Origin of the sequence: Hymenobacter polaris (genome assembly GCF_012927305.1) — a bacterium.
GTDB lineage: Bacteria > Bacteroidota > Bacteroidia > Cytophagales > Hymenobacteraceae > Hymenobacter > Hymenobacter polaris.
Genome location: NZ_JABBGH010000001.1, coordinates 858,741 through 915,380, shown reverse-complemented (window position 1 = coordinate 915,380; position 56,640 = coordinate 858,741). Strand labels below are relative to the sequence as shown.

Below are 56,640 nucleotides of genomic sequence, written 5' to 3'. Positions count from 1 at the left end.
AGCAGAGCAGGTGCAGGTGCATGGGAAAGCGGCAAGCTTAGTACCCGCAAAGCTCTGCCTATAAGCTCAGCATTAAAATAGTGTTATAATGCAAAAGGCCCTTGCCGGTAGTGGCAAGGGCCTTTTACGCCAGTACGCAAGCGCAACTATTCGGTGAACGGACCTAAATAGAGGGCAAACACAGCAGCAAAGGTTTGACAGTATCCACCTGGCGGCCGGCCGCGCCGGTCTTATCCTTTAGCAGCTCACGCTTGCTGTCCCAGTCGGCCGTAAAGCACTTCTGGCTACTGCGCAGGCGCAGCGAATGTCAGTTTAAGTCTCGCCAACAAGCGTCAATAGGTAGGCTGATACTCAGCTGTTTCCCGACGTGCCAGCACCCCTAGGCCCGCTAGATGCCAACTTTTCAGTTGTCTTGTTTATCGCGGGAAATGAGATTTCCTGTTTACTCCCTGCTAAAAATCAATTTATTCATCTCAACTAGCAATTATGTCTCTGCTGACGTTCCCGGTAAATAAAAAACCCCTGTAAGTAGTTAACTTACAGGGGTTTTTGCAAACGAATTGCGGTCTGGACGGGACTCGAACCCGCGACCTCCGCCGTGACAGGGCGGCATTCTAACCAACTGAACTACCAAACCGTTTGCTTGGCGGAAAGCGTTGCCGTTTTCCGTTTTGGTGGTGCAAAGGTAGGGCTAGAAAAATGGGCGTTGCAAGCAGGCTGCTAAAAAAAGTGCCTTGGCGACGACTGGCAACCACGTTGGTGCTTGTTTGTCAGGCTGAAAAATTTTGAGTGCGGCGGCTGGCAAGGGATGTTTTACCTTTGCGGCCCGGCTTTCGAAGCCATTTTTAGCTCGCCATTCGCTTTCCAGCCCACCGTTCTTATGCTGCTCGATTTTGAACAACCCATTGCCGCCCTCGAAGAAAAGCTGCGCCAGATGCAGCAGCTGGCCCAAGAGAGCGAGGTGGACGTAAATGAGGCCGCCACCGCCCTAGAGGCCCGCATCAAGTCCCTCAAAAAGGAAACCTACGCCAACCTGACCCGCTGGCAGCGCGTGCAACTCTCGCGCCACCCCGAGCGGCCCTACACCCTCGACTACGTGGAGGGCATGACCACCAAGTTCGTGGAACTGCACGGCGACCGCACTGTGGCCGACGACAAGGCCATGGTGGGCGGGCTGGCCGAGCTGGGCGGGCGCCCGGTGATGATAATCGGGCAGCAGAAGGGACACAACACCAAGCAGCGGCAGTTTCGCAACTTCGGCATGCCCAACCCGGAGGGCTACCGCAAGGCCCTGCGCCTGATGAAGCTGGCCGAGAAGTTCAACGTGCCCATCATCACGCTCATCGACACGCCGGGCGCGTTTCCGGGCCTCGAAGCCGAGGAGCGAGGGCAGGGCGAGGCCATTGCCCGCAACCTCAAGGAGATGTTTATGCTGAAGGTGCCCGTGATTTGCGTCATAATTGGCGAGGGGGCGAGCGGTGGGGCTCTGGGCATCGCCATCGGCGACAAGGTGCTGATGCTGGAAAATACTTGGTACTCAGTGATTTCGCCCGAATCGTGCAGCAGCATCCTGTGGCGCTCGTGGGACTATAAGGAGCAGGCGGCCGAGGCGCTCAAGCTCACGGCCACCGATATGCAGAAGGCCGGCCTGGTCGATGGCATCATCAAGGAGCCCCTAGGGGGGGCGCACACTGATAAAAGCCAGATGATTGCGACCCTGAAGAAAACCTTGCTCAAGATCCTGAAGGAGCTGGATGCCGTGCCCGCCGAGGAGCGTATTTCGCAGCGCATCGACAAGTTTTCGGCTATGGGCGTGTTTAACAATTAATAGTTATCAATTAATAGTTGACAAATAGAAAATTGTTAAGTGCTAAATGCTGATTGTTGAATGAAAATCCACGCGCTCGATACGGGGCTGTTTAAGCTCGATGGCGGGGCCATGTTTGGGGTGGTGCCCAAAAGCATGTGGCAGAAGCTGAACCCGCCCGACGCCCACAACATGTGCACCTGGGCCATGCGCTGCCTGCTGGTGGAGGATGGCCCTAGGCTGCTGCTCATCGACAACGGCATTGGCGACAAGCAGGATGAGAAGTTTCGCGGGCACTTTTACTTGCACGGTGAGGCGACGCTGGAAAACTCTTTGCGCCAGCTGGGCTACACCAGCGCCGACGTGACCGACGTGCTGCTCACGCACTTGCACTTCGACCACTGCGGCGGCTCGGTGGTGCGGCGGGCTGATGGCCAGCTCGCCACCGCCTTTGCCAATGCTACTTACTGGAGCAACCAGGCGCACTGGGGCTGGGCCACCCACCCCAACCCGCGCGAGAAAGCCAGCTTTTTGCGCGAGAACATCCTGCCCATTCAAGAAAGCGGGCAGCTGCGCTTCATCGACCCGGCCCTAGGGGTGCCGGCCGAGCTGCCGCAGCTCCGCGACATTGTGTTTGCCGATGGGCACACCGAGAAGATGATGGTGCCGGTGCTGCAGTACAAGGGGCGCACGCTGGCCTACATGGCTGATTTGCTGCCTAGCGTGGGCCACCTGCCGCTGCCCTACATGATGAGCTACGACATGCGCCCGCTAGTGACGATGGCCGAAAAAGAAGCCCTGCTGCAGCGCGCCGCCCAGGAAAACTGGGTGCTGCTGCTCGAGCACGACGCCACCCACGAGGCCTGCACGGTGGAGGTGACGGAAAAGGGCGTAAGGCTGAAAGAAACGCTGAAAATCAGTGACCTATAACGAGCGAACCGGGCGGGCCGCCCGCCTACCGCACGCATGAGCACCCACGCGCCCCCCACTAGCCACTCCGCGCCGCCCACCGGGCTCAGCCTGGCTTTGTCGGGCGGGGGCGCGCGCGGCATTGCCCACCTAGGGGTGCTGGCGGCGCTCGACGAGCTAGGGCTGCCGGTGGGGGCGCTGGCGGGAGCCAGCTCGGGCGGGCTGGCCAGCACGTTCTACGCCGCGGGCTTTGCGCCGCGCGAGGTGCTGCGGCTGCTGCAAGGCACCAGCATTCCGCGCCTGACGCGCCCCGTGTTTGGGCGCAACGGGCTGCTGGGCCTCGAGGCGGTGGGCCAGCTGCTGGCCCGGCACCTGGGGGCCGATTTGCAGTTTGAGGACCTGCGCTGGCCCCTCACGCTGGTGGCGACCGACCTGGAGGCCGGCGAGTCGGTGTACTTCAGCCAGGGGCCGGTGCTGCCGCCGCTGCTGGCCTCGTCGGCGGTGCCCATTCTGTACCGGCCCATCGAGTACCAGGGGCGGCGTCTGGTGGATGGCGGCCTGCTAAATAACCTGCCCGTGGAGCCGCTGCTGGCCCTAGGGGCGCCCGTGGTGGGGGTGCACTGCAACCCCATCAACCGCGAGGGCCGCATTCCGTCGCTGCGCCGGGTGGTCGAGCGCACGCTGCAAATCGCGCTCAGCGCCAACGTGGCCAGCCGCAAGGCCCAGTGCGCGCTGCTGCTCGAGCCGCCCGAGCTGCGCCTCTACCGCCCGCTCGATTTTCGCAAGGCCGACGAGCTGTTTGCCATTGGCTACCGCTACACGCTGGCGCAGGCGGCGGCGTTGCGGGGCTTGTTGGCGCCGGGGGCCTAGGGCGGCGGTAGACTCCTGGTTGCGGGCGCTTAGGGCCTGAGCATCAGCACTTGCCAGCTAGGCAACCAGCTTAGCGCGGGGCGTGGGTGGCGCCCGGCTCCCAACAATTGGCTAGCTTTGCGGTCTTTCGCCACTTCTTCGCGTTCATGGCTGCCCGCAAAACCTCTACGTTCTGGTACTACATCGCCAAGGCTATTTTTGGCATCACCGGCTGGCGGCAAACCGGCCAGATTCCGCCCGAAATCAAGAAAAGCATGATGATTGCGGCCCCGCACACCAGCAACTGGGACATCATCCTGGCGCGGGCGGCCTTCTACATCATGGACGTGGACGTGCGCTTCACGGTGAAGAGCGAGTGGGTCAATAACTTCTGGCTGGGCTGGCTGGTAAAGGCCATCGGGGCGCTGCCCGTCAACCGCAGCCGCAACAACAACCTGGTGGAGGGCATGGCCCAGCTCTTCAACGAGTACGACGAGCTGGTTATCCTCATCACCCCCGAGGGCACCCGCGCCTACCAGCCCAAGTGGCGCAAAGGCTTCTACTACGCCGCCGAGGCCGCCCACGTGCCCATTATCCTGGCCTTTCTGGACTATTCCAAAAAAGAAGCTGGCATTGGCCCCGTAATCTGGCCCACCGGCGACTACGAGAAGGATTTAGCGGAAATCAAAGCCTTTTACCGCACCAAAAAAGGCCGCTTCCCCGAGCAGGGGGTTAGGTAGTGGTTAACCACTAACCACTGACAAGCGCTTTCCCCAGGAACTCGGCCCCTAGGGCGCTGGCCCAGGCGCAGCGGGGCTGGCTGGCGGGGCCGGCCGCTGTAGCGCTCACCGACTCGGGCAGGTAGCCGGTGCCGCCTTGGCTGGCTTTCAGGGCTTGCACGCAGGCGCGAATTTCAGCCGCGTCGGTACTGGTGAGGCCGCGCAGCGCTACAGCTAAAGGCCAGACGGCGCCGGGCCCGGTGCGGGGGCTGCCCAGGCCCGCCACCACTGGGCCCTGGTAAAAGAAGGGGTTGGCGCTGGACAAGCTAAAGCGGCGCGTTTGCTGGTAAGCGGGGTCGTTGAGGGGCAGCGCGTCGAGGTAGGGCAGGGCCAGCAGGCTAGGAGCGGGGGCCTCATCCTGCCGCGAATAGCCCCCGTAGCCATCTACCTCGTAGGCATAGACCTGGCCTAGGGTGGGGTGGGGCACCAGTGCGTGTTGGCGCAACGCCACGGCTACCTCATCGGCCAGCTGCATCAGCTCGGTGTAGCCGGCCGGCTCGTGGTATACGTCGGCGAGCATGAGCGCGACCTGGCGTAGGCTGACGACGGCCAGGAAGTTGCTGGGCACCAGAAACGGCAGCCGCGTGGCTTCGCCGCCGGGCCCGAAGGCCGAGGTAATGAGGCCGCAGGGCCGCCCTGGGTAGCCGTAACCCCCTAGGGGCCGGGTGTCGGCGGCATCGGGGCTGGCGCGCTGGTAGTGGTAGGGGCCGGGGCCGGTTTTCAGCTGCTGCTCGCGCATGGTGCTGACTGCCAGCCCTAGGGCCCGGCGCCAGTCGGCATCAAAGGGCTGGGTGTCGCCGGTGGTTTTCCAGTAGTGGTAGGCCAGGCGCAGCGGGTAGCACAGCGCATCCAGTGCCCACTGGCGGGCGTGCACGCCGGGGAGCGGGGCCGGCTGGCCGGTTTCGGCCGGGCCCACGCGGGCGGGGTCGCGGTAAAAGGTGCTGGCGTAGGGGTCGAGCAAGAGGCAGCGCGCCTGCCGCCGAATGACGCCCGCCAGCAGCTGGCGCAGGGCCGCCTCGCGCGGGGCCAGCGCCAGGTAGGGCCACACCTGCACCGTGCTGCCGCGCAAACTCATTACGTCGGAGTCGGGCCCGCCCGCGCTCACAAACGTGTCGGGCTGGCCGCCCGCTTCGGCGTAGTGCACGTGGTTATCGAGCGTGTCGGCCAGGCAGTTGCCATACAGCCACGCCAGCTCCGGGTCGGGCACCCGGGCCCCAAACTCCGCAATGGCTGCTTCCACGGCGACGCTCTGAAACCGGCGCTGCCCCGGTGCCGGGCGCACCACTGGCAGCGCCGCCGCGCCCGCCCGCGCCTGCCCCGCAAGGGCAGCGCCCGCGGCTAGCAAGGTAGGGTGGCGCACAAACGCGCGGTGGGTAGGCATGAGCAAACGGAGTAGAAACGCTGGAAATAGCCGGCGCAAAGGTCCGCAAAAAAGGCCGCCCAGCATGGGCGGCCTTTTTTGCGTAACAAGAGGCCTAGGGCCGGGTGGAAAAGGAAACGGGGTGGAGGCGCCGCGCGGGCTTACTGCTTGGTGAAGCGCCGCAGTAGGGCCGGCTGGTCGCCCTGGGCGGGCACGCTCAGCAGGTATAGGCCGCCGGGCAGGCTGCTTACGTCGAGCGGACCGCTGGCCAGCTGGCCGGCGCGCACCACTTGCCCTAGGGTATTCAGCAGGCGGAAGGGCCGGCCGGCCAGGGCCGGGGCCACGGCCAGCGTGAGCGGGCCCGTGGTGGGGTTGGGGTAAAGGGCCAGCTGCTCGTCGTTGGCGGCGCTGGCGGTGGCCAGGGCCTCGCCCACGCGGGCCGTGCCCTGCTTGCTGATGCGCACCCAGTTAAGGTTGTAGCCCCCGGTTTGGGCGTAGATGCCGAAGTTGTAAGTGCCGGCGTTGATGGTGACGGTTTTCGAGACGGTGGTCCAGCTTTGCCAGCCGCCAGTGCCAGGGATGCTGGTGTTGCCAAACTGGATATTACCCGCGTTCAAATCGGCCGAAATGGTGCCGCCGTTGGCCCCGCTGGCCACGCGGTACTCAATGAGGTAGGTGCCGGTGGTGGGGAAGTTGATGCTGTTCCACACCAGGTAGTCGCCCTGGTCGATGTAGCCCATGTCCTGGCCGCCGCCCGTGTCCGAGCAGGTTTCGACCTGCATCCCGTTGTTTACGTTGGCGGCCTCGGCCTCCAGCTGCTTGCTGAAGGTGCCGCCCGCGCCGCTCTGGATTTTGAGCGAGCTTGCCTGGTCGTTCCAGTTGCCCGCGCCTAGGGCGTTGTTAACCAGGCAGCTGTTGTTGCCGGTCACGCCTAGCGCGGCGCCCCCAAAGTTGTCGTCGGCATACAGCGTGACGGAGTAGCCGCTGCTCACTTGTAAGGACGAGATGTCGTCGTTGGCAATGCCTTTGGCTTGGAGCTGGCTGAGGGTGTAGGTGCCGGCGGGCAGGCTCACGGCGGTGCCGCCGTAGTTGCAGTCCTTGTAGAAGGTAGCTACGCCCCCGGTGCCGCCGCTCTGGCCCGCAAAGCCGCCCCAGGTGGCCAGCACTTTGGTGGGCTGCGGCGTTTGCAGCGTGCTCGACTGGTCGGCCACGTCGTCGTAGGCGAAGCCGTAGCTCAGGTTATCGACGCTGATGCCCGGCAGGTGCCAAAAGCGGGCGTAGTAGTTCATCGGCGCCGTTTGGTAGAACCTGCTTACGTTGTAGAAGTCCTGCTGGCCAGCTGCCCCGCTGGCCGTGCTGATGGCGTGGCGATTGACGGCCGCCGTAATTTGAGCTTGCACCACCAGGTCGCAATCGCCGTCGCTGTTGCGCTGGGCCAGCACGCCTTTGCCCTCGAAGGCCTCCTGGGTGGTGGGCTCGCGGGTGATGATGCCCGTGCGCCCGTTGTAGGCGCCCGACTGGCCCACTACCACTAGGCGGTTGTCGCTGCCCACCCGGCCTTTAAAGACGCCCGCGTTGCCAGCGTTAAAAATTAAGTCCTCGCTTTTGTACTTCGCCCAGATGGCATCCAGGTAGCTCTTGAAGTAGTTGCCGTACTGCCCGGCCGCCGTGCCGTTGCTGCCATCGTAGAAAGCAGGCGTTTTGGAAGGAAACGAAATGACGCCCGTCGAGCTGTTAACAGTGCCCTGAAACTCGGTGGGCACGTTGGCCTTGTAGGCGCTCACAATGTCAGCGGCCGACTTTAGCTCGCCCGTTTTCTTGTAGTAGTTGTTGCCGGTCAGCTCCAGGCCCATCGGGTAGTTAAAGGCATCGACGCGGGTGGTATTGCCGAAGAAGCCGCCCGAGTTATTAGTCAGCTCAATGGTTTCGTAAATGATGCCCGTGTTGGGGTCGCTGGCATTCTGGGGGTTAGGCGCCGTGTAGCCCGAGGGCGCGCCGTTGGCCCCGAAGAAGTAGAAGTACAGCTGCTGCCCCCGCGAGATGTACACCCGGCAACCGGCAATGAACGGCAGCGCAAAGGTGCGATTGGGAATGTTGCTAAGCCGGGTGAAGCACGCCGCGTACTTCGAGTTGCCGCCGGGGCCGGTGTTGCCGTTCACGGTGGGCCCAGTTACGGTGTTGTAGCTGGCGCTCATGGGCAGCACTTGGCTGTTGGCGGCGTTCACCCACACGTGGTCGCCGCTGGTATTGATGCCCACGATGGCCACGTACAAGTCGGCGTCGGCCGTGGTCGAGTTGTTGTTAATCGTGAAGGGCAGGTTGCTGTTGCCCTGGGCTAGGGCGCGGCCGGGCAGCCAGGTGCTGAGCACGGCGAGCAGCCCCGCCAAGGCGCGTAAAAGTGTACGGTGCATAACCAAGAAAAAAAGGGTGGGAAAAGGAAAAAGATGGGCTCGGCCCGCCACGATTATTGAATGGCCCGGCCCTTCACTATCCCCCGATAATCGAGGCCAGGGCCACCCAATAATGCGGCGGCTCACGAGCCGAACAAGCCAAAAATAGCGGGTGGTTTTGGGGCAGTGCAAGCCGGCGGGGTGGCTGCCAGCGGGCACATCGCGGGCGCTATTCGCTTAGGGCGCACGCGGCTTTTTGGCTTCTAGGGCCCCGGCAGGGCCAGGCCGGCCCTAGGGCCTTCGCTTAAAAAACACGTAAAAATTTTCGGATTGCGGCCGGCTGTAATCCCAAACGTTTGGGGAGCTGCCCGGCTGCTTGGCTCGGCCAAGGAACTCGGGCTCGGGCGGGGCCCAACCTTTCGGGGGCGGGGCTAGTAAAAAACCAGCCTTTTCCCGCGCTTTCCTCACCTTGCTTATGTTGCGTACTCTCGTCGTTTGCTTGCTGCCCGCCGCCGGGCTGCTGGCCGCCTGCACCGGCGGCCCCGGCACCGAAAAATCGTTCGATACGGCCACGCCGCCCGCCGTGCCCACCTCCGCCAGCGCCCGGCAGCTGGTGTCGGTGGCTACCTCCGACACTATTTGGAACGGGGTGGCCGTGAGCGACGACGACCGGGTATTCGTGCTGTTTCCCCACAACGAGGGTACGCCCGGCACCCGCATCGGCGAGCTGAAGAACGGCCGCGTGACGCCCTGGCCCACCCGCGCCTGGAACGCCTGGACCAAGGAGGGTGACTCGGCTCGCACGGCGTTCGTGCGCACTAACTCGCTGCGCTTCGGCCCCGACGGCCTGCTGTGGATAGTAGATACGGGCACGCCCAAAAGCGATGCCCCGCCCATTGCCCACGGCCCCAAGCTGCTGGCCTTCGACATCACCAAAAACCAGCTGGTGAAGTCCATTCCGCTCGATAAGCTGGTGAAGCGCAAGAGCTTCGTGGACGACCTGCGCTTCCACGGCGATATGATTTACGTGACCGATGCCGGGGCGCCGGCCCTCATCGTGCTCAACCAAAAAACCGGCCAGAGCCGCCGCGTGCTCGAAGACGACAGCACGACCACCGCGCGCCGCCCCATGGTGGGCGAGGGTAAGGTGATGCTGAAGCCCGACGGCAGCCTGGTGAAGCTACACGCCGACCAGATGGAAGTGTCGCCCGACGGGAAATACTACTATTTCCAAACCGCGGCGGGCCCGATGTACCGCGTCGAAACGCAATATCTCGATAATTTTAGCCTGCCCTCGGCAAAAATTGCGTCGCGCGTCACGTACTTCTTCAATTCGCCCACCTGCGGCGGCACCACCATCGACGCCGCCGGCAACCTGTACGTAGCCGATGCCAACCAGAAGCGGGTGCTCAAGGTGACGCCCGCCGGCGAAAGCAGCACCCTGGTGCAAAGCCCCGACCTGATTTGGGTGGATGCCATGTGGATAGACCACGCCGGCAACCTGTGGCTGCCCGTGCCCCAGATGAACCGCACGGCTGGCTTTCAAAAAGGCGTTGAAACGGTGAAGTTTCCGGTGCAGCTCTACAAGCTGCCCATTGGGGCCAAGCCTTTTCGCGATTAGCGCCCAAGTGGCGCCCCCGGCTGTTGGGGCCGGCCGGCCGCCCCTGGCCGCGGCCAGCGGGCCCTAGGGCTGCCTACGCAAAAAAGTCGCTGGGGTCGGCCTGGCTGAGGTATTTGCGCAGCTTGCCTAGGTCGCCGAAATAAGGTAGCACCCAGTGCATAAACTGGTGAATAGCGGTAAGGCTGTCGGCGTAAGCTACGAAGGCATCGTCGCGCTCGGCAAACTCCAGGTGGTCGAGCAAGCCAGGCTGATACTCCTCGATAATGGTTTCGATGTGCTCGCGCCACGAGAGTCCGTCGCCGCCGTAGCCGTAGTCCTCGAAGAGGGTAGTGTAGGTATCCAACTGCCACAGCTCGGCCACAATGGCGTATTGCCGCGCGGGGTCGGCCGGGGCTTTGGCGGTGGCAATGCGGAAGGGATAGGTGGGAGTCATGGGGCGGAAGTGGACACGCTTACGCAAGATGCTCACAAAGTGGCGTATAATGCTAGTGTGAGGGATGGTTTTTTGCTTGAATTTGAATGGGTTTTAGGTGGTAAAGTTCAGGCTTCTCCCTTAGGTGCAAACCAGCGCCAAACCAGCGCCGGGGCCGCACCCTGTCTAAATCCAATTTGAGAGTCGCCCGGCAGGGGGCCGGCCGGGTGCGGCCGTAGCTTTCGCCTCGCTTGCTGCCCTAGCCAAGCTCACCGTTAAGGACTTCCGCTCTCAGTTTTTTAACTCATTACCTGTCTGCCGCTACTGGCTCGCGGCTGCGTGCCGCCGCGCCAGGCGCAGCCTCAGCGGGCCCGAGTGGGCGGTTAGCTAATTCCTGCCTCGTCTGCAACAGAAACTGAGCGGGCAGCTGGACAATCAACCTCCGGCGTGCGTCCAAAATAACGGGCTATTGTACCACGTTCAGAAGGGTGGTCGTAGCCTTGCTGGGCAATTGCAGTAGTCGTTTTGTACTATTGATGGAAATGCTGGCACCGATGAATAAAAGGGCCGTGTAGGCAACTAAATCGGGATTTTTAGCCCGAAAATGCCACCCAAAATAGGTCAATAATAAAGTAATCGTGCTAAAACTAGTCGTCCGTTCAGCTTCGTAATTTTGGCGGCGCCCCGCTCCACGATGCCGCCGATTTGCTGCTGCTTATGTCACTAGACACGTACTCCCCCGCTTTTCTGGACCTCGCCTACCGCCCCGATTTGCACCAGCTCACGGGCCGCTGGCAGTACTCTACCACGGATGCCGAAATGCACCAGGGCTACGATGCCCTGCGCCGGGCGGCGCTGCACTACAACTGCGGCAACTGGCTCATCGATTCGCGGCGCTGCCTCAACCGCTGCCTGAGCCGCCTGGTGTGGGTGACGGACCGCTGCCTGCCCCAGGTGCAGCGCGAGCTGGGCACCCCGCTGCGCATTGGCTTTCTAGTGCTGCCCGATTATTTGAATGGCCTGCCCGCCTCGGCCAGCGTGCCCGTGCCCGATGCGGCCGTGCGGATGACCTTGTTTATTGACGAGGGCGCGGCCGGTAGCTGGCTGGCTCAGCAGCAGCGGGAGCTGGCCAGCCGCTAGCGGCGGCGCCACAGCAGCAGCCCCAGGCAGGCGACGGCCAGCGCGGCCAGCAGCGCGTCGCGCCCGGTGCGGCCGCGCTGCGCTTCGGCTAGCTCGGCGGCTAGGGCCTGCTGGCGGGCGGCGGCCTGGCGCTCGCGCAAGCGGCTGTTCTGGAGGTCGTTTTGCAGCTCGGCCAGGCGCTGGGCGGTGAGGTTGCGGTCGTCGCGGCCGGTGTTTTGCAGGGTGCTGGCGGTGGTTTGGGCCTGCTGGGCGGTTTGGTTGAGCGCGGCCACTATCTCGCCGTCCTTGTCCACAATCTCCTGCAGGGCATCTACTACCTGTTGCAAGTCCTTCTTGCTGGGCTGGCCCGTGAGGCCAAACAGGGCGTGGCGCTGGGCGCTGGCCGCCGCGTAGCGCTCGGTGAGCACGCGGCGCTCGGCCAACAGACGGGGCAGGGGCGAGGAGGCGGGCGGCGCGGCGGGCGGGGTTTGCGCCTGGGCGGGTAGCGCGCCAAGCGCCCCCAGCAGGGCCAGCCGGCGCCCCAGTAAAAGCAGGTTCATGGGGCGAAGAAACAACGCAACGCGGGCGCGGACGCTACCTTTAAGGTACACTATGCCGCCGCCCATTTCGTCCGAAGCCTTTTACGCCCGCCTCGCCGCCCTGGCCACGGCCCCCGCCGCCGCGCCCGCCGACCAGCTGCCGCGCCTGCGCCAGCTGCTCGAGCAGATGCTGCGCGCCGAGTGCCAGCGCCGCCAGGCGCCCTTCGCCGACCTCAGCCAGGCCATTGGCCTGGTGGCCTACGACCAGGGTCTGCCCCCGCTGCTGCGCCGCCAGCTGCAGAACCTGCGCCTGCAAGCCAACCTGGTGCTGCACGAAAGCTACCCTGGCACCGCCGCCGAGGTAGCCACCGGCTTCGGGGCCGTGGCCGCGCTGCTGCGCCACCTGGGCGGCCCGCCCTACGCCGGGCCGCGCCCGGCCGGCAGCCCAAGCCCCGCGGCCGATGAGGCGCCGGCCGCTGCCGCGGCGGCGGATGAAACCGCTCTGATGGCGAGCCCAGCGCCCCTAGGGCTGCCGCTGGTCGCCAGTCCGGCCTGGCGGGTGCGGGTGCTGCACGCCGATTTAGCCAGCGGCCAGCTCACGGTGGAGATGGCCACGCCCGCACCGGGCTGCCCGGCTGCGCCCTTCGGCCTAGTGCTGCCCGCCGCCTACGCGGGCCTGCTGCCGCTGGCCGCCGCCCTGCACCCGCTGCTGAACCTGGTAGACCCCGCCCCGCAGCCCGACGGCCGTTACCGGCCGCGCCGCGTGGTGCTCGAGCCCGACTACCTGGTGAACGTGACCACCATCGCCGAGTGCGCCCAGGCCAGCGGCACCATCCCCGACTGGGCCCTGCTCAACGCTTTTCTGCCCGACGAAACCTCGCGGCCCCTGGTGGTGGGCAACCTGGTGAACCTGCTACTGGACGAGGAGGTGAGCCACGCCGCCCGCCAGCAGGAGTGGGCCGGACCCGCCGCCGCGCCGCTGCCCGCTAGTCGGCCGGTGCTGTTTCGGAGCGTAACCGACGGCCTCACCCAGGCCGGGCAGCGCTTCGAGACGGAGCTAACCGAAGCTGCTAACGGGCCTAGGGCCGCCGGCACGGCGGAAGGCGCGGCTGCTCCGGCCGCCCTGGCTACCCCGCCGGCGGCCGCGCCGCTACTGGCGCCGTTGGGGGCCGCCCCGCTGGCCGAGGAAGTTGCCACGGAGTTCGATTTGGAAGCGTTTTTTAAGAAGCGGCTGTTTCGCTCCAATCCACTCACCATCAGCGCGCTGCCCGAGTTTCAGACGCGCAACGGGGTGCCCGAGCTGCTCAACGACCTGCGCCGCCACTACCAAACCTTGCGCCGCAGCCGAACCCAGGGCTTCGTGGCCGGCAGCCGCACCGGCTACCAGCAGCAGCCCCTGCGCGTGGCCGACTGCTTTCTGGAACCCGCTTTTCTGTCGGCCACCTACGGCTTGCAGGGTCGCCTCGACCTCTTGCACGAAAGCCCCACCGGCTACGACATTGTGGAGCTGAAAAGCTCGACCAAGGTGCCCCACGCCGAGCCCTGGAGCAACCACGCCGCCCAGGCCCAGCTCTACCGCCTGCTGCTGGAGTCGGTGTTTGGGGCCGATGGCGAAACCGCCGGCCGCGGCCGCACCAGCATCCTCTACAGCAACGCCGCCGAAGACCAGCCGGCCGTGCGGCGCGTAGACCAAGACGCCGAGCTGGTAAACCGCCTGCTGGCCGCCCGCAACCAGCTGGTGGGCACTGAGCTGCAGCTGGCCCGCGCCACCACGCCCGCGCAGGTCGAAAAGCTGCTGGCCCCGGTATTGCAGCCCAACCTGCAAGCGCTGCCGCCCTTCGGCCGGGTTAAGGCCGAGCGCATTGCAGGCGCCTGGGCGGCCGCCGACCCCGTGGAGCGCGCCTACTGCCTGGAAATGGTGCGCTTCGTGGCCCGCGAAATGCGCCTGACCCTGCTAGGCGACGAGGCCCGGCCCGGCGACGCGGGCGGCCAGGCCGGCCTCTGGCAGCTGTCGGCCGCCCGCAAGCAGCAGAATTTCAGCTTGCTCGACGAGCTGGTGCTGCTCGAAGACCACAGCCACGCCCCCGACGACGCTCGCGAGGGCCTAGGACCCCACCTCATCTTTAAGCGCCCCGCTGGCGGCCGCGAAGTCAACTTCCGGGCCGGCGACACGCTCATTCTATACCCCAGGCGCAAAGCAGGGGCGGGGCTGGCCCCCGCCCTGACGCCCGGACAAACTGCCCCGGAAAATTCGGCAACGACGCCCGGCGCCGTGCCCCGCCCCAACGACAAAGCAGCGGCGCCCGGGTCGCCCCTGAGCGTGCTCGATGCGCAGGTGGTGAAGGTGACGCTGGCCGAGGACCTCACGGCCGACGGGCTGGTGGTGCTGAGCGTACGCAACCGCCGCCTGGCGCCGCGCTACCTGGCCGGGCACTCGCACTGGGCCCTGGAGCCCGACACCTACGACACGTTTCGGCGCGAGTGGGCGGGGCTGTCGGCCTTCCTGAGCCTCTTGCCCGAGCGGCGCCAGCGCCTGCTGGCCCGCCGCGGCCCTAGGGTGCCCGAAGGGTGGAGCCCCGTTGCGCTGCCCGCCACCGACGCGCCCGAGGTGGTGGCCCGTGCCCTGGCCGCGCCCGACTGGTTTGTGCTCTGCGGGCCGCCCGGCACCGGCAAAACCCGCGCCGTGCTGCGCGAGCTGGCCGAGCGCCTCTATAAGGACGACAAGCAGGCGCTGCTGGCCGCTTATACCAACCGGGCGGTGGACGAGATTTGCGAGCAGTTGGTGGCGGCCGGGCTGCCCTTCATCCGGGTGGGCTCGCGCCTGGGCACGGCCGCGCCCTACCGGCCGTACTTGCTCGACAACATGATTCGCGACTGCCCCAACCGCCAAACGGTGCGGGCCCGCCTCACGGGCTGCCCGTTCTACGTGGGCACGGTGGCCAGCCTGCTGGGCAAGCCCGAGCTGTTTTTGCTGAAAAACTTCGACTTGGCGGTGGTGGACGAGGCCAGCCAAGTGCTGGAAGGGCCCATGCTGGCGCTGCTGGCCAAGGTGCCCAAGTTCATCCTCATCGGCGACCACCGCCAGCTGCCGGCCGTGGTGGCCCAGGAGCCCGAAGCCAGCGCCGTGGCCGCGCCGGTGGCCGAGCTGCTGCAGAGGGAGCTGGGTTTGAGCAATCTGCGCAACTCGTATTTCGAGCGGCTGTTTAAGCTGGCCGAGGTGCACTGGCCCCACGCCCACGGCACGCTGGCCAACCACTACCGCATGCACGCCAACCTGGCCGCGCTCGTCAACGACGACTTCTACCAGGGCTTGCTGCGCTTTCCGCTAGCCTGGCAGCACGAGCCCCTAGGGCGCCCCCAGTGGCCCGCCCCGGCCGACGCCTGGCAGCAGCGCCTGCTAACCGAGCGCCTGATTTTTGCGCCCACCCGCCGCCAGCCCGACGATGCCTCCATGAAGGAGTCGAGCGAGGAGGCCGAGCTGGCCGCCCGCGCCGCCGCCTACGTAGCCCAGGGCTACGGCGCGGCCTTCGACCCCGAAAAGACGCTGGGCATCATCGCCAGCTACCGCAACCAGGCGGCCCGCATTCGGGCGCGACTGGCCCAGCTGGCCCAGGCCCTAGGGCTGCCCCAGCTGCTGAGCATCAGCGTCGATACCGTGGAGCGCTACCAGGGCTCGCAGCGCGAGGTCATCATCGTGAGCTTCTGCTGCCACCACGAGCACCAGCTGGAGCTGATGGTGAGCCCCGACGAAACCGGCCAAGTCGACCGCAAGCTCAACGTGGCCCTGACCCGCGCCCGCCAGCAGCTCATCCTGCTGGGCAACGAAGAGGTACTGCGCCGCGCCCCGCACCACGCCGCCCTGCTGCGCCGCTGCGGCGTGGACGGGGAGGAGTAGGGTCCTAGGGGCTAAATAGCGTGAGCAGTAAAAAGGCGGTCATGCTGAGTTTTACGAAGCATCTCTGCCGCGCCGCCTAGGGCATCGTTCAGTAGAGATGCTTCGCGGAACTCAGCATGACCGCCTTTTTTAGGTGCATTACCCCTAGGGCCTGCTGCTCGCCTGGCACCTTTCCGGTAAGCAGCAACGGCGCGCTGGGTAAAATGCCGTCCGGCCGTTCGTTGGTAAAAAATAAACTGGCGCCGTCGAAGCCCGACCGTATGTTTGCGGCCGCACCCACTCGCCTTGCCATGTCTGCCGCGCCGCTCTCCCAGGTTATTGTTATTGGCGCCGGCGTGGGCGGGCTGAGCGCGGCGCTGCGGCTGGCCCGCCAGGGCTACGCGGTGCAGGTGCTGGAGGCGCGGGCGCGGGCGGGTGGCCTGGCGGGCGGCTTCGCGACGGGCGAGTTCACGTTCGACGCGGGCCCCTACATCTTGCTCGATAAGCCGGGGCTGGAGTGGGCGTTTGGGCAGCTGGGCATCAGCCCCGCGGCACTGCCGCTCGCGCCCATCGAGCACATCTACCACGTGCTGCACGAGGATGGCGGCACCTCGGCCTTCGACCGCAGCCTGGCCAGCACGGCCGCCGGCTTCGAGGCCCAGCACCCCGGCAGCGGCGCGCGCTATCAAGCGTTTGTGGCCAAGATGACCGGTATTCACGCCAACGTGCAGCCCCTCACGTTTCACTCGCACCCGAGCCCCTGGCTGCTGCTGCGCTACGGGGCGCTGGGCAGCGCCCCATTTATGCTGCGCTCGCTGGCATCGGTGCTCGGCCAGGCGCAGTTGCCGCCCGCCCTGCAAGCCAGCATTGGTATCTGGACGCACATCGCCGGCCAGCCCATGAGCGAGGCGCCGGCGCCCATGGCCTTCGTGCCGGGCTTGTTTCACGGCGTGGGCGCGTACTACCCTAGGGGCGGCATGCGCGCCGTGCCCGAGCTGCTGGAGGCCGAGGCGCGGGCGGCGGGCGTGCAGTTTCGCTTCAACACCAAGGTGAAAAGCATTGTAACGGCTGGCAATCGGGTTATAGGAGTAGAAACAACTGACGGTGAGCATATTGTTGCTGATGCCGTAGTGTCGGATGCGGCTGGCATTGGTACCTATGTAGAGCTGATTGAAACGACCAGTAAAACGGATGCCGCGCTGGTACGGCGCCTAGCGCACCAGCGCGAGCAGCTGCAGCAGCTGCCCCTGCAGTCGCCGGGCACCTGCGTGTATTTGGCGGTGCGGGGCGCGCGGCCGCCCTATTACATCCGCTTTAAGCTGCGCGGCCACGGCTGCACGGCCTTCGTGCAGCCCGGTTTGCTGGCCCCCGAGCTAGCGCAGGCTGGCTGGCTGCCGGCCCGCCTTATCTCGCCCCTGGCCCACGCCGACGCCGCCCGCCTAGGGCCCGAGGGCCAGCACCAGCTAATGGCCGAGCAGCTGGCCGAAAGCTGGTGGCGGGAGGGCATCCAGGAGTACCGGGTGCTGCACTGGCGCACCACCTTCGAGTGGGGCCGCGACTACCACCTCTACCGCGACAGCATGAACCCGGTAATGACCTCGCGCCTGATGCTACGGGGCCGCCTGGCCCACCGCAGCCCCACCGTGCGGGGCCTCTACCTCACCGGCAGCAGCACCCACCCCGGCCAGTGGGTGAGCTTCTGCGCCATTGCCGGGGTGCTGGCCGCCGACTGCCTGGCCGAAGATTTCCGCCCGGCCCATGCTTAACGCCCAACTGGAAACGCACGCCCTCGGCCGGGTGCGGGTGGCGCGCCTAGGGCAGGGCGAGCCCGTCGTGCTGCTGCACGGCTACCCCGACAACCTGCAGGTATTTAGCGAGTTATCGCCGCTGCTGGCTGCTGAGTACGAAGTCATTGCCTTCGACTGGCCCGGCCTGGGCGATAGCGCCGCCTGGCCGGGTGGCGCCACGCCAGTGGTGCTAGCCAAGCACTTGCTGGCCCTGCTCGACGCCTGGGGCCTAGGGCGCGTCCACCTGCTGGGGCAGGACATGGGCGGCCAGCCGGCGCTGGTGTTTGCGGCCGCCTACCCCGAGCGGGTGCGCAGCCTGGCGGTGCTCAATAGCCTGGTGGGCGGGCAGGAGGCTACCTCCTGGGAAATCAAGTGGCTGCGCCGCTTCGGCGTGAACCGGCTGCTGCTGCGCCACTTGCCCCGGCTAGTGTATTGGCGGGCCTTGCACACGTTTTTGCCCCTAGGCCGGCCGGGACTGAGCCCGGCCTTGCGCCGCGAAATGTGGCGCACGTTTCGGCAGCCCGCCGTGCGCGACTACGTGGTGCGCATGTGCGCCGGCTACGAGGCCCAGCTGCCGCGCCTGCCCGCCCGCTACCAGCAGGTGCGCTGCCCCACGCTCATCTTCTGGGCCGAGCGCGACAAGCACTTTCCGCCCGCCCAGGCGCACTTCCTGGCCGCCCAGGTGCCCCACGCGCAGCTCGAAATTCTGCCCCAGGCCACCCACTGGATGGTGCTGGCGCGGGCCGCGGAGGTGGCGGAGCGGCTGCGGGCTTTTTGGGCAAGGGCGTGCCCCTAGGGCCAGCAGCGTAGCTTACTGGCAGTTTTGGAAAACAATGGGCGGCGTCTTAGCCAATACCGTACTGCGCCCCGGCGCGGTATAGCGGTGCAGGTAGAGGTAGCAGGTAACGGGGTGCAGCAAGCCTGGCACCCGCGCAACAGCCGCCATTGGGTAGGTTATGGTAAGCGTATCGTGCCGGGCAGTGATGGTAGTTTGGCCCTCCCGGCCTATGGAGAACGTGCGGTTTGGGTCGGTGCTTTGAAACTTCACAGATACCGCAAAGCCGTAAGCCGACTGCTCCGCCTCGGCCAGCTGATAGGCGAGTTTGAAGGTGAGTACGGCACTCGCCGCGGGCACCGTGCACGGCGGCTGATTGAGGGCCAGCAGCGTAACGCGGTTAGTATTGGCTGGGACTTGCGCCCAAGTAGAGCGGATGCCCGATAATAGCAAAAGTACCCCTAGGGGTAAGTGGCTGGTAGCTAAGTTTTTCATACTATACTGCTCAGGGTGAATGATGGAAGTAACTGCCGTCAAAACCCCAGCTTATATACCGCGCAAAACTGCCGCTCCGTCAGCCACTGCGGGGTGGCCCGGATGGCCAGGTTGCGCAGTGTGGCCGCCGGGCCGCGCCAGTAGCCCACCCGCCCAATCAGGCGCGAGGTGCGGGTGACGTGCCGGGCCTTGGCGTGGCGCAGGCGGTGCAGGGCGGCAAAGGCGGCGGCTGGGTCAGTAGGGGTTTCGGCCAGGCACTGGGCTAGGGCGTAGGCGTCTTCCACGGCCTGGCAGCCGCCCTGGCCCATGTAGGGCGTGGTGGCGTGGGCCGCGTCGCCAATCAGGCCCACGCGGCCCCGGTGCCAGGCGGGCAGCGGGTCGAGGTCGAGTACCTCGTTGCGGATGATGGCGGCTTCGGTGGCCGCCTCCAGAATGGCCGGCACCGGGTAGCCAAAGCCGTCGAAGGCCCGCTGCAAGCGGTGCAGCAGCCCCGCCCGCTCGCTGCTGAAGCTGCCCGGCACGGCCGCAAACCAATCCACCACGCCGTCCTCAATCTCGGAAAAGCCGAAGCGCAGCCCCGCGTGCCACACCTCGCGGATGGCGCGCTTATAGTGCGGCGCCAGCTGCACCGCCGACATGCCGCGCCACACCAAATGCCCCCGCCCGCCGGGCTGGGCCCCCGGAAACAGGGCCTGTCGCACCGGCGAGTGAATGCCATCGGCCGCCACCACGAAGCCCGCCCGCTGCGTGCTGCCATCGGCAAAAGTGGCCGTCACGCCCGTGGCATCTTCTTGCAAACCCGTGCATGCCTTGCCCAGCTGCACCGTAGCCGGGCCCACGGCGTCCAGCAAAATAGCTTGCAGGGTGGCCCGCCGAATGGCCGTGGTGCCGTGCCCGAACTGCTGCCGGATGCGCGCCTGGCTGGTTTGCATGATGGGCCGCATCTGCCTATCCACAATCTCGATGGCGCGCAGCGGCACCCCGCCCGCGTTGATGCGCGCGGCCACCCCTAGGCGCTCGAACACCTGCATGGCGTTGGGCGCCATCCAGATGCCCGCCCCTAGGGGTAAAATCTGGGGAGCAGCCTCCACTACGGCTGCTTCCAGCCCGCGCTGCCGCAGGGCAATAGTGGCGGTGAGGCCCGCGATACCCGCGCCGATGATAAGGCCAGTCTGCTGCTGCATAGCGGCACGAAGCTACGCCGCAGTCTAGGAAGTAAGGGCGGCCAGCACGCGCTTAATCAGTTCGTTGGGGCTGCCGTTGTGCCAGCGCCACACGATGACGATGTCGTGCTCGGGGTCAATCCAGATGGTGTTTTGGCCGGCCCCCAGGGCGGCGTAGCTGCTGGCCGGGGCGTCGGGCCAGGCCTTGCGCTCGGTGTTCAGCCACCAGAGGTAGCCGTAGTCGGGCCCCACCGGGCCGCGGGTAGTGGCCGCGGCTATCCACTGCGGGGCCACCAGCTGGCGCCGGCCCCAGCGCCCACGCCGCAAAAACAGGTAGCCGAAGCGGGCCTCGTCGCGGGCGCTGATGCGCAGGCCGCCGCCCCAGCGCGTGCCCCCGCTCACGCTGGCCATGGGCCGGCCGTCCACGGTGGCCACGGCGTTGGGGTAGGGCACCCACTGCCAGATGTCGGAGGCGCCGATGGGGTCCATAATCTCGGTCTTGAGCACCTGGGGCAGCGGCCGGCGCCACACCCGTAGCAGCGACAAGGCCAGGCGGTTGATGCGCACGTCGTTGTACTCGAAGTAGGTGCCGGGCGCTTGCAGGGCGCGAGGCTTCCGTTCGCCCTTGCCGAAGGCCTCGCGGCCCACAAAGTCGGCGTTTTTGCCCCACAGCTCGCCCTCCCACTCGCTGGTTTGGCGGGCGTGGTGCTCCCAGGTAATAAGGCGGTTATGGTCCGAGTCGTAGCCGCCGTCGTGGATGCTGGCCCCCACCGGCTCGTGAATATCCGTGATGAGCTTGCGCTCCAGGGCCACCCCTAGGAGCGTCGAGAGGAAGCTCTTGGCCACGCTGTAGGTGGGGTCGGGGCGCTGGGTATCGCCCCACTCGGCCACCAGGTAGCCGTGGCGCAGCACCAGCCCGTTGGTGGCGGCGCGGCTGGTGGGCATGGGCCCCAGCAGCTTGCCAAATATCTCCTCCTGGGTCGAGAAGTCGGGCGCCATCTGGGTGGTTTCCTGGGTTTGGGCGAAGGCCACCGCCTCGGCCAGCCGGCTCTCATCGAAGCCCGCCGCGGCGGCGCTCTGGTGCTCCCAATCGGCGCCGGCCGGGGGGTAGTAGGTGTGGCTGCCTGCCGCGCCCGCCGTGGGCGCCGTAGGCCGGGTGCAGGCGGCCAGCAGCGGCAGGCCCAGCAGCAATAAGGAGCGGTAGATGAAGTGCATAAGAAAGGGGGAGCGCCGCCTTATGCGGCGGCCGGCCTAAGATAGTAGCCCGCCCCCGCACCAGCCACCAGTAAAGCCTCGCCGCAAGCGCACGTTGTCCAGCTTTGTTAGCTTCGTCTGCCAGTAGCGCCTAGGGCCTGTTCACCAACTAAGATGCACCTTAATAGCATTGTAGCACCTGCCACACTTGGCTAAAGTCGTGGGCCGATAGGGCCGTGCGCGGAATCCAGAAGTAGAGGCGACCGGAGTCGCCCCACATCATGCCGGCTTCGTCCTCGTAGCTGTCGAGCTGCAGCAGTAGTTCCCACTCGGTTAGGGCTTGCTCCTTCCAGGTAGCAGCTTGCGCGTCGCTGATGCCTAGTGCCTGCTGCGTAGCCTGTTGCGCTTCCGCGCTTCCCGTATTGAGGCCCTGCATTACCAAGGCGCACTGGTCGCGCATGGTGCCCTGGATAGTGTCGGGATGGCCTAGTACGCGGCTGGCACCATCGGCGTACCGGTGCTGGATATCCCAGTAAGCATCCCATTGCTGTTCGCTCAGCTCTTCTTCGGCAATGCCCAGGTCCTGTTCCCGCAGGTCGGGCAAGGTCAGCTCGGGCGCGAAGGTGAGGGGCACTACTGTAAAGGCCTCGTACTCATCGGTTGTCAAGTCGGCTGGCTGGGGGCGCGGAGCAAGCTCGGTGCCGACGGGGTGATACAGCACCACGGCCCGGCCCCGGTCGGCGGGGTCGTAGCCCCAGGGCTGTTCCAGCGCATCGTAGAAAAACGAGAGGACCCCGGCGGGCGGCAGCGGGGCCGCAGCCGGAAAAGCAGCCAGCTCGGCCAGGTTTAGTTGAGCTAAAAAGCTCAGGCTGCGGCCCTGCCAGGTCGGCCAGGGAGCAGCGACTGGTAAGTCGGGCAGGCCGCCCAGGTGCGAGCAGCCCACTGGCAGCGGAACTTCAGGAGCCGTCTGCGTCAGCACCCGCACGCTAAGGCGGCAGTGCGGGGCCAGGCGCGACCATAAGAAGCCCAGGCCGGCTGCCTCGACGGCGGCTTGCAAATCAAGTTGGTTGGTTTCCATGCGTAAAAGGAAGTAATAGAGCGGCTAAGGAAGACTAAGCCACCATCAAGGGGGAAAGCAGCTGATGATCTGACTTATTAGGGGTTACAGCTGGCGCAAAATCGTCTCGTCGGTTATCTGGTCGTCGTCCATCAGCAGGGCGGCTTTGCTAAGGATGATGCTGAGCACGGCGTCGCCCTCGAAGGGCAGGAACACGCCCGGTGCCCCTAGGGTCCGGGCCGAGCGGTCGGGCACGATGCAGAGGTAGCGGTCGCTGGGCTCCATGAGGATATTGCCCGAGCCGAGGTGGATTTTGTAGACGTGGCGGTGGCCCCGCACGTGCAGGAAATTGCCCTTCAGCTCGCTCACGCGGCCAATCTTGAGGCGCGGCACCAGGCGCTCCAGGGCCAGCTTGCGGGTTTTGGCCACCTCCGTCAGCTCGCCGAAGCTGTAGCTCTCCCAGTAGTTGCGGAACTGGGCCAGGCCACCCTGGTCGCGCCAAAGCGGGTCGTTGCCCACGCTAGCTACGCCTACAAACAAGTCCACGTCGCGCATCACCTCGCTGAACACCAGCGGGTCTACCTCGGGCAGCGGCACGGGCGCATCGGGCGCGGCGGGGCGTACGAAGCGGATTTGGTCGGTGCTCACGTAGTTGTAGATGCCGGTGTCGTTCCAGGCGCCGTCGGCGTTCACCTCGCTCACCCAAAACTCCGCTTGCAGCCCTAGGGCCGGCAGCGGCAGCACGGCCGCCTCGTTTTCGTAGCCCTTGTCGTAGGCCCCGAGCAGGCTATAGCGCCAGCCCCGCAGCTTGGCCAGCGAGTTGAACTGGTGCTGCTTGAGCACGTGCGCGGCCATGCGGTTGGAGTAGGTGCGGGTGCGTTCTTCGGGCGGCGTCAGCACGTACACCTCGCGGAAGGTCTGCTTCAGGGGCTGGCGCAACTGCTTGGTTTCGAGCAGCTGACGCCAGGCTAGTACCTCGGCGGCTGGCACCAGCACGGGGTGCCAGAGCTGCAGCTGGGTGTCGGCGATGGGGGCGGGCACGGGCTGGCCCAGGGCATCGCGCCAGGCGCCGTCGAGCCACAGGGCGTCGTGGTGGCCGCCCTCGGGGTGGTGCAGGCGCCAGATGAGCGGGCGGGCCAGCTCGCTGAGCAGGCCGTGTTCGAAGTAGTACTGCTCGAACCAGGGCCACGCGATGCACCGGCCCTCCACGAAGCTGCGGTCGAGGCGGTCGCGCTGGGCGGTGTAGGTCTGCTGGGCGGTGGTTTGGGCTAGCTTCAGCTCCTGCAGCTTGTCGGGGTGGCTGGCTTTGAGGGCGGCGGGGGCGCTTTTGAGGGGCTTGCCGGCTTTCGTCCAGCCCAGCTCGGCCCGGCCCTCGCGCAGCGTGAGGGTGGCCGCGTACTCGCCTAGCTCCTCATGCAGAGTGCCTAGGGTCAGGCCAGCGTCGGGGGCGGCCAGGTCCTCCACCTCGGCCGGCGACACGCCCAGCTTCGCCGATTCCTGCTCGATGTACTTGGCAATCAGGGTCTGGGTGTTGCTCTGCCGGATTTTGCCGCGCACCCGCGCCAGGGCCGACACGCCCGGTAGCCCGGCCTGGGCCAGCGCCCACAGGGCGGCGTTGCCGAGGCCGGCCGCCAGCGGGCCCCGGCCCGGAATCTTCTGGTAGCTGCGGGCGGCAAAGTCGGCCAGCTGCCCAACCAGCGGCGCATCGAGCAGCGGCGCCAGCGTCCAGATGAGGCCCTTCGCCACGGTGATAGTGGGCTCGGGTAGGTAGGTGGTGTCGGTGCGGGTGACGCTATAGCCTTGCGGGGTAATGGCGAAGGCAGTCCCGTACCATGTGCGCAGTTGCTCCTCGGTGTATTGCCCTTGATACTCCGTTGTGTAAGCCACTTCGGCAGGCCGGATGGCGGTTAGGGTTATCAGTAGCGCCCGGCCCTGCTCGCGCACGTTGTCGGGCCCTAGGGCCGCTACCTCGGCGGCAATCTCCTTGGCGTACTTGCCCGTAGGCTGGCCGCCGCTAGCCCGCTGCCAGAGTTGCCACAGTCGCAGCCAGGGTCCAGCGCTGGGGCTGCTCCGGTCAAGGTCCTGCACCAGCCCCGCTAAGTGGCGGCTTAGGGCGTCGTCGGCCCGAAACTCTACTACCGGCAGCTCGTCGGTGTCGGTAGCCAGGCCCAGTATCTCGCGAATTTTCGTGCGAACCTTGACTTCTTCCGGGCGGCTGGGGCGGCACTCGGCTAGCACTTGATGCAGCAGCTCCAGTAGGGGCGGGTGTTGCAGGGGGTGCTTTTTGGCGTGGCGCGCCAGCTGCGTAAAAGTCAAGATAGTAGAGAATCCCCACCAGGACTCGTAGCGGGCTGGTTGGCCAGCAGCACCAGTGCGTGGCAGCCCGTAGAGCGTGAGCAGCCGCACCCAATCGGATTCGCTGAGGGCCAACGTGCCGCGCATCAGGGTCGTTAGCAGCTCGCCCTGCTTCCATCTGGCTCCGCTGATAATGAGTTTGTCCTTAAGCTCGTTAGCGGCTTGGATGGTGGCTGCCAGGGCTAGGGCCAATTGCCCTTGGTAGGCAGCGCCTTGCTGCTTTACTTGCTGAAAGCCCACTAGGTCACCGGGCTTGGTGCCGTAGCCCTGCTGAACCATGTCACGGGTTAGCTCTTCGATAACCGGCTGCATGGCTAGGTCGCTGGCTGGGGCATCGGCCGGTAGCGGCGTGTGGGGATAAGGGGAAGCGGACATAGCGGTAGCGAATGAAGCGCGGCTAAAACTACTATATAGGGCTGCCAGGAAACCACGAAACCTAGCCCCCCACCAGCGGCGTGAGCTTGAGGAAGCTGGCCGAGGCGCCCGCGCCCAGCCAGATTACTTCGTCCAGGCTTTCCACCTGCCGGTCGTTGAAGAGCAGAAAGAAGCCGTTTTGCTGGAATGCCTGCAGGGCGCGGTACACCTGCTCTTCGGCGTCAATCAGCTTGAGGTGGCGCAGGCGGTAGCTCTCGCCGTTGAGTAGACGCTCCGAATCGGTGGGCTGCACTAGGCCGCGGAAGGTGCCGGTTTGGCGCGCGTTGTAGGCGGCCACTTCCTGCTGCACGCGCCGGGTTATCAGTTCGCGCACGGTCAGGGTTTCCTGGGTGATTTCCAGCTCCAGCCGGGCCAGCACGCTGCCGGTGGCGGTTTCATCGACGATGGTAAGCAGGGCCATGGGTAGTAATGAGCAATTAACAATGAGCAATGAACAGTGTTGGTGGGGCAGACCATCGGCAAGCTACTGCCGAGCTGGCTTCTAGGGCTGCCGGGTGGCCTAGGCGGCCGCCAATAGCGCGGCGCTGACGGGCTTGAGCACGCCCGCATCCCAGCTGGCCAGCCGCTCGCGCACGGCGGCGGGTATTGGCTGGACTAGCTGCGCTTGCAGGTCGGCGTACAGCTCGAGCAGGCGGCGCAGGCCCCACGGCGGGGCGCTGGGCAGCTCGGGCAGCAGCGCATCCAAGATTTGGCGCAGGGCAGCGGCGGTGGGTGGGCCCAGGCTAAGCGCGGCAAGGCCTTCGGTCAGGCGTGACACGGGCGCGTCGGCGGCTAGCAGCTGCCCCAGCGCCTGCCCCAGGGCCGCTGGCATTAAGCGTCGGTGGTTGATAGTTTGCTCGAGCACTTGCTGGGCCAGCGCCCGGCAAGCCGGAGCGGGGTGCACCAAGCCCGTAGCAAGCAATTGGGTGGCTTCTTCCGCCAGCACGGGCCCGGCAGGCAGCAGCGTGTAAAGTGCCGATTGCAGCAGCTCGCGGCTGGCCCCGGCCGACTGGCCGGCCGGGGCCGCGCACCGCAGTGTATGGCGATAAAGTGGCGCCGGATACTGGGGCAGCAGCGCGTGCAGCTGGGTATACACGGTGCGCAGCGCCGCATAGCCATCCCAGCCTTCGGGCCCACGCTGGTGGCGCGGCCGCATCACCGCGTGGGCGGAGTAGAGGGGCAGCCCCGCCACCACCCCCGGCGGCGAGGTAAAAACCAGGGGCGGGGCTGGCAGGGGAGTGCCGGCCCAGGCGGGCGGCGGCGGTGGCGCTGGGGTAGCGGCCAGCGCGGTTTCGGCGGCCTGCTCCAACGCCGCCAGCCACGGCAGCTGGGCCGCGGGGTATTTGGTGCGGGCAGCCACGGCCCACAGCCCCGGCAAGGCGGCATCCAGGGTAGTGGGCCAGGCCACCAGGCGGGGCAGGACCGCGCAAGGGGGCGCCGGCGAAACTGTCGTCGGCGAAAAATACCAGCCAAGCAGCTCGCGCAAGCCGGGGTGGGCCAGAGCGGGAAGCAGTTGCTGGGCGACCTCGGCGACGGGCCCCCCGGCGGGCGTGCGGGCCAGGGCAATGGTGAGGTCGGCCAAATTGGGCGCGGTGCCGTACTGCTGGTAGCGCAGCAGCTTCTCGACCAGCACCACCGGCGACACGTAGTGCGGCTGGTGCGTAAACGTGCTCAGCAGCGGCAGGGCGGTTTGCTGGGCCAGCAGCACTTCGGCAAAAGCCAGCCGCTGCTGGTTGGGGTAGCACAGCGGGTCGGCCGCCGACGCGTAAGCCGCCTGCCCAACCCCCCCGATGGGCTGGCGGCCTAGGGCTATCTGGCTTACGCGGGCGCTGGCAAAGCCTTCGTACCAGCTCAGCAGCAGGGCTTCGAAGAGGCCCTTAGCCCAGGCCGGCGGCCATTCGGCCAGGTGGGCCAGCACCTCGGCCAAGGTGCTTTTGCTGCTCAGCCAGGGCACCAGCCGCTTGATGTAGGGTTGCAGCTGCTGCTGGTAATCGGCGGGCAGCTGCCCGTGCAAGCGTAGCAAGCCATCGAGCCAACGCTCCAGGGCCACGGGGTCGTTTTGGCGCAGCATGGCGGCGCTCAGGAACAGCAGCTCGTGCCAGTCGGCCACCGGCGCGATAGCCGTGGCGGGCGAGATATCGGGCACGAACTGCGCGAGTGGCGCGTAGACTGTGGCGGCTTTGGGGGCGGGTGCGGGGCTAGGGGCCGCCAGCCAGGGGGCCAGCGCGGCGCGGGCGGCGGGGCCTAGCAGCGCGGCCTGGTCGGCCAGCGCGACGAGAATTGCGCTGGTGTCGGCGGAAGGGAGGAGGAGCGTTTTGGCACTCAGCAGGTCGGCCAGGTGCTTGGCAGCCCGCGCCTGCACGGCGGCGTCGGGGTGGGCGAGGGCGGCGGCCAGCAGCCGGGCCACGGCCGGCGCGTGGGCAGCCTCCTGCCTGGGCAGCCTGGCCAGGCAGGCAAGCAGCGTTTGGAGGCCGGTTTTCAGCTCGGGCCGCCGCACCAGGCTATCGGCCGCTTGCAGCAGTGGCGCCAAGTCGAACCCCGGCTCCAACCACACGGCTTTCAACAGGTTTAGGGCGAAATTCACTACCAGCGGCTGCGCGTGGGCCAGTAGCTCCACCAAGTCGGCTTGGTGCGCCAGGCATTCGGCCGGGGTGGGTTGTAGGCTCAGAAACAGCTCCTTGAACCATGTCAGCAGCGGGCGGCGGAAGTCGCGGCGCAGCGCCAGCAGACAGCGCGTGCGGATGTCGGCCCGGTGCAGGTGGCCTGCCTCAACTAACCCAAGCAGCACGCGCTGCCAGGTATGCTTTTCGTAATTGGCGGCCGACCGCCCGTCGAGGCGCGCCATGGAAGCCTCGTACTCGAACTGAAGCGGCAAGTCGCGCGTCAGCGCTTTTTCGTCTTTTCCCAGGCGCTCGGCCAGCTGGCCGGGGCGTTGGTCGAGCGCCAGCCAGGCTAGTTGGAAGGCAAACTGCTGCGGGCGATACTCGATGAAGCCAGCGTCCTCTAGCTCGCGCAGCAGCCAGTAGTTGGCTAGGCTGCTACCAAAGCCGCCCATGAGCCAGTCGCTGAGCCAGGCCGGCCGGGCGTGCTGCAACACGGCGCGCACTGCGGCCCAGCGCGAGCTAAAGTAGTTGTGCATCAGGCTGCCAGCCCAGTGAAAGCCCCGGCCAAAGGCTTCTTTGCGGGTGTAAGTAGCCAGCCCAGTCAGGAAGAACAAGGCGCCCTCCTCGTCCGTTGGGTCTATAAATGGGGTGTCGGCAAATGAGGTGTCGGCCGGAGCAGGAGGGGGTAGGGCTGCCGCCAGCGCCTCCCCAGTACTAGCCGCCAGGGGCGGAAAAACCGTCCACCCGCGCCGGGCCGGCCGGGGGCGCGCATTGGGAATGCCGTGCTGCAATAACGCCAGGGCCTTCGCGCGGACCGCTTTTACGTCCTTAGGGGATAGCTTCAGTAAAAATGGTACCAGCTCCTGCGTGCCCTGGCAGCTCATGATGTACCCAAACTGCTCAGTAACTGACAAGCTCATAAATCGCTAAATGAGTTGAAGATAAAATGCTTATCGTAAGCTGCTCATTCCCTGCCCAAACCGCTGCTCGGCGGCCAGCACGTGCTTGCAGGCCCCGCGCTGGCCCTGGTGGTCGGTGTACCACTGGCAGGTGCAGCGGGCGGGGCCGGCGCCGCCTACCACCACCGTGTGCCACACGTGCGAGCTGCGCACGCGCACCTCGGCGCGGCCGTCGGGGCCTAGGGCGGCCAGGCGCACATGGTCGGCGTCGGGCGCCAGCAGGGCCTGGGCGTTTTTGAGGCGCGGGTTCAGGCGCGCGATGCGGTCGAGGCGGAAGGGCAGGCGGCGGTAGAAATACTGGTTACGGCTCAGGTCGAAGCCCAGCAGCCCCAGGGCCGAGAGGCTAGCGCAGAGTTGCGCCACGGTGGCCGGGCTCAGGTCGTGGGCCAGGCCGAACAGGGTGGGGTTGAAGGCCTCGCCGGCTTGCAGCAGGGCGTTGCCACCGGCTAGCCACTCGGCGGGAAGCCCCGCCAGCATGGCCCCCAGCTGCGTGCCCTCGCCCGAGAAGCCGCGCCGCACCTCGGCCGAGAGCGCCAGCAGAAACTCGTGGCCGCCGCCCAGCTCCAGCACCACGGCCATGGCTTGGGCGCAGGGCGTGGCGTACACCCGCGCCCCCGGGGCCAGGGGCAGCAGCCCGGCCAGCAGGCGCAGGCGGTGCGCCCCGCCCACCCGCACGGCCCTAGGCCCACCCAGCACCTCGTAGCTGACGCGGCCGCCGTGCAGGGCCAGGTAGAGCGGAGTTTTGGCGGCGCCGGGGGGCAGGCCGTGCAGCAGCTGGGCGGCCTGCTCGCGGCCCAGGCGCAGCACCTCGTCCATCTGGGCCAGGTAGCCCTGGGCGGCGGTCAGGCCCCGCAGCCAGCGCTCGGGCAGGGCCACCTTGCGCTCGGTTACGTGGCCGGCGCTGCGCTCCAGCGTCACGGCCTGCTGGCCCACGGCCAGGCCCACCGCCTCGCGCCGATTGATGCCGCACAGCGCGTGCACCATCGGCTCGTTGAAGTTCACGTTGGTGGTGCCCGGCGTCAGCTCGCCGTCCAGGGCGGCTGCCCCCAGGTCGAGGCGGGCGTACACGCCGTTGCACGACGAAAACGCCTCGAAGCGCAGTTGTCCCGCGCCGGCCGTTACGATGGGGTCGCGCAGCACGGCCGCCTGCGGCACGAAGCGCGAAGCCACCACCTTAGCTAACGTGATTAGTCCGCGCGCCGTGAGCCAAGAATCGCGCAGTTGCCCTCGGAAAAACGACGTGGCCGCGCCGGTAACCGCGGCTTCGGCGTAGGCCGCCAGCTGCAGGGCGTGGCCCACCGGCTGGTTTACTAGGGCCGAAGGCGCGGCGTAGGAATAGGTTAGTTCAGACATAGCTCAGAAAGTGCGCTTGTGGCCGCAGCCCCGTGCTGCAACCGCTGCAAAGATGCACCCTGAGCGTTATACTTCTACTAATAATTTTAGTTTTGCTAAAAATAAAAGTTAATAAATGCTAATTAGACTAATTCACCTACTTCAAGAAGCACAAAGACAAAGCAGGCGGTCATGCTGAGCTTGCCGAAGCATCTCTACCGCATCGTCCAGGTGACGTTCGGTAGAGATGCTTCGGCAAGCTCAGCATGACCGCCTGCTTGGCTGCCCTAGGCCCCTAGGGCACCACCACGGCCTCGCGCACCTCGCGGGCGCCGCGCTTGCGCCGGCCGTAGATGTCGAGGATGAGCAGCGGCAGCAGCGTCAGCTCGGCCACCACGCCGAAGAGCAGCGTGAGGCCGATGAGCAGGCCCACGTAGAACGTGCCGTCGAACTGCGAGAAGAGCAGCGTGCAGAAACCGCCTACCAGGATGAGCGAGGTGACGATAACGGCCTTGCCCGCCAGCAGGTAGGTGCGCCGCACGGCCTTGAATAAGTTGGGCTCGTGGCCCAGCGAGAGTTTCAACTTGCTGATAAAGTGAATGGTATCGTCCACCGCGATGCCGAAGGCGATGGTGAAGATGATGCTAGTGCTCACCTTCATATTGACGCCAGCCAGGCCCATGACGCCCGCCACCACCAGGATGGGCAAGAGATTGGGCACGAGCACGATGAGCGTCATGCGCAGCGAGCGGAACAGGGCCAGCACAATGACGGTCACCATCAGGATGTCGATGGCCATACCCTGAATCATGTTCAGGGTTAGGTTCTCGTTGTTCTTGTCAATCAGGTTGCTGGAACCCGTGAGGCGGGTGCGCAGCACAGTCGTATCCACCCCAGTGCGCAAAAATCGGCGCAGCCCCGCGTTCAGTGCGTCGGCCCGGATGCTGCCCATGTCGCCCATGCGCCCGGTCAGGCGGCCGGCCGAGCCGTCGGGCAGGGCCAGGGCCCGAAACTCGGGCTTTTTGCGCAGCGGGCGCAGCCGCGCCACCAGGCCGGCCAGCTCGGCCGAGTCGGTGGGCAGGCGGTAGTCGGCCAGCTCGCCGCCGTGCAGGGCCTTGCGGGTGGCCCGCACCAGCGTGGCCGGCGAGGCCTGAAACTGCAGGCCGTAGGTGGCCGTGAGGTAGTGCTCGATGCGCTCGGTTTCGCGCAGCACGGCCGGGTCGTACACGGTGCGGCCGCCGGCGGGCTTCAGCTCCAGCTCGAAGGGCCGCACGCCGGCAAACTGCCGGTCGAAGAAGGCGAAATCCTGCCGCACGGGGTCGCGCTTGCTTAGGTCGTCGAGCAGCGAGGAGTTGATGCGTACCCGCGTGGCCAGCCCAATGCTTACCACCAGAATCAGCCCGCTGGCCGCATAGATGCCCCAGCGCCGCCGCAGCACCCCGCTAAAGAGCCCACCCAGCACCCCATCCCAGCTGTGGCCCTGGCGCCGGGGCTCGCGCAGCTGCGGCTGGCCCAGTAGCACCAGCATAGCCGGCAGCAGCGTAAAGCTTAGGAAAAACGCCAGCAGCACCGCTACGCCCGTAAACAGCCCAAAGTTGTGAATGGGCTTGATGGTGCTGGTCATGAGCGTGAAAAAGCCGATGCTGGTGGTGAGCGCCGACAGCCCCGAGCCGAAGCCCGACTCGCGCAGCGTGGTGCGCAGGGCCGCTTTCTTGCCCGCCCCGTAGCCCAGTTCGCTAACGTAGCGCGAGATGATGTGGATGGTATCACTCATGCCCACCACGAACAGCATCAGGGGCAGCAGGGCCGTCATCAGGTCGATGCTGACGCCGGCCGCGCCCATCACCCCTAGGCCCCAGAGCACCGCCCCCAGCACCACCACCAGCGGCAGCACCACGCCCCACCACGTCCGGAACGTGAGCCGGAGCAGCCCCGTCACCAGCACCACCGCCAGGCTGATGAACACCATCAGCTCCATCTTCAGCCGGTCCACGAATACCGACTGCGCCACCACGCGGCCCGCCAGGTGTAGGCGCGCGTCGGGCAGGCCGGCGCGAGCGGCGGCGGCGTGCAGGGCCGCCAGCAGCGAGTCGCCGGGCGGCTTCTTGAGGTCGGGCGTGAGCTGCAGCACCAGGGCGGCCGCGCGGGCGTCGCGGCTAAGCACGTTGCCCACCAGCCCCGGCGTTTGAAAAATCAGGGCCGAGTCGGCGGCACGGCGGCTGGGGTCCTGGGGGTGCAGGTAGGGCAGCTCGTACACCCCCACGCCCTCCACCACGGGGTTGCGCAGGGTGCTGAGCGAGGTGACGCCCAGCACGTGCGGCAGCGTGCGCGCCTGCCGGGCCAGCGAGTCGAGCTGCGCCACAAAAGTGGGCTCGAACACGGTGCCGCCCCTAGGGGCCTCCACGCCCAGCAGCAGGTAGTCGTTGTCGTTGCCGAAGCGCTGGCTGTAGCCCTGGTAGTAGTCCAAGTCGGGGTCGCCGGCGGGGTAGAAGTCGTTGAAATTGTAGTTGAAGCGCAGCTGGGCGGCGTAGTAGCCGGCCAGCCCCGTGAGCAGGGCCAGCACCAGCAGCGTGAGGTGCGCGAGGCGTCGAAGCGGCATAAACGAAAGCAGAGCCTACATAACGCCACGCCTGGGTTCGGGGTTCGGGCAAAAGCCGGGCGCTACTTTTAGCGGCGGCTGCGCGGGTTAGGCGCGGCGCTCTGGGCTATGCGCGTAGTTTCTCTTTGGTTTTTGCAGCTGCGGCTGGTGCTGCTCGTGCTGCTGGGCGCGGCCGGGCTGGCCCGGGCCCAGGCGCCGGCCACCGGCCGCGTGGTGGCCAGCGGCACCGGCGCGCCCCTGCCCCAGGCCACCGTGCGCCTGGCCACCGGGCCCGCAAGCGCCGGCACCAGCACCGACGAGGCCGGCCGCTTCACGCTGCCCCTGCCGCCCGGCACCGACCCTAGGGCCGCCCGGCTGCGGGTGTCGCACCTGGGCTATCAGCCGCGCGAGGTGCCCGCCGCCCAGCTCGGCGCCGACGTGGTGCTGGAGGAGCAAACGTATCAGATTGGGGAAGTGACCGTTACCGCCGCCAGCGTGCGCCAGCTGCTGGTGCGCACCTGGCGCCTAGCCGACGAGTCGCTCGACGTGGCGGCCCAGGACTTGCTGGCGAGCGGCCGTCGGCAGGGCCTGAAAGGCATTGAGTGGGTAGCCCGCCACCCCGACGAGCTGCGCGAGGTGCTGCAGAAAGCGCGCTTCACCTTCCAGCCCGACGGCACCTTGAAAGTGAAGATTATGCTGTTTGGGGCCAAGGGGCAGTGGCTGCTCGACGAGGAAAGCCGTACCCTCACCGTGCGCAACCGCACCGGCAGCAGCACCTCTACCGATACCGTGGTGGAGCTGAGCGCCGACCGGCTGGTGCTGCACGACGCCACCTCGGGCCTACCCAACGCCGTGTACGTGCCCGCCGACTAGCGCCGGTAGTAACTCGCCGCGTGTATATTAGAAGCAATTATCACCATATCACTTCCCTAGGACCAATGAAAAAGACCCTGCTCGCCCTCGCCCTGTTGGCCTCCGCCAGCACCGCCTTCGCCACCGACGGCCCCAAGCCCACCGCCAAAGCCGGCAAGCGCGCCGACGGCTGCACCGGCATGGCCGCCGCCAAGTGCGACAAATCAATGATGACTGCCAGCGCCAAAATGGACGGCATGCCCGCCTGCTGCCGCGCCAAGATGGCCGCCCGCGCCGCCGCTACTACCACTGCCTCGGCCGCCAAGCCGGTGGTAAAGTCGCTGTAGTAGCCCTAGGGCCCGTTTGCTACAAGAAAGGCCGCCCGGATTAGGCGGCCTTTTTCATGGAAACTAGCGGCGCTACTACGGGCGCTCGGTTGCTGATTGACGCTCGCGCAGCAATTGCTGAGCTGCTGCCAGGGCCGCTGGAACCAACTTTCTGGCGGCCACGATTTGCTGTAATTCTTCGGTGGGCTTGCGTTCAAAGCGGGCGCTAAACTCGGCTACCTCAGCCCGGTAAGCTTGCGCGATTTTTTGCTCCGATGGTCTGATGGCCGCCGCCAGCCAGGCATTGGCCCGCTGCCGATACAGGCCGTAAACCAAGAGGCTCAGCAGCAGGCCTTCTATACTTAGCATGAAGCGCAACTCATCGAACCCTAGGCCGATGGAAAACTGGCCGGGTAAGAAGCTGATTAGGCTGAACAGCGCCAGCAGGCAGCACGCCACCAGTACGTGCTTGTAGTAGCGGCGCAACCAAAAGAAGCTAGCCAGCAACGCGGCAACTGCTGCAAGCCCTCCGTACTGCTGCGCAGTAAGGGCGTAGCGGTAGTCCTCGGCTGGGAAAGTCACTAGCACGTTTAGCAGCGTGCCCAGGCATGCCAGTAGTAAAATCAATGTTGGGATAAGTGGTCGGTAGCGAGTGAGCATATCACAAGAACGAGCCAGATGAGCACGCAGGCAAGCAAAACCGTAAGTTTGGTAACCGTAAAAGTGCTACCATGCCCACCCTTGAAGTGCTCACCCGCATCGCGGCGCCCCCAACGCGCTGTTTCTACCTGGCTCTGAGCGTGGACCTGCACGCCGAATCGACGCGCCAAACGCACGAGTAGGTAGTGGGCGGCGTGCGCAGCGGCGTGCTGCAGCTAGGCGACGCAGTGACGTTTCGGGCGCGGCACTTCGGCGTGTGGCAGACCTTAACCAGCCAGATTACCGAGTACCAAGCGCCGGCCTACTTCTGCGATGCGATGCAGCAAGGCGCTTTCAAAACCATGCGGCACGAGCATTACTTTGAACCTGCTGGTGCTGGCACGTGCATGCGCGACGTGTTTGCCTTCATTTCACCCCTAGGGGTGCTGGGCCGGCTGGCCGATGCGCTGGTGCTCAAGCGCTACCTGCGGCACTTCTTAACGCAGCGGGGCGCCGTGCTAAAGCAAATGGCTGAGGGCGAGAGCTGGCGGAAATTTCTGCCACCAGCCTAGCCGCTAACTGGTCTGGCTTAGCAGGTTATAGGCTCATCACGCGCGCAATTGTTTTACATAGCTCGGCTATATTCGTGTCTCTATCCGTTGATTGATTTTCCGCTATAGTTACATGAAAAAGATTATTTTGCTGGTAGCCACGCTGTTGTGCGCGGGCCTTGCGGCCACGGCCCAGACGCCGGAGAAGAAAATGTCCACGGCCGTGCTGAAAAATAACCTGGCTACGGCCGAAGCGTTGCTGGCCGCCGGCACCAACCCCAACGCCGTAGTGGAAGTGGTGCCCGGGATGCCCACCACCTACCTGATTACGGCTGTAACCGACGGCAGCGTCGACCTGGTGAAGCTGCTGCTCAAGTATAAAGCCCAGGTCAACCAGCCTGACGGGTTCAAGATGACGCCCCTGATGACGGCCGCCGGCAAGGGCGACAAGGCCCTGGTGGAGCTGCTGCTGGCCAGCGGCGCCGACGTGCAAGCGCGCGACGGCGACGGCAAGGATGCGCTGGCCCTGGCCAAAGAAGCCAACCACCCCGACGTAGCCGCCCTGCTGGCACAGCGGCAGAAGTAGGAACTGGCGCCACGCCCGCGGTGGCCGCTACTTTTGCAGCCGCTTTCCCCGCTTACCATGCGCCAGTACCACGACCTCCTTCGCCAGATTCTCGACCACGGCACCGCCAAAACCGACCGCACGGGCACGGGTACGCTGTCTATTTTTGGGCCGCAGATGCGGTTCGACTTAGCCGAGGGCTTCCCGCTGATTACCACCAAGAAGGTGCACCTCAAGAGCATTATCTACGAGTTGCTGTGGTTTTTGCGGGGCGATACCAACGTAGCCTACTTGCAAGAGCACGGGGTGAGCATCTGGAACGAGTGGGCCGACGCCCAGGGCAACCTCGGGCCGGTGTACGGTTACCAGTGGCGCAGCTGGCCCGATGGCCAGGGCGGCCACATCGACCAGATTAGCCAGGTAATCAACCAATTGAAAACCCAGCCCGACTCGCGCCGCATGGTGGTGAGCGCCTGGAACGTGGCCGACCTGCCCCAGATGCACCTGCCCGCCTGCCACGCCCTGTTCCAGTTTTACGTGGCCGATGGCCGCCTCTCGTGCCAGCTCTACCAGCGCTCGGCCGACGTATTTCTGGGCGTGCCCTTCAACATTGCCTCCTACGCCCTGCTCACGCTGATGGTGGCCCAGGTAACGGGCCTGCAGCCCGGCGAGTTTATTTGGACCGGCGGCGACACCCACCTCTACAGCAACCACTTAGCCCAGGCCCGCGAGCAGCTAGCCCGCGCCCCGCGTCCCTTGCCCACCATGCGCCTCAACCCGGCCGTGACGGATATTTTTAGCTTCGCGTTCGACGATTTTCAGCTGGAGAATTACGCGCCCTGGCCCGCCATCAAGGCGCCCGTTGCCGTATAGCTGCTGCATGAGCCAGGGCCTAGGGCACCAACTACTACGCGGGGCGTTGCTGCTTGGAGGCGGGCTGTTGGCCAGCACGCCCGCCCGCGCCCAGTACGCGGCGCCGGGCTTTCCGATGCTGCCGCTGCACCGGCCGCTGCCCCCGCCCGGCCCGCCGCCCGAAGACCCCGCCAACCTGCCCCGCTTCTGGCACGAGCGCGACGCCGAGCGGCAGGCCGCCGGCCGCAACCGCTTTTTTGAGCTGGTAATGGCCCGGGCCCAGTACCCCGAGGCTGCCAAGCCCCCAGCCACGCAGCCTGCGGCGGCCATGCCCACGGGCCGCATTTTGGTGGTGCTGCTGGTGCGCCCCGACGGCAGCGTGCGCCAGCCGCCGCGCATCAGCCGACGCGAGCTGGAGCAGCCCGAAAGCGCCTACCCGCCCGCCGCCCTCCGCGCCCTCGACGCCGAAGCCCAACGGGTGCTGGGGGCGCTGCACTTCGTGCGCTCGCGCTCGCTGCTCGACTCACTGGTGGTGCCCATGCGTTTCCAAACGCGGTAGCAAGGGCCCGCGGCCGCTGTCCCTTTCTGAGATTAATTCGCTCACTGAACAGCCGCATTCAGCTGGCAAACCCCAAAACTGGACGAAAGGTGGGGCCGGGCGTCCGCTAAGATAGGTGCCTTTATGCTTGATAATGAGTTGATACTACTGTTGGGCTAATAGTCCAGCTTAATTGGCACTTGAATTGTAACTCGCAGGGTTATCCTAGCTAACGTTCCTGCCCCGTGCCTACTCAACTGCTTTCCACCCTGCATCGGTCGCTGATTGCCTTCAGTGCCCTCGCCCTAGGCCTAGGACCGCGGGCCCAGGTGCTGGCCCAGCACCAGGTAACCGAGGCCGACCTGCACCACCACCAGGCCGACTGGGAGCGCCTGCTGGTGCTGCGCGCCGCCGGGCGCGGCAACACCCAGCGCGCCAGCCGAGAATTTCCCGGCACATAGGCCCCTAGGCCCTATACCAGCCCAAACTTCTTGCCCGGCAGCGCGCGCACCAGTCCCCGAAACTCGAGCGCCAGCAGCAACGAGGCCACGGCGTGGATGGGCAGCTGCGCCCGCCAGGCCAGGTCATCCATCTGGGCTTCGCGGCCGGGCGCGGCGGCCAGCACGCGCACCAGGGCAAACTCGTCGGGCGAAAAATCGTCGGGCGAGTAGGTAGGGGCGGGCAGCGGCTTGCCCGGCAGGTGCAGGGCGGCATCCCAGTTCAGCAGCTGCTCCAGGTCGGCGGGGTACTGGTAGAGGGCGGCTTTGTGGCTCTTGATGAGGGCGTTGCAGCCGGCCGAGGTGGCCGCCCCTAGGGGGCCAGGCACGGCCAGCACGTCGCGGTCGTAGCTTAGGGCTAGCTCGGCGGTTATCAGGGCGCCGCCTTTCTCGGCGGCTTCTACCACCACGATGCCGTCGGCCAGGCCGGCGATGATGCGGTTGCGGGCCGGGAAGTTATAGCGGTCGGGCCCAGTGCCGAAGGGAAACTCGGTGAGCAGGCCGCCGGTTTCGCGCAGCTTGTCGGCCGTTTTGCGGTGCGCGGCGGGGTAAATCACGTCCAGCCCCGTGGCCATGACGCCTACCGTGGGCAGGCCCTCGGCCAGGGCGGCGCGGTGGGCTAGGATGTCAATGCCGTAGGCCAGGCCGCTGACTACCAGCGGCTGGTGCGGCACCAGGCCGTGTACCAGCGCCTCGGTTTGCTCGCGGCCGTAGTCGGTGGCCTGGCGCGTGCCCACGATGGCCACGGTCTTGGGCGCGTTCAGGTCGGCCGGGCCCTGGTAGTAGAGCAGGGCGGGCGCGTCGGCAATAAGCTTGAGGCGGCGCGGGTAGCTTTTGTGGGTGTAGAAGAGCAGCTCGACGCCTTCCTTTTCGGCTTTGCGCAGGCTGGCCTCGGCCTGGCTGAGGGCCTGGCCGCGCGCGGGCCCGGTGAGGGCGCGCACCGTGGCGTCGCCCACGCCCGGCACGCGCCGCAGCTTGCCCGGCGGCAGGTGCAGCACGTTGCGCGCCGAGGCGCCGTAGCTCATCAGCTGCCGCGTGAGCTGCGGGCCAACGCCCGGAATGAGCGTGAGGGCCAGTTCGTAGAGGAGGTCGTCCATTCAGTTAATGTGCGGAATATGACAAATGTAAAAATGTAAAAATCAACCGGTTGTCGGTGCAGTCTCGCGCTAGGGAGTCATCTTTTACATTTCCGCATCTGTCCTGTTCCGCACATTAAAAATTACTTTTCGTCCAGCTCCTTTTTAAGGCTGACCAGAAAGCTGCGCACTTTCTCCAGGCTTTGGATGACGTCGATTTTATCCTTGAGCTGGCCGCCTTTGTGCTTCATCATCTCGCGGGCGCCGGCAATGGTGTAGCCGCGCTCCTTCACCAGGTGGTAAATGGTGCGGAAAGTATCGACGTCGGCCTGGGTGAAGAGGCGGTTGCCCTTCTTGCTTTTGCGCGGGGCCAGCTCCGGAAACTCGGTTTCCCAGAAGCGGATGAGCGAAGTAGCCACGCCGAACTGCTCGGCCACCTCGCCAATGGTGAAGTACTGCTTGGTGATGTCGCGTTCTTTATAGGGCATAGCCGGCGGGGTTTGGGCCGCTAAAGCTACTCAATCGACCTTGTATTCCCGGGCCAGCTCGTCGTAGAGCGGCAGCAGGGCGTTGGCCTGGCCCTGCTTGTCGAACACGGCCTCCCAGGTGTTGAGCGGCTCCCAGATGAAGGTGCCCCGGCCCTTGCCGCCGGGTAGGTGGAAGGCGATATCGTTGACTTCCTTTTTGCGCTCAGAATATTCTGCCACCACCACGTCCTGCGGGTAGCGCTGGGCTAGCTGGGTTAGGTTTTGGCGCAAATCGGCCAGCGTGCCGTGCCACTTGGGGTAGTACGACTGCCCGATGACGTCGTAGTTCACGCCAGCCGCCTGCATGCGGTCGAGCCAGGCGTTGGAGAGCTGCGCTTGGCCGCCTAGGGCAATGTGGAGCATGACGAGGCTGCGCGGGCTGGTTTCGCGCACGGCGGCCACGCCCGCTTTCACCAGCTGGGCTAGCGTGGCGTAGCGGGCGGCGCTGTCGGGCAGCTGGGTGTTGGCGTCGGGCCAGAGCATCCCGTGGCTGATTTCGTTACCCACCTGCACCATGTCGGGCGGGGTGCCCTGGGCGGCCAGCGCCCGCAGCACGTCGCGGGTGTAGTCGTGCACGGCCTGGGCCAGGGCCGCGCCGTGCAAGTTGCGCCAGGCGGCGGGCTTAAACTGCTTCTGCGGGTCGGCCCAGGTGTCGGAGTAGTGGAAATCGAGCAGCAGCTTGAGGCCGGCCGCCTTTACGCGCTTCGCCATGCCTAGGGTGTGGGCCAGGTCGCAAAAGCCCTTGCCCGGCGAGTAGCCGCTGTCGGCCGCCGGGTTGTGGAAGATGCGCAGCCGGATGTAGTTGAAATGGTGGTTCTTGAGAATCTGGATGGCGTCCTGCTCCCGGCCCTGGTCGCTAAATTTCATTCCCCGCGCCTCTAGCTGCGGCAGAAAGGAGATGTCGGCCCCGAGCACCTTGCCCAGGCGCTTGGGGCGCGGGGCCGCGGGGGCAAAGGCCAGCAGCAGGGCCAGTAGCAAGGCGGCGGGCAGCAGGAGCCGGGTAGGGCGGGGGAGGTGGCGCATGGGTAGCAAGGAGTGGAAAATAGAAGGAATAACGGGACAGAAAAAAGGCGGTAGAGCCGCTGAGCCCCGCGAAGCAGCTCTACCGCACATGTACTCCTAACGTCTGAGGGTCGCTGCGCGGTAGAGCTGCTTCGCGGGACTCAGCATGACGTTCTGCTGCGGAGCGGGCTACAAGGACACCCCTAAGGGCCCAAAGCTGCCGCGAACCCTGGCGCCGCCGCTAGTGTTCAAGAAAGTTACCTTTGCCGCGCCTAGCGCCCGGAATTAGAAAAAAGAAGGTCTTCAGGCCAACGCATACTTTCTAATTCATACTTCATACTTAGCCAGATGCTCCCTACCGCCAGCCACGTCCGCCAGCAGTTTCTCGATTTCTTCGCCTCCAAGGGCCACCACATCGTGCCCTCGGCGCCGCTCGTCGTCAAGGACGACCCCACGCTGCTGTTCATCAACAGCGGCATGGCCCCGTTTAAAGACTACTTTCTGGGCAACAAGCCCGCGCCCTTCAAGCGCATCGCTGACACGCAGAAGTGCCTGCGCGTAAGCGGCAAGCACAACGACCTAGAGGAGGTAGGCTACGATACCTACCACCACACTCTGTTTGAGATGCTGGGCAACTGGAGCTTCGGCGACTACTTCAAGAAGGACGCCATTGCCTGGGCCTGGGAGCTGCTGACGGAGGTGTATAAGCTGCCCAAGGAGCGCCTGTACGTGACCTATTTTGAGGGCGACCAGGGCGACGGCCTAGGCCCCGACACCGAGACGCAGGGCCTGTGGCGCCAGTACGTGGCCGAGGAGCGCATCCTGCCCGGCAATAAGAAGGACAATTTCTGGGAGATGGGCGACACGGGGCCGTGCGGGCCGTGCACCGAAATCCACATCGACCTGCGCGACGAAAGCGAGGTGGCCCAGAAGAAGGGGAGCGAGCTGGTGAACGCCGACCACCCGCAGGTGGTCGAAATCTGGAATAACGTGTTCATGGAGTTCCAGCGCCTGGCTGACAAGTCGCTCATCAAGCTGCCCGCCCAGAGCGTGGACACTGGCATGGGCTTCGAGCGCCTGATGATGGCCGTGTCGGGCGTGAAATCGAACTACGATACCGATGTATTTCAACCGCTTATTCAGTTCATCGCCAAGGAAGCCGGCGTGCAGTACCACGGCACCTCGCCGGCCACGGTAACCGACCAGCCCGCCACCGAAAACGAGCGCACCGACATTGCCATCCGCGTTATTGCCGACCACATTCGGGCCATTGCCTTCACCATTGCCGACGGCCAGTTGCCCTCCAACGTGAAGGCCGGCTACGTGATTCGGCGCATTTTGCGCCGGGCCGTGCGCTACGCCTTTTCGTCGCTCAATCAGAAGCAGCCCTTCCTCTACAAGCTGGTGCCGGTGCTGGCCGACCAGATGGCCGGCATCTTCCCCGAGCTGAAGGCCCAGCAGGCCTTCGTGATGCGCGTGATTGAGGAAGAGGAAATTGCCTTTTTGAAAACGCTGGAAACCGGCCTGCGCCGCCTGGATGCGCTGGAGGAAACCGCCCGCCAGAACGGCGGCGTGATTGACGGCAAAACGGCCTTTGAGCTGAGCGACACTTTCGGCTTCCCGCTTGACCTGACGGCCCTTATTGCCCGCGAAAAGGGCCTAGGGGTGGACGAGGACGGCTTTAAGAAGGAGCTAGCCCAGCAGAAGAACCGCAGCCGCAACGCCCAGGAAACCGAGCAGAGCGACTGGGTGACGGTGACCGACACCGACGCGCCCAACCAGTTTGTGGGCTACGACCAGGACGAGGCCCCCGCCCGCCTGCTGCGCTACCGCCAGGTGGACAAGAAAGGCAAAACCGAGTACCAGCTGGTGCTAAACCAGACGCCCTTCTACGCCGAGAGCGGCGGCCAGGTGGGCGACACGGGCTACCTGGAAAGCGACTTCGACAAGGTGCGCGTCATCGACACGAAGAAGGAAAACGACCTCATCATTCACACTACCCTGGCGCTGCCGCAGGACCTGACGGCCGAGCTGCGCGCCCGGCCCGACGCCGCGCGCCGCGCCCTCATTCGCAACAACCACACGGCCACGCACTTGCTGCAAGCCGCCCTGCGCCAGGTGCTCGGGGCCCACGTGCAGCAAAAGGGCTCGCTGGTGAACGACAAGCTGCTGCGCTTCGACTTCTCCCACTTCACCAAGGTGACGGACGCGCAGCTGCGCGAGATTGAGCAGCTGGTGAATCAGCGCATCCGCCAGCAAATTCCGCTCGATGAGCGCCGGAACGTGCCCATCGACGAGGCCAAGGGCCTAGGGGCCATGGCCTTGTTTGGCGAGAAGTACGGCGACTTCGTGCGCGTCATTACCTTCGACAAAGACTACTCGGTGGAGCTGTGCGGCGGCCTGCACGTGGCCAACACGGGCAGCATCGGCTACTTCAAAATCACGAGCGAGAGCGCGGTGGGCGCCGGTGTGCGCCGCATCGAGGCCGTAACCGCCGGCGCGGCCGAAGCTTACGTGGACCAGCAGCTCGCCCTGCTGGGGCAGGTGCGCGAAGCCCTGGGCAACCCCCAGCACCTGCTGCCCAGCCTCGACAAACAAACCGAGGAAATCGCGGCCCTGCGCAAGCAAATCGAGCAGTTTGCCCAGCAAAGTCTCAGCCAGCAAAAAACCCAGCTCCTAGGCCAGGTGAAGCCGGTAAACGGCCTCAACTTCCTGGCCGCCCAGGTGCAGGCCAGCTCGGCCGACGACCTTAAAAAGCTGGCCTACGACCTACGCCAGCAGGTGCCGAACCTGGTGGCCGTGCTCGGCGCCGACCTCGACGGCAAGCCCCAGCTGGCCGTGATGCTGGCCGACGACATTGCCCAGGCCGGCCGCCTCAACGCCAGTACCCTGGTGCGCGAGCTGGCCAAGGACATCCAGGGCGGCGGCGGTGGGCAGCCGTTCTTCGCCACCGCCGGCGGCAAGAACGCGGCTGGCCTCGGGGCCGCCCTAGCCAAGGCCGAGGGGCTGGTGGCCGCCGCGGGATAAAGGCTTGCCAAGACTTACAGCCCTGCAAATCGTATTCGACGTGTCACCTGGCCGCGTAAGTTTCGCCCTGGAGGTATTGCGCAGCCTCTCCTTTGCCCAAAACTCGCGCCCGGTTAAGCGCCCTGGAGCCGCCAAAGATGCCACTGGCTACTTACCGACTTCACCGGCCTGCGGCTGGCTTACGCGCAATTTGACCGGGGTGAGGGCATTGATTTTACGTCCCCAGCCGAACAGGGTAGGTATTGATGGCCTTGTCCATAGGTAATCATTGCTGGCAGTTTTCCCGTATGTTTAAAAACCAGTAGCCCCTAGGGGCTATCCGTTGTACCACTAGTTCGTTTTTGCCCCATGGAAGTCGCCAGCTACACCCTGGCCGAAGCCACTTCGGCCGCGCCCTACCTCGACTACGCCCGCTGCGTGGACGACGACAACCGCCCCGCCAACCACGTAGGTGACTGGCCCGTGAAGGGCGAGGTTTACCCCGTGCGCATCGTAGAAAGCCGCCTCGAAGGCATTCCGCTGGTGCACGTGCTCACCTTCACCGGCGAGGCGCCCTACTACAACGCTTTTGCCCCGCACCGCTTCGAAATCACCTGCCGCGAATACCTCAACTAGGTTCGTTGCGCCAGCCGGCCCTAGGGCCCTGCTTAGCTTAAAAGCCCCGCCCGGTGCGCCGTCGGCGGGGCTTTTTGCGGCAGCGGGGGCCTAGGCACTGGGCGGCTGCCAGCCCGCGGCGGCGGGTAAAGGGGGCTGAAGAAAAATTAATTTCAGCCTCAGGTGGTCCTCAGGGGGGCGCGGCACCTTTGAATCAGGTAAGCGGAACGAACCGCTTGCGCTACCTCATTCAAATCCTTTTTTTCGATGGTACCCACTGCATTTAAAATCGCCCTGGCCGCGCTGCTGCTCGCCGGCTCCGCCGCTCAGGCCCAGCAGGCCGCTCCTGCTACCGCTACTCCCTCGTCCACCAAAACCAAGGTAAAAACCAAGCGCGGCCAAACCAGTCAAGCCAGCCAGGCTGGCGCGCAAGCCCCCGTGCCGCCCGCCGGCACCCTGGCCGCTGCCGTGCCGGCCCCGCCCGCCGGCGGCCCCCCGGCCCCCCGGCCCGGCGATGGTCCCGGCCGCCCCGCTGGCCCCCACGGTCCCGGTCCGGCTGGCCCCGGTGGCCCTAGGCCCGCTGGCCCCGGCCAAGGCCCCCAGCGCGGCGGCGTGCGCGCCCTCACCGATTTCACCGGCACGCTCACCGAGTACACGGCCGCCAACGACGAGCAGGTGTACGACGCCTTCCAGTTGAAAACCAGCGTCGGCACCGAAACCGTGCGCTTCCCGCGCCACCTGGGCCAGGCCCTGCAAGCGGCCGCCAAGGCGGGCAGCACCGTCACCGTGTCGGGCTTCCGCGACACTGACCCCGAGGGCCGCGCCAGCCTGCACCTGGTGAGCCTGACGGCCGGCGGCCAAACCGTGCGCGACACGCCGCCCGCGCGCCCTACCACCCCGCCCACCGAGGAAACCACCACCGTGCGCGGCACCGTGCAGCGCCTGCTGCAAGACCCTAAGGGCCGCACCAATGGCCTGGCCCTGAGCGATGGCACCGTGTTGCACCTGCCCCCGGCCGCTACCGAGCAGCTAGCCGACAAGCTGAAAGCCGGCGCCACCGTGGCCGCCACCGGCACACTGCGCGCCGCCCACCCCGGCGAGGTAGCCGCCCGGCCCGTGCGCGTGGTGCGCGCCCAAACCATCACCCTCGACGGCGTGCAGTTTCTGGTGCAGTAGGCAGATGGGCGGGCGCGCGGCCGGCGGGGAGGGCGGGGCTTTTAGGTCCGCTGCCAGCCCTAGGCCGCGCGCCCGCCAGACCGCCGCCCGCGCCGTTTTAGCGTAAGGAGGCGCAACTAGTGGCCCCAAGTAAGCAAGCTAGGCGGCTGGGTAGCAGGTGGGCGTAGGCTCACTTGCACGCGGCCGCCTAGCTCCGTACCCACCCGCTACCAGCTACCCAATTTCCCTTGACCACCCGCCCCCATGCGCATTCTGGTGATTGAAGACGAGCCGCGCCTGGCTGAGTTTATGCGCCAGGGCCTGACCCAGGCCGGCCACGTGGCCGACGCGGCCGACAACGGCGCCACCGGCCTGGAAATGGCCGCCGCCACGCCCTACGACGTCATTTTGCTGGACTTGATGCTGCCCGGCCAAAACGGCTTCGACGTGCTGCGCAACCTGCGCGAGTTTGGCCTAGCTACGCCGGTTATTATCGTGAGCGCGCTCAGCGGCACCGAGCACGTGATTAAGGGCCTGGACGCGGGCGCCGTCGATTACCTGCGCAAGCCCTTTGCCTTCGATGAGCTGCTGGCCCGCCTGCGCACGGTGCAGCGCCGCCCGGCCACCACCGAGAGCCCGGTGCTGCGCCTGGCCGACTTAGAGCTGGACCTAGTGCACCGCCGCGCCGCGCGGGCCGGCCAGGTGCTGGCGCTCACCAACCGCGAGTTTGCCCTGCTTGAGCTGCTGCTGCGCCACCCCGGCCGGGTCATCACCAAAACCTACATGGCCGAAAAGGTGTGGGAAGTGGACTTTGACATGGGCTCGAACGTGATTGAGGTGCACCTTTCGCAGCTGCGCCGCAAAATCGACCGCGCCTTTCCCACCCGGCCGCCGCTGCTCGAAACCGTGGTGGGCCACGGCTACCGGCTGCGCAACCCGGCCCCCGCCGCGTGAGGGCCCTGGCCGGGCTGCGGGGGCAGCTGGCGCTGGCCTTTGCCTTCATCTTCGGGGCCGTGACGCTGCTGGTGGGCACGGCGCAGTACCGGCAGGTGGCGCGGGTGCTGCACCAGGGCGACGATGCCCGCCTGCGCGCCCGCGCCCGCGCCCTGCTCGAGCAGGTGGATGTGAGCAGCGCCGTGCCCGTGGTGCCGCTGCCGGGCCGCGGCGAGCGCCTGCGGGTGCTGGTGGAGGCCAGCGGCCCGCCCGCCCGCGAGCTGTTTCACTCGCCCGGCTTTGCGCTGCGGGCCGGCGGGGCGCTGCCGGCGGGCCTGCGCGGGGTACAGCTAACGCGTCAAAGCACGGACTACGCCGGCCGCTCGGTGCTGGTGCGCCTGTGGCTGGCCCACCCCGCGGCGGCGGTGGCCGCCGACTTGCGGCGCGTGCGCCTGGGGCTGTGGGGAGCGCTGGCGGGCAGCCTGGTGCTGGCCGCCGCCCTGGCCGCCGGGCTGGGCTGGTGGGTGCTGCGCCCGCTGCGGCGCATCAGCCAGGGCGCGCGCCGCATGGGGGCCACGCCCGGCGCCGAGCGCCTGCCCGAGCCCCAAACCGGCGACGAGGTGCAGGAGCTGGCCCACGCCCTCAACCGGATGCTGGACCGCCTGCAAGCCGGCGCCGAGCTGCAAGACAATTTCCTGGCCGCCGCGGCCCACGAGCTGCGCACCCCGCTGGCGGTGCTGCAAACCGGCCTGGCCGTGACGCGCCAGGCCCCCGAGCTGCCCGCCAGCCTAGGCCCCGCCCTGGACGCGCAAGCCCAGGAGCTGGAGCGCCTAGGCCGCCTGGTCGAAGATTTCCTGCTAGTCAGCCGCCTGCGCTCCGACGCCCTGCCCCTCACGCACCGCCCCGTAGCCCTGGATGGACTGGTGCTGGCCGCCGCCGACCAGCTGCTGCCGCGCTTCCAAGCCGCCGGCCGCCAGCTGACGCTGGCCGTGGACGAAGCCGTGCCCGACTACCGCGTGCTGGCCGACGCCGATAAGCTAACTACTGTAGTGCTCAACCTGCTGGATAACGCCCTGCGCCACGCCCCGCCGGGGGCGGCCGTGCGCGTAGCCCTAGGGCAGGAGCCCGCCACCGGCTACTACTACGCCGAAGTCAGCAACCCCCTGCGTACCACCCTGGGCGACCTCGCGCGCCTGACCACTGCCCGCTACCAAGCCGACGTGCTCAGCGGCGGGGCGGGCCTGGGCCTCTGGCTCAGCAACCGCATTGCCGAGCTGCACGGTGCCCCGCTGGCCCTGCGTGAAACCGCAGGCCAGCTGCACGTGCGCCTGCGCCTGGCGGCGGCGCGGTAAATGAGTGAGTAAAGCAGCACGTCATTCCTCGCAGGCTCGGAGTGACGTGCTGCTTTACTCACTCATTTACCGCGCCGCCAGAACTGGGTGCCGTCTTCGCCCAGCAGCTGGCCGCCCATGCGCTCGCCCCGCTCGTGGGTGAGGATGGTGAGGCCGGGGCTCCAGCTGACTTCCAGCTCGGGTTGCCCTAGGGCCTCAAACTTGGCCCACCAGCGGGCGGGCGGGTTGCAGTCGGGGTAGTACACGTTGGCGGTTTCGGCCACCACCACTTGCTGCGCTGGAAACAGCTGGCGGGCGGCCGCCAGCTGGGCCGGCAGGTCGTGGTCGAAGTAAATGTTGAGCCCCACGATGTCGAGCAAATCGGGGCGGCCCTGCTGCCAGGTGTGGCAGTCGTGGGCCTCAGCCACCGCATCAAACTGGCCCAGCACCGTGGCGAAGGGCCGGGCCTGGTCGGGGTAGGGCACGGCGGGGTCCCAGCCCCAGGGCTCGCTCATGGCGGTGCGGCAGGCGGGGTCGCCGGTTTTCAGCCCCTGGGCAATGGCGATGGTGATGGCGCTGGTGGTCCGGTACACGTCCCACCAGCTGCGCCCCCCGAAGGGCCACTGCCGGCTCTGGGGCGCGGCAATCCAGTCGGTCCAGATGCCCAGCTCCACCCCTAGGTTGTAGCTGCGAAACGCGCCGGGGTAGCGCCGGGCCACCTCGCAGGCCAGCTCGCGCAGGGCGGCGGCCGCCTCGCCGTTCCAAAACTGCGTTTCGCTCAGCCACTCGGGCAGGCCGTAGTGGTTGAGTACCAGCTCTACCTGCCCCTGGCTGACGGCCGCCAAGCGGTCGAGCCACTGGTAGTCGGGCTGGCGGGCGGCCTCATCCCACAAAATGGTGTCGCGGAAGCGGGTGATGCCCATTTCGCGGGCCCGCTGGTAGTGAAACTCCAGGTGCTCGACGTGGCCCGTGGCGCGGGTGTTGGAGAAGCAAAGCGGGCGGTTCTCGTCGCCGTAGCCGCGCACTACGCTGCCATCAAAGCACAAACCATATTGCATGCAAAAGCGGAAAAATGAAAAGGTTACATACGGGCGCGGGCTTTAAATGACTACTTGCCCCTAGGCAGCCTCGTTCCAGGCGTGGTTCCGCCGGCCCTAGGGCCGGGCGGCCGAATCGGGCGGGGCGGCCGGTGCACCCACGCCAAAATGGCGCGCAAACTCGGCGGCGTGGCGGCCGGGCAGAAAGAAAAACGCCGAGTCGTTGTCGGCCACGTATACCGCGCGCCGGGCGCCGGGCGCGCCCGCGGGCAGCGCGTAGGTGACCAGGTGTCCGTCGCCAAAGGTGGCCACCTCGCTGGTGTAGTAGCTGACCTGCGTTTTGGGAAAATCGTAGACTTTGAGGGAAGTCGAGTCGGGCTTGATGGGCGGCCGCTCGTGGGCCAGCATGTGCAGGGCATTATATTTCGCGCGTTCTTCGGGGGTTTTGCCGCAGGCGGCGCAAAGCAGCGCGGCGGCCAGCAGGGGTTGGGCTCTCATGCGGGCAAGCTACAACGCCGGCTGGCTTTAGGGGCGGGGTTCCTTCCGTTGTAGCCGGCGGGGTGGGCCTAGGGGCCCGCGCGGCCGGTGCCCGCGTTGCCGGGGCTGGCCCCGCGGGGCGCCCGGTAAACTATTCGCCGGCGGCCAAGCTGCCCCTTAGCAGTCCCGCCGGCGCGGCTGGCCGGGGCCGCGCCGGTTGCCAGCAGGTAAGCCAGCAAACCCCCTAGGGCCCGTTCTTTGCGCGCCGGGTCGCGCGGCCATTCTCGCCGGCCCGGTTTCTGCCCATGCCCGAAGGCACCATCCTGGTTATCGACGATGAAGAGTTGCTGCGCCACGCCCTGGTGCGCACCCTGGAGCTGGAAGGCTACTCGGTGCTGGCCGCGCCCGATGCCTACCGGGGCCTGCAGCTGCTGCGCGAGCGGGCGGCCGAGGTGCTGGTGGTGCTGAGCGACGTGAAGCTGCCCGACGGCCGAGGGCTCGACCTGCTGCCGCGCTACAAAGCCCTGGCCCCGCTGGCCGAAGTGGTGCTGCTGACGGCCTACGGCACCATCGCCGATGGCGTGCAGGCCATGAAGAGCGGCGCCTTCGACTACCTCACCAAAAGCGATGCCGACGAGCAGCTGGTGGTGGTGGTGGAGCGGGCTGCCACCAAGGCCCGGCTGCAGCACCGGGTGGCCGACCTCGAAAAAAAGGTGGGCGCCCAGCACAGCTTCGAGGCGCTGATTGGCACGGCCCCGGCCCTGGAGCAAGCCAAAAAAATGGCCCAGCAGGTAGCGCCCACCGAGGCCACCGTGCTGCTGACGGGCCCCACCGGGGCCGGCAAGGAGCTGTTTGCGCAGGCTATTCACCAGGCCAGCCCGCGCCGCCGCCAGCCCTTCGTGGCGCTCAATTGCAGCGCCTTCCCCAAGGAGCTGCTCGAGTCGGAGCTGTTTGGCTACCGCAAAGGGGCCTTCACCGGGGCCCAGGCCGATAAGAAGGGCCTGTTTGAGGAAGCCAGCGGGGGGACCTTGTTTCTGGATGAAATCGGCGAATTGGAGAGCGGCGCCCAGGCCAAGCTGCTGCGGGCGCTCGAAACCCAGGAGTTTACCAAGCTCGGCGACGGCCGCCCCACGCGGGTAAACGTGCGCGTGCTGGCCGCCACCAACCGCGACCTCAAGCAGCAGGGCGAGGCCGGACACTTCCGGCCCGACCTCTACTACCGCCTCTCGGTGGTGGTCATTGCCGTGCCGCCCCTGAGCGCGCGCCGCACCGACGTGCCGGCGCTGGTGCGCCACTTCGCCCAGCATTTTGGGGTCCGGCTGCGGCAGCCGCCCCTGCAAATCAGCCCCGAGGCCCTGCGGGCGCTGGAGCACTACGACTGGCCGGGCAACATCCGCGAGCTGAAAAATGTGGTGGAGCGGGGCGCCATTCTGACCCCGCCCGGCCAGCCGCTGGCCCTGGAAGACCTGCCCCTAGAAATTCAGCGCAGCGGCGGGCCGGCAAGCGACGACCCGCGCACGCTGCGCAACGCCGAGCGCCGCCACGTGCAGCTCATTCTGGAGGCCTGCGGCGGCAACAAGGCCGAAGCAGCCCGGGTGCTGGGTGTGGCCCACACCACGCTCTACCGCAAAATTCAGGAGTACGGCCTTTAGCCCCATGCCAAGCACCGGGTAGGGGAGGGCTGGGCCTTGAAACTAGGGGCGCACGGCGGCAAGCTGCCGGCCTGGGCGCAGCGTGACCGGGCTGCATGGGTGGTTTCAGTAGCTGTTGGGCCGCTGCCATTCTGCTCGCCCTTCGCGCTCACCCCACGAGACCCCTTTGGGGCATAGCCCCCTCCCCTTCGGGAGAGGGGGAACTAGTGTTTAGCTCTAAAAAGCTAGATAACTAACCCAAGTTGCGGAGTATAGTTAAGTCGTCAATTCCCCTCCTTAGCTAAGGAGGGGACGCTTCGGCGAAGCCGAAGCGGGGGTGGTTGACGTCGGTGAACGACCCGCCCGCCAACTCGTTCACCGACGTCAACCACCCCCGTTGGCGCTCCGCGCCAACATCCCCTCCTTAGCTAAGGAGGGGAGTGCGCCGTCTGGCACTACTTCGCACCTTGGGTTAATGAAATAACTAGGGTTAGTTCCCCCTCTCCCGAAGGGGAGGGGGCTATGCCCCAAAGGGGTCTCGTGGGGTGAGCGCGGAGGGCGAGCAGAGCGGGCCTAGCATTCTGCACAAACGGACTAGCGAAACGCTAGTCCCGCCGCTGCCGGCTGGCTGGCTGGGCGGGGCCTAGGTGAAATATTTAGTGCTGACCAGTAAGGTCTTAGCGATTTTTTGGGGTGGTGGGTGGCCGTTGGGCCCGGCCGTTGTAGCTAGGGAAATCGCGCCCGTTGCGGCGCTTTCCTAAGTCCTCTCTCCTCCCTTCAAGCCCCCTCGCGCATGAGTTCTGTCCTGCTGATTCTGCTGCTTACTGCCGCCGGCGTAGCCAGCTTCTGGCTTTTCTACAAGTCGATTGATTTTTTCGACCACCTCTAATTTTTTCCGCTTTCGCGCCATGATGCTTGCCCTGCTGCTGCTCGCCCTCGCCACGTTCGCCTACCTGTGTTACGTGCTCCTCAAACCCGAGAAATTTTAACGCCCGCGGCCGCTTCCGGCTGCCGCTTCCCCCCACGTCATGAACAAAGAACTTCTCGGCCTCGGCGTCCTTTTCGGCGCGGCGGTGCTGCTGGCGCTGCCCCTGGGCCGCTACCTGGCCACCATTTACCGGGGCGATAAAAGCTGGTCCGACTTCCTAGCCCCCTTCGAGCGCCTGCTCTGCCGCCTCGGCGGCATCGATGCCACCCGGCCCATGAGCTGGCAGCAGCACCTAGGGGCGCTGCTCACCCTCAACCTAGTGTGGTTTTTCTGGGCCATGCTCGTGCTCTGCTGCCAGGGTAGCCTGCCCCTGAACCCCGACCACAACCCCAGCATGGCACCCGACCAGGCCTTCAACACGGCCATCTCGTTTCTGGTCAATTGCAACTTGCAGCACTACTCGGGCGAGTCGGGCGCCACCTACTTCTCGCAGGTGTTCTGCCTGATGTTTTTGCAGTTCGGCACGGCCGCCACCGGCCTGGCCGCCTGCGTGGTCGTCTTCAATGCCCTGCGCGACGGCACCACCGACAAGCTCGGCAACTTCTACAACTACTTCCTCAAAAGCCTGACCCGCGTGCTGCTGCCCCTGTCGCTGGGGGTGGCGCTGGTGCTCGTTTTCCAGGGCACGCCCATGACCTGGGCCGCCAAAGCCCCCCTAGTAACCGTGCAGGGCGACAGCACTTTTGTGAGCCGCGGGCCCACCGCCGCGATGGTAGCCATTAAGGAGCTGGGCACCAACGGCGGGGGCTACTTCGGAGCTAATTCGGCCCACCCGCTCGAAAACCCCACCTACCTCACCAACCTAGTGGAGAACTGGGCGCTGATGCTGCTGCCGCTGGCCATGGTATTTGCCCTGGGCTACTACCTGCGGCGGCCCCGGCTGGGCTACATGGTGTTCGGGGTGATGACGGCGGGCTTCCTGCTGCTAGTGGGCCCCGCTGTGTACTACGAGCTGCACGGCAACCCCGCCCTCACCCGCCTGGGCATCAACCAGCCCCTAGGGTCGCTCGAAGGCAAGGAAATCCGCTTTGGCGCCGCCGCCTCGGCCTTCTGGGGCATCTCCAACACCGTTATCTCGTGCGGCTCGGTCAACTCCATGCACGACTCGCACCTGCCCATTTCGGGCATGAACGAGCTGCTGGGCATGATGACCAACGCCTTTTATGGCGGGGTGGGCGTGGGCATTCTCAACTTCTTCGTGTTCATCATTATCGCCGTCTTTATCTCGGGGCTGATGGTGGGGCGCACGCCCGAGTTTTTGGGCAAGAAGATTGAGGCCCGCGAAATGAAAATCGCCATCATCGTGGCCCTGCTGCACCCGCTGCTCATTCTGGCGGGCACGGCCCTGACCACCCACCTCTACGCCAATAGCCCCACCGCGCTGGCCGGCTGGCTGGCTAACCCCGGCTACCACGGCTTCTCCGAAATGCTCTACGAGTACACCTCCGCCGCCGCTAACAACGGCTCGGGCTTCGAGGGGCTGGGCGATAACACCCCCTGGTGGAACATCTCGACCGGCCTGGTGATGGTGCTGGCCCGCTACCTGCCCATCATCGGCCCGGTGGCCATCGCCGGTTTGCTGGCCCGCAAAAAGTACATCCCCGAAAGCGCCGGCACCCTGCGCACCGACACGGCCACCTTCGGCATCATGGTCTTTTTCGTGATTTGGATTATCGCCGCGCTGGCTTTTTTCCCCGCCCTGGCCCTAGGGCCGCTGGCCGAGCATTTTACCCTTTATTAATTAATCAGGCTTACCTAGAACGTCATGCTCATCTGGCGTCCGCTTGTCGAAGCATCTCTACCGCGTCGTTGAACGATGAGGTTAGTGATGCGGGAGAGATGCTTCGACAAGCGGACGCCAGATGAGCATGACCGCCTGTTGATTTTCAACTTCTCATGGCAACCCCCTCTCCCTCCTTATTTCAACCCGCACTGGTGCGCGAAGCCGTGGGCCAGGCCTTCGTTAAGCTCGACCCGCGCACTATGTTCCGCAACCCGGTGATGTTCACCGTGGAGCTGGGCACGGCCGTCATGTTCCTGGTGACCCTAGGGCTGCTTTTCCGGCCCGATGCCACGCAGGGCAGCTTCGGCTACAACGTCACGGTCTTTGTCGTCCTGTTTCTGACCCTGCTCTTCGCCAACTTTGCCGAGGCCATTGCCGAGGCGCGGGGCAAGGCCCAGGCCGACTCGCTGCGCAAAACCCGCCAGGATACGCCCGCCCGGGTGCGCCAGCCCGATGGCAGCTTCGGGCGCGTCAGCTCAGCGCAGCTGCAAAAAGGCCAGGTCTTCGTGGTCGAGGCCGGCGAGCTGATTCCCACCGACGGCGAGATTATCGAAGGCCTGGCCACCATCGACGAGTCGGCCATCACCGGCGAGTCGGCCCCGGTTATCCGCGAGGCGGGCGGCGATAAAAGCTCGGTCACGGGCGGCACCAAGGTGCTTTCCGACCGCATTGTGGTGCGGGTGACGACGGCCCCCGGTGAGTCGTTTCTCGACCAGATGATTGCGCTGGTGGAGGGCGCCGCGCGGCAAAAAACGCCCAACGAGATTGCCCTTACCATCCTGCTGGCCGGCTTCACGCTGGTGTTCGTCATCGTGTGCGTCACCCTGCAGCCCTTCGCCCGCTACGCCCACGCGCCCATCGCGGTGGCCTCGTTCATCGCCCTCTTCGTGTGCTTGATACCCACCACCATCGGCGGGCTGCTCTCGGCCATCGGCATTGCGGGCATGGACCGGGCGCTGCGGGCCAACGTCATCACCAAGAGCGGCCGCGCCGTGGAAACGGCCGGCGACATCGACGTGCTGCTGCTCGATAAGACGGGCACCATCACCATCGGCAACCGCCGGGCCACCCACTTCTGGCCCGCGCCCGGCGTGAGCGAGGGCGAGCTGGTGGAAGCCGCCGTGCTCACCTCGCTGCACGACGAAACGCCCGAGGGCAAAAGCATCGTGGAGCTGGCCCGGCAGGGGCGCCGCCTCGACGAGCCGGCTCTGCAGCAGCGGGCCCTAGGCGGCGAGCCCATCAAGTTCACGGCCGAAACCCGCAGCAGCGGCGTGACGCTGGCCAGCGGCCAGCGCCTGCGTAAGGGCGCCTCCGATGCCATCGGCAGCCTGGCCCACGCGGCCGGCCAGCCCTTCCCCCCCGAAACGAGCCAGCACGTGCGCACGGTGGCCAGCAACGGCGGCACGCCGCTGGTGGTGAGCGAAAACGACCGCATCCTGGGGGTGGTCGAGCTGCAGGACATCATCAAGCCCGGCATTCAGGAGCGCTTCGAGCGCCTGCGCCGCATGGGCATCAAAACCGTGATGGTGACCGGCGATAACCCACTGACTGCCAAGTTTATCGCCGAAAAAGCCGGCGTGGACGACTTCATCGCCGAGGCCAAGCCCGAGGACAAGATGCAGTACATCCGCGCCGAGCAGCAGGGCGGCAAGCTGGTGGCCATGATGGGCGACGGCACCAACGACGCGCCCGCCCTGGCCCAGGCCGACGTGGGCGTGGCCATGAACAGCGGCACCCAGGCCGCCAAGGAAGCCGGCAACATGGTGGACCTCGACAACGACCCCACCAAGCTCATCGAAGTGGTGGAAATCGGCAAGCAGCTGCTCATGACCCGCGGCACGCTCACCACCTTCTCCATCGCCAACGACGTGGCCAAGTACTTCGCCATCGTGCCGGCCCTGTTCATGGTCGCCATTCCGGCCCTAGGGGCCCTCAACATCATGGGGCTAAAGTCGCCACAGTCGGCCATCCTCTCGGCCGTCATTTTCAACGCCCTCATCATCCCGGCGCTGGTGCCGCTGGCCCTGCGGGGCGTGGCCTACCAGGCGGTGGGCGCCTCGGCGCTGCTGCGCCGCAACCTGCTCATTTATGGTCTAGGGGGCGTGGTAGTACCCTTTATCGGCATCAAGGTCATTGATATGCTGGTCGGGCTGTTTTTGTAGCTGTTTTTTAAAACCAATAAGCACGTCATGCTGAGCGCAGCCGAAGCATCTCTCCCGCGTCATCCAAGCGGTTCAACGAAGCGGGAGAGATGCTTCGGCTGCGCTCAGCATGACGTGCTAAAAAAATCAACCCTCATGAAAACCCAATTCCTGCCCGCCCTGCGCTTTACCGCCGTTTTGCTGGTGCTGTGCTGCGTCATTTACCCCGCCCTGGTGTGGGCCGCCGCCCAGCTGGCCCTCGGCCACGGCGAGGGCGTGCAAATTAGCCGGAATGGCCGCGTGGTGGGCTTCGCCAACGTGGGCCAGCAGTTCACCCAGGCCCGCTACTTCAACGCGCGCCCCTCGGCCGTGGACTACCACGCCGATAACTCGGCCGGCTCCAATAAGGGGCCCAGCAACCCCGACTACCTGCAAGCCGTGCGGGCCCGGCTCGACACCTTTCTGGCCCGGAACCCCGGCGTGCGCGCCGCCGACGTGCCGGCCGAACTGCTCACGGCCAGCGGCTCGGGCCTCGACCCCGACCTCTCGCCCCAGGGCGCGCTGGTGCAGGTGCCGCGCGTGGCGCGGGCGCGGGGGCTGGCACTGGCGCCGGTGCGGGCCCTGGTGCAGCAGCACGTCGAAACCAGCGCCCTAGGGCCCGCGAAGGTGAACGTGCTCCAGCTAAACCTGGCGCTCGACGCGCTGCGGTAACGCGCGGGCAGCTTCTGCGATATATCCCCTTGTGCAAGCCCCCGCCACCGTGGCGGGGGCGCCTACCGGCCACCCGTGCGGGCGGCCACCTTTTCTATGAAAAAGCTACTCCTTGCCGGCTGGCTGCTGGGCGCCTTGCCGGCGGCCCAGGCCCAAACCACGCCGGCCCCAGCCGACTCGACCAAGGCCACCCCCGCAGCCGCGCCGGCCAACCCCCTCACCACCTACGGCTTCGTGGATGCCTACTACGGCTTCGACTTCGACCACGGCCCCAGCAACACGCGGCCCTACTTCCTCTACTCGCACAACCGCCAGAACGAGTTTACGGTCAACAACGCCATTCTGGGTGCTCGCTACGACGACGGTAAGGTGCGCGGGGCGCTGGCCCTGCACGCCGGCACCTACGTGAGCGCCAACTACGCCGCCGAGGACCCCGTACTCAAGCACATCTACGAGGGCTGGGCGGGCTTCCGGCCCTTTAAAAAAGCCTGGCTCGACGCGGGCATCTTCGCCTCGCACATCGGGTTCGAGTCGGCCATGAGCAAGGACAACTGGACGCTCACGCGCTCGATTATGGCCGAAAACTCGCCCTACTACGAGGCGGGCGCCCGCTTCACCTACGAGGTTGGCCCTAAGCTCACGCTCACCGGGCTGGTGCTCAACGGCTGGCAGAACATCCGCGAGAACAACCAGGGCAAGGCCCTAGGCACCCAAATTCAGTGGAAGCCCACCAGCCGGCTGCTGGTCAACAGCAGCACCTTCTACGGCAACGAGCAGCCGCAGGACTCCTTGAAGCGGCGCCGCTATTTCCACGATTTCTACCTCACCTACGCCGCCACCAAGCGCCTCAATCTAGCCCTGGTGTTCGACGTGGGCAAGCAGCAGAGCCAGGGCCACCACGGCTACGACACCTGGCACACCGGCTCGGCCTTCGTCAAGTACCAGCTCAGCGAACTGTTCTCAACCACCCTGCGCGGCGAGTACTACCACGCCCAGCGCGGGGTGTTTATTAACAGCATCTCGCCGGCCCTGGCCG

Annotated in this window: 47 protein-coding genes and 1 tRNA gene (2 of these 48 running past the window's edge); 27 read left to right on the top strand and 21 right to left on the bottom strand. The window is 66.2% G+C overall.

Going from position 1 to position 56,640, the window contains the following annotated elements; all coding sequences use genetic code 11:
- Positions 1-22, bottom strand: the start of a protein-coding gene (locus HHL22_RS03900; protein WP_169529647.1) for a SpoIIAA family protein. The gene continues 476 nt to the left of window position 1, outside the view; 22 of the gene's 498 nt are visible here — the first part of the coding sequence; it begins with the start codon at positions 20-22; its stop codon lies off the left edge, out of view.
- Between the two features lie 541 nt (positions 23-563).
- Positions 564-637, bottom strand: a tRNA-Asp gene (locus HHL22_RS03895).
- A 243-nt stretch (positions 638-880) separates the two neighbouring features.
- Between HHL22_RS03895 and HHL22_RS03890 the strand changes: the two genes are divergently transcribed.
- From HHL22_RS03890 to HHL22_RS03875, 4 genes are all read left to right on the top strand, one after another.
- A complete protein-coding gene (locus HHL22_RS03890) occupies positions 881-1,828 on the top strand; it encodes an acetyl-CoA carboxylase carboxyltransferase subunit alpha (protein WP_169529646.1) in 948 nt (315 codons plus the stop codon).
- A 60-nt stretch (positions 1,829-1,888) separates the two neighbouring features.
- Positions 1,889-2,737, top strand: a complete 849-nt coding sequence (locus tag HHL22_RS03885; protein ID WP_169529645.1) for an MBL fold metallo-hydrolase — start codon at positions 1,889-1,891, stop codon at positions 2,735-2,737.
- Between the two features lie 36 nt (positions 2,738-2,773).
- Positions 2,774-3,586: a patatin-like phospholipase family protein gene (locus tag HHL22_RS03880; protein ID WP_169529644.1), complete on the top strand. Its 813-nt coding sequence runs from the start codon at positions 2,774-2,776 to the stop codon at positions 3,584-3,586.
- A 146-nt stretch (positions 3,587-3,732) separates the two neighbouring features.
- The gene (locus HHL22_RS03875; RefSeq protein ID WP_169529643.1) at positions 3,733-4,305 is read left to right on the top strand and encodes a 1-acyl-sn-glycerol-3-phosphate acyltransferase; all 573 of its coding nucleotides are present in this window, start codon (positions 3,733-3,735) and stop codon (positions 4,303-4,305) included.
- A 10-nt stretch (positions 4,306-4,315) separates the two neighbouring features.
- Here HHL22_RS03875 and HHL22_RS03870 read toward each other — a convergent pair whose 3' ends face one another.
- Together HHL22_RS03870 and HHL22_RS03865 are read right to left on the bottom strand one after the other, a co-directional pair.
- A complete protein-coding gene (locus HHL22_RS03870; protein ID WP_169529642.1) occupies positions 4,316-5,725 on the bottom strand; it encodes a glycoside hydrolase family 125 protein in 1,410 nt (469 codons plus the stop codon).
- A 140-nt stretch (positions 5,726-5,865) separates the two neighbouring features.
- Positions 5,866-8,115, bottom strand: coding sequence for a beta-1,3-glucanase family protein (locus tag HHL22_RS03865; RefSeq protein WP_169529641.1), 2,250 nt, complete (start codon positions 8,113-8,115; stop codon positions 5,866-5,868).
- A 454-nt stretch (positions 8,116-8,569) separates the two neighbouring features.
- On the opposite strand from HHL22_RS03865, the gene HHL22_RS03860 reads away from it, so the two are divergent.
- Entirely contained in the window at positions 8,570-9,715 is a 1,146-nt protein-coding gene (locus tag HHL22_RS03860; protein WP_169529640.1) for an L-dopachrome tautomerase-related protein, read from the top strand.
- A 73-nt stretch (positions 9,716-9,788) separates the two neighbouring features.
- On the opposite strand, the gene HHL22_RS03855 is transcribed toward HHL22_RS03860, so the two are convergent.
- Positions 9,789-10,148, bottom strand: a complete 360-nt coding sequence (locus tag HHL22_RS03855) for an Imm51 family immunity protein (protein WP_169529639.1) — start codon at positions 10,146-10,148, stop codon at positions 9,789-9,791.
- 696 nt (positions 10,149-10,844) lie between these two features.
- Between HHL22_RS03855 and HHL22_RS03850 the strand changes: the two genes are divergently transcribed.
- Positions 10,845-11,267, top strand: coding sequence for a hypothetical protein (locus HHL22_RS03850; protein WP_169529638.1), 423 nt, complete (start codon positions 10,845-10,847; stop codon positions 11,265-11,267).
- On the opposite strand, the gene HHL22_RS03845 is transcribed toward HHL22_RS03850, so the two are convergent.
- The gene (locus tag HHL22_RS03845) at positions 11,264-11,806 is read right to left on the bottom strand and encodes a hypothetical protein (RefSeq protein WP_169529637.1); all 543 of its coding nucleotides are present in this window, start codon (positions 11,804-11,806) and stop codon (positions 11,264-11,266) included. The two genes, HHL22_RS03850 and HHL22_RS03845, sit on opposite strands and share 4 nt — an antisense overlap.
- Positions 11,807-11,858: 52 nt before the next feature.
- Here HHL22_RS03845 and HHL22_RS03840 point away from each other — a divergent pair, with 52 nt between their 5' ends.
- The 3 genes from HHL22_RS03840 (at position 11,859) to HHL22_RS03830 (ending at position 18,242) form a co-directional block, all read left to right on the top strand.
- Positions 11,859-15,680 (top strand): DEAD/DEAH box helicase, encoded by a 3,822-nt coding sequence (locus tag HHL22_RS03840; protein WP_169529636.1) that lies wholly within the window; start codon positions 11,859-11,861, stop codon positions 15,678-15,680.
- A 290-nt stretch (positions 15,681-15,970) separates the two neighbouring features.
- Positions 15,971-17,425, top strand: a complete 1,455-nt coding sequence (locus HHL22_RS03835) for a phytoene desaturase family protein (RefSeq protein WP_169529635.1) — start codon at positions 15,971-15,973, stop codon at positions 17,423-17,425.
- Entirely contained in the window at positions 17,418-18,242 is an 825-nt protein-coding gene (locus HHL22_RS03830; protein WP_169529634.1) for an alpha/beta fold hydrolase, read from the top strand. The genes HHL22_RS03835 and HHL22_RS03830 overlap by 8 nt, the downstream gene beginning before the upstream one ends.
- Positions 18,243-18,257: 15 nt before the next feature.
- Here the strand turns inward: HHL22_RS03830 and HHL22_RS03825 are convergent, their stop codons facing one another.
- The 9 genes from HHL22_RS03825 to HHL22_RS03785 form a co-directional block, all read right to left on the bottom strand.
- Positions 18,258-18,716: a hypothetical protein gene (locus tag HHL22_RS03825; protein ID WP_169529633.1), complete on the bottom strand. Its 459-nt coding sequence runs from the start codon at positions 18,714-18,716 to the stop codon at positions 18,258-18,260.
- Between the two features lie 38 nt (positions 18,717-18,754).
- Positions 18,755-19,900, bottom strand: a complete 1,146-nt coding sequence (locus HHL22_RS03820) for an FAD-dependent monooxygenase (RefSeq protein WP_169529632.1) — start codon at positions 19,898-19,900, stop codon at positions 18,755-18,757.
- A 24-nt stretch (positions 19,901-19,924) separates the two neighbouring features.
- Entirely contained in the window at positions 19,925-21,094 is a 1,170-nt protein-coding gene (locus tag HHL22_RS03815) for a serine hydrolase domain-containing protein (protein WP_169529631.1), read from the bottom strand.
- 160 nt (positions 21,095-21,254) lie between these two features.
- Entirely contained in the window at positions 21,255-22,151 is an 897-nt protein-coding gene (locus HHL22_RS03810) for a YwqG family protein (RefSeq protein WP_169529630.1), read from the bottom strand.
- Between the two features lie 84 nt (positions 22,152-22,235).
- Complete coding sequence (locus tag HHL22_RS03805; RefSeq protein WP_169529629.1) at positions 22,236-24,860, bottom strand: DUF4132 domain-containing protein; 2,625 nt, start codon at positions 24,858-24,860, stop codon at positions 22,236-22,238.
- A gap of 61 nt (positions 24,861-24,921) precedes the next feature.
- Positions 24,922-25,320 carry a hypothetical protein gene (locus tag HHL22_RS03800; RefSeq protein WP_169529628.1) on the bottom strand — a complete coding sequence of 133 codons (399 nt, stop codon included), beginning with the start codon at positions 25,318-25,320 and terminating at the stop codon, positions 24,922-24,924.
- 99 nt (positions 25,321-25,419) lie between these two features.
- Entirely contained in the window at positions 25,420-28,422 is a 3,003-nt protein-coding gene (locus HHL22_RS03795; RefSeq protein WP_169529627.1) for a DUF6493 family protein, read from the bottom strand.
- A gap of 30 nt (positions 28,423-28,452) precedes the next feature.
- The gene (locus HHL22_RS03790) at positions 28,453-29,814 is read right to left on the bottom strand and encodes an SWIM zinc finger family protein (RefSeq protein ID WP_169529626.1); all 1,362 of its coding nucleotides are present in this window, start codon (positions 29,812-29,814) and stop codon (positions 28,453-28,455) included.
- 274 nt (positions 29,815-30,088) lie between these two features.
- Positions 30,089-32,392 (bottom strand): efflux RND transporter permease subunit, encoded by a 2,304-nt coding sequence (locus tag HHL22_RS03785; RefSeq protein WP_169529625.1) that lies wholly within the window; start codon positions 32,390-32,392, stop codon positions 30,089-30,091.
- 108 nt (positions 32,393-32,500) lie between these two features.
- Here HHL22_RS03785 and HHL22_RS03780 point away from each other — a divergent pair, with 108 nt between their 5' ends.
- Together HHL22_RS03780 and HHL22_RS03775 are read left to right on the top strand one after the other, a co-directional pair.
- Positions 32,501-33,244 (top strand): carboxypeptidase-like regulatory domain-containing protein, encoded by a 744-nt coding sequence (locus HHL22_RS03780; RefSeq protein WP_169529624.1) that lies wholly within the window; start codon positions 32,501-32,503, stop codon positions 33,242-33,244.
- Positions 33,245-33,309: 65 nt separating this feature from the next.
- On the top strand, positions 33,310-33,570 hold the full coding sequence (locus HHL22_RS03775) for a hypothetical protein (protein WP_169529623.1): 261 nt from the start codon (positions 33,310-33,312) through the stop codon (positions 33,568-33,570).
- 75 nt (positions 33,571-33,645) lie between these two features.
- On the opposite strand, the gene HHL22_RS03770 is transcribed toward HHL22_RS03775, so the two are convergent.
- Positions 33,646-34,209: a hypothetical protein gene (locus tag HHL22_RS03770; protein ID WP_169529622.1), complete on the bottom strand. Its 564-nt coding sequence runs from the start codon at positions 34,207-34,209 to the stop codon at positions 33,646-33,648.
- A gap of 206 nt (positions 34,210-34,415) precedes the next feature.
- Here HHL22_RS03770 and HHL22_RS03765 point away from each other — a divergent pair, with 206 nt between their 5' ends.
- The 5 genes from HHL22_RS03765 to HHL22_RS03745 all read left to right on the top strand — a co-directional run bounded on the left by HHL22_RS03765 (position 34,416) and on the right by HHL22_RS03745 (position 37,155).
- Entirely contained in the window at positions 34,416-34,760 is a 345-nt protein-coding gene (locus HHL22_RS03765) for an SRPBCC family protein (RefSeq protein ID WP_241737960.1), read from the top strand.
- Positions 34,761-34,872: 112 nt separating this feature from the next.
- Positions 34,873-35,325, top strand: coding sequence for an ankyrin repeat domain-containing protein (locus HHL22_RS03760; RefSeq protein WP_169529621.1), 453 nt, complete (start codon positions 34,873-34,875; stop codon positions 35,323-35,325).
- Between the two features lie 57 nt (positions 35,326-35,382).
- Positions 35,383-36,177, top strand: coding sequence for a thymidylate synthase (locus tag HHL22_RS03755; protein WP_169529620.1), 795 nt, complete (start codon positions 35,383-35,385; stop codon positions 36,175-36,177).
- Between the two features lie 7 nt (positions 36,178-36,184).
- Entirely contained in the window at positions 36,185-36,715 is a 531-nt protein-coding gene (locus HHL22_RS03750; protein ID WP_169529619.1) for a hypothetical protein, read from the top strand.
- Between the two features lie 224 nt (positions 36,716-36,939).
- Positions 36,940-37,155, top strand: coding sequence for a hypothetical protein (locus tag HHL22_RS03745; RefSeq protein ID WP_169529618.1), 216 nt, complete (start codon positions 36,940-36,942; stop codon positions 37,153-37,155).
- Between the two features lie 11 nt (positions 37,156-37,166).
- On the opposite strand, the gene dprA is transcribed toward HHL22_RS03745, so the two are convergent.
- The 3 genes from dprA to HHL22_RS03730 all read right to left on the bottom strand — a co-directional run bounded on the left by dprA (position 37,167) and on the right by HHL22_RS03730 (position 39,817).
- Positions 37,167-38,288 carry a DNA-processing protein DprA gene (gene dprA, locus HHL22_RS03740; RefSeq protein ID WP_169529617.1) on the bottom strand — a complete coding sequence of 374 codons (1,122 nt, stop codon included), beginning with the start codon at positions 38,286-38,288 and terminating at the stop codon, positions 37,167-37,169.
- A 122-nt stretch (positions 38,289-38,410) separates the two neighbouring features.
- Positions 38,411-38,755 carry a MerR family transcriptional regulator gene (locus tag HHL22_RS03735; RefSeq protein ID WP_169529616.1) on the bottom strand — a complete coding sequence of 115 codons (345 nt, stop codon included), beginning with the start codon at positions 38,753-38,755 and terminating at the stop codon, positions 38,411-38,413.
- Positions 38,756-38,785: 30 nt separating this feature from the next.
- The gene (locus tag HHL22_RS03730) at positions 38,786-39,817 is read right to left on the bottom strand and encodes a glycoside hydrolase family 53 protein (protein WP_169529615.1); all 1,032 of its coding nucleotides are present in this window, start codon (positions 39,815-39,817) and stop codon (positions 38,786-38,788) included.
- A 327-nt stretch (positions 39,818-40,144) separates the two neighbouring features.
- Here HHL22_RS03730 and alaS point away from each other — a divergent pair, with 327 nt between their 5' ends.
- From alaS to HHL22_RS03705, 5 genes are all read left to right on the top strand, one after another.
- Entirely contained in the window at positions 40,145-42,823 is a 2,679-nt protein-coding gene (gene alaS / locus HHL22_RS03725; RefSeq protein ID WP_169529614.1) for an alanine--tRNA ligase, read from the top strand.
- A 348-nt stretch (positions 42,824-43,171) separates the two neighbouring features.
- The gene (locus HHL22_RS03720; protein ID WP_169529613.1) at positions 43,172-43,438 is read left to right on the top strand and encodes a hypothetical protein; all 267 of its coding nucleotides are present in this window, start codon (positions 43,172-43,174) and stop codon (positions 43,436-43,438) included.
- A 246-nt stretch (positions 43,439-43,684) separates the two neighbouring features.
- A complete protein-coding gene (locus HHL22_RS03715; RefSeq protein WP_169529612.1) occupies positions 43,685-44,593 on the top strand; it encodes a hypothetical protein in 909 nt (302 codons plus the stop codon).
- Between the two features lie 243 nt (positions 44,594-44,836).
- The gene (locus tag HHL22_RS03710; RefSeq protein WP_169529611.1) at positions 44,837-45,526 is read left to right on the top strand and encodes a response regulator transcription factor; all 690 of its coding nucleotides are present in this window, start codon (positions 44,837-44,839) and stop codon (positions 45,524-45,526) included.
- Positions 45,523-46,857 carry a sensor histidine kinase gene (locus HHL22_RS03705; RefSeq protein WP_169529610.1) on the top strand — a complete coding sequence of 445 codons (1,335 nt, stop codon included), beginning with the start codon at positions 45,523-45,525 and terminating at the stop codon, positions 46,855-46,857. The genes HHL22_RS03710 and HHL22_RS03705 overlap by 4 nt, the downstream gene beginning before the upstream one ends.
- Positions 46,858-46,919: 62 nt before the next feature.
- On the opposite strand, the gene HHL22_RS03700 is transcribed toward HHL22_RS03705, so the two are convergent.
- Together HHL22_RS03700 and HHL22_RS03695 are read right to left on the bottom strand one after the other, a co-directional pair.
- The gene (locus HHL22_RS03700) at positions 46,920-47,894 is read right to left on the bottom strand and encodes a hypothetical protein (protein ID WP_169529609.1); all 975 of its coding nucleotides are present in this window, start codon (positions 47,892-47,894) and stop codon (positions 46,920-46,922) included.
- A 96-nt stretch (positions 47,895-47,990) separates the two neighbouring features.
- On the bottom strand, positions 47,991-48,371 hold the full coding sequence (locus tag HHL22_RS03695) for a hypothetical protein (protein ID WP_169529608.1): 381 nt from the start codon (positions 48,369-48,371) through the stop codon (positions 47,991-47,993).
- Between the two features lie 284 nt (positions 48,372-48,655).
- On the opposite strand from HHL22_RS03695, the gene HHL22_RS03690 reads away from it, so the two are divergent.
- From HHL22_RS03690 to HHL22_RS03665, 6 genes are all read left to right on the top strand, one after another.
- Positions 48,656-50,002 carry a sigma-54-dependent transcriptional regulator gene (locus HHL22_RS03690; RefSeq protein ID WP_169529607.1) on the top strand — a complete coding sequence of 449 codons (1,347 nt, stop codon included), beginning with the start codon at positions 48,656-48,658 and terminating at the stop codon, positions 50,000-50,002.
- 887 nt (positions 50,003-50,889) lie between these two features.
- Positions 50,890-50,970 carry a K(+)-transporting ATPase subunit F gene (gene kdpF / locus HHL22_RS24445; protein ID WP_169530958.1) on the top strand — a complete coding sequence of 27 codons (81 nt, stop codon included), beginning with the start codon at positions 50,890-50,892 and terminating at the stop codon, positions 50,968-50,970.
- A 39-nt stretch (positions 50,971-51,009) separates the two neighbouring features.
- Positions 51,010-52,710: a potassium-transporting ATPase subunit KdpA gene (gene kdpA, locus HHL22_RS03680; RefSeq protein WP_169529606.1), complete on the top strand. Its 1,701-nt coding sequence runs from the start codon at positions 51,010-51,012 to the stop codon at positions 52,708-52,710.
- Between the two features lie 155 nt (positions 52,711-52,865).
- On the top strand, positions 52,866-54,914 hold the full coding sequence (kdpB, locus tag HHL22_RS03675; RefSeq protein WP_169529605.1) for a potassium-transporting ATPase subunit KdpB: 2,049 nt from the start codon (positions 52,866-52,868) through the stop codon (positions 54,912-54,914).
- A 135-nt stretch (positions 54,915-55,049) separates the two neighbouring features.
- Positions 55,050-55,604, top strand: coding sequence for a K(+)-transporting ATPase subunit C (gene kdpC / locus HHL22_RS03670; RefSeq protein WP_169529604.1), 555 nt, complete (start codon positions 55,050-55,052; stop codon positions 55,602-55,604).
- Positions 55,605-55,700: 96 nt separating this feature from the next.
- Positions 55,701-56,640, top strand: the 5' portion of a protein-coding gene (locus tag HHL22_RS03665; protein WP_169529603.1) for a porin. The gene runs 176 nt beyond the window's last position; only the first 940 of its 1,116 coding nucleotides appear in the window; it begins with the start codon at positions 55,701-55,703; its stop codon lies beyond the right edge, outside the window.

Coding starts and splice junctions, on each gene's coding strand:
- HHL22_RS03890 (WP_169529646.1), top strand. CDS start 881: ATGCTGCTCGATTTTGAACAACCCATTGCCGCCCTCGAAGAAAAGCTG.
- HHL22_RS03885 (WP_169529645.1), top strand. CDS start 1,889: ATGAAAATCCACGCGCTCGATACGGGGCTGTTTAAGCTCGATGGCGGG.
- HHL22_RS03880 (WP_169529644.1), top strand. CDS start 2,774: ATGAGCACCCACGCGCCCCCCACTAGCCACTCCGCGCCGCCCACCGGG.
- HHL22_RS03875 (WP_169529643.1), top strand. CDS start 3,733: ATGGCTGCCCGCAAAACCTCTACGTTCTGGTACTACATCGCCAAGGCT.
- HHL22_RS03870 (WP_169529642.1), bottom strand. CDS start 5,725: ATGCCTACCCACCGCGCGTTTGTGCGCCACCCTACCTTGCTAGCCGCG.
- HHL22_RS03865 (WP_169529641.1), bottom strand. CDS start 8,115: ATGCACCGTACACTTTTACGCGCCTTGGCGGGGCTGCTCGCCGTGCTC.
- HHL22_RS03860 (WP_169529640.1), top strand. CDS start 8,570: ATGTTGCGTACTCTCGTCGTTTGCTTGCTGCCCGCCGCCGGGCTGCTG.
- HHL22_RS03855 (WP_169529639.1), bottom strand. CDS start 10,148: ATGACTCCCACCTATCCCTTCCGCATTGCCACCGCCAAAGCCCCGGCC.
- HHL22_RS03850 (WP_169529638.1), top strand. CDS start 10,845: ATGTCACTAGACACGTACTCCCCCGCTTTTCTGGACCTCGCCTACCGC.
- HHL22_RS03845 (WP_169529637.1), bottom strand. CDS start 11,806: ATGAACCTGCTTTTACTGGGGCGCCGGCTGGCCCTGCTGGGGGCGCTT.
- HHL22_RS03840 (WP_169529636.1), top strand. CDS start 11,859: ATGCCGCCGCCCATTTCGTCCGAAGCCTTTTACGCCCGCCTCGCCGCC.
- HHL22_RS03835 (WP_169529635.1), top strand. CDS start 15,971: ATGTCTGCCGCGCCGCTCTCCCAGGTTATTGTTATTGGCGCCGGCGTG.
- HHL22_RS03830 (WP_169529634.1), top strand. CDS start 17,418: ATGCTTAACGCCCAACTGGAAACGCACGCCCTCGGCCGGGTGCGGGTG.
- HHL22_RS03825 (WP_169529633.1), bottom strand. CDS start 18,716: ATGAAAAACTTAGCTACCAGCCACTTACCCCTAGGGGTACTTTTGCTA.
- HHL22_RS03820 (WP_169529632.1), bottom strand. CDS start 19,900: ATGCAGCAGCAGACTGGCCTTATCATCGGCGCGGGTATCGCGGGCCTC.
- HHL22_RS03815 (WP_169529631.1), bottom strand. CDS start 21,094: ATGCACTTCATCTACCGCTCCTTATTGCTGCTGGGCCTGCCGCTGCTG.
- HHL22_RS03810 (WP_169529630.1), bottom strand. CDS start 22,151: ATGGAAACCAACCAACTTGATTTGCAAGCCGCCGTCGAGGCAGCCGGC.
- HHL22_RS03805 (WP_169529629.1), bottom strand. CDS start 24,860: ATGTCCGCTTCCCCTTATCCCCACACGCCGCTACCGGCCGATGCCCCA.
- HHL22_RS03800 (WP_169529628.1), bottom strand. CDS start 25,320: ATGGCCCTGCTTACCATCGTCGATGAAACCGCCACCGGCAGCGTGCTG.
- HHL22_RS03795 (WP_169529627.1), bottom strand. CDS start 28,422: ATGAGCTTGTCAGTTACTGAGCAGTTTGGGTACATCATGAGCTGCCAG.
- HHL22_RS03790 (WP_169529626.1), bottom strand. CDS start 29,814: ATGTCTGAACTAACCTATTCCTACGCCGCGCCTTCGGCCCTAGTAAAC.
- HHL22_RS03785 (WP_169529625.1), bottom strand. CDS start 32,392: ATGCCGCTTCGACGCCTCGCGCACCTCACGCTGCTGGTGCTGGCCCTG.
- HHL22_RS03780 (WP_169529624.1), top strand. CDS start 32,501: ATGCGCGTAGTTTCTCTTTGGTTTTTGCAGCTGCGGCTGGTGCTGCTC.
- HHL22_RS03775 (WP_169529623.1), top strand. CDS start 33,310: ATGAAAAAGACCCTGCTCGCCCTCGCCCTGTTGGCCTCCGCCAGCACC.
- HHL22_RS03770 (WP_169529622.1), bottom strand. CDS start 34,209: ATGCTCACTCGCTACCGACCACTTATCCCAACATTGATTTTACTACTG.
- HHL22_RS03760 (WP_169529621.1), top strand. CDS start 34,873: ATGAAAAAGATTATTTTGCTGGTAGCCACGCTGTTGTGCGCGGGCCTT.
- HHL22_RS03755 (WP_169529620.1), top strand. CDS start 35,383: ATGCGCCAGTACCACGACCTCCTTCGCCAGATTCTCGACCACGGCACC.
- HHL22_RS03750 (WP_169529619.1), top strand. CDS start 36,185: ATGAGCCAGGGCCTAGGGCACCAACTACTACGCGGGGCGTTGCTGCTT.
- dprA (WP_169529617.1), bottom strand. CDS start 38,288: ATGGACGACCTCCTCTACGAACTGGCCCTCACGCTCATTCCGGGCGTT.
- HHL22_RS03735 (WP_169529616.1), bottom strand. CDS start 38,755: ATGCCCTATAAAGAACGCGACATCACCAAGCAGTACTTCACCATTGGC.
- HHL22_RS03730 (WP_169529615.1), bottom strand. CDS start 39,817: ATGCGCCACCTCCCCCGCCCTACCCGGCTCCTGCTGCCCGCCGCCTTG.
- alaS (WP_169529614.1), top strand. CDS start 40,145: ATGCTCCCTACCGCCAGCCACGTCCGCCAGCAGTTTCTCGATTTCTTC.
- HHL22_RS03720 (WP_169529613.1), top strand. CDS start 43,172: ATGGAAGTCGCCAGCTACACCCTGGCCGAAGCCACTTCGGCCGCGCCC.
- HHL22_RS03715 (WP_169529612.1), top strand. CDS start 43,685: ATGGTACCCACTGCATTTAAAATCGCCCTGGCCGCGCTGCTGCTCGCC.
- HHL22_RS03710 (WP_169529611.1), top strand. CDS start 44,837: ATGCGCATTCTGGTGATTGAAGACGAGCCGCGCCTGGCTGAGTTTATG.
- HHL22_RS03700 (WP_169529609.1), bottom strand. CDS start 47,894: ATGCAATATGGTTTGTGCTTTGATGGCAGCGTAGTGCGCGGCTACGGC.
- HHL22_RS03695 (WP_169529608.1), bottom strand. CDS start 48,371: ATGAGAGCCCAACCCCTGCTGGCCGCCGCGCTGCTTTGCGCCGCCTGC.
- HHL22_RS03690 (WP_169529607.1), top strand. CDS start 48,656: ATGCCCGAAGGCACCATCCTGGTTATCGACGATGAAGAGTTGCTGCGC.
- kdpF (WP_169530958.1), top strand. CDS start 50,890: ATGATGCTTGCCCTGCTGCTGCTCGCCCTCGCCACGTTCGCCTACCTG.
- kdpA (WP_169529606.1), top strand. CDS start 51,010: ATGAACAAAGAACTTCTCGGCCTCGGCGTCCTTTTCGGCGCGGCGGTG.
- kdpB (WP_169529605.1), top strand. CDS start 52,866: ATGGCAACCCCCTCTCCCTCCTTATTTCAACCCGCACTGGTGCGCGAA.
- kdpC (WP_169529604.1), top strand. CDS start 55,050: ATGAAAACCCAATTCCTGCCCGCCCTGCGCTTTACCGCCGTTTTGCTG.